40 protein-coding genes are annotated in these 50,559 nt (G+C 42.1%); 12 read left to right on the top strand and 28 right to left on the bottom strand.

Annotation, left to right across the window (positions count from 1 at the left end; genetic code table 11):
* Nucleotides 1–99: 99 nt before the first annotated feature.
* From AB6T38_RS18635 to AB6T38_RS18565, 15 genes are all read right to left on the bottom strand, one after another.
* Nucleotides 100–1,104, bottom strand: coding sequence for an AgmX/PglI C-terminal domain-containing protein (locus tag AB6T38_RS18635; RefSeq protein ID WP_372548730.1), 1,005 nt, complete (start codon nt 1,102–1,104; stop codon nt 100–102).
* Nucleotides 1,101–1,631 carry an ExbD/TolR family protein gene (locus tag AB6T38_RS18630; protein WP_372548729.1) on the bottom strand — a complete coding sequence of 177 codons (531 nt, stop codon included), beginning with the start codon at nt 1,629–1,631 and terminating at the stop codon, nt 1,101–1,103. Before AB6T38_RS18630 ends, AB6T38_RS18635 begins: the two co-directional genes overlap by 4 nt.
* Before the next feature lie 13 nt (nt 1,632–1,644).
* Entirely contained in the window at nt 1,645–2,184 is a 540-nt protein-coding gene (locus tag AB6T38_RS18625) for a biopolymer transporter ExbD (RefSeq protein WP_348489145.1), read from the bottom strand.
* A gap of 6 nt (nt 2,185–2,190) precedes the next feature.
* Nucleotides 2,191–2,844, bottom strand: a complete 654-nt coding sequence (locus tag AB6T38_RS18620; RefSeq protein WP_348489144.1) for a MotA/TolQ/ExbB proton channel family protein — start codon at nt 2,842–2,844, stop codon at nt 2,191–2,193.
* Nucleotides 2,845–2,968: 124 nt separating this feature from the next.
* Complete coding sequence (locus tag AB6T38_RS18615) at nt 2,969–3,313, bottom strand: hypothetical protein (RefSeq protein ID WP_372548728.1); 345 nt, start codon at nt 3,311–3,313, stop codon at nt 2,969–2,971.
* Nucleotides 3,310–4,113, bottom strand: a complete 804-nt coding sequence (locus AB6T38_RS18610; protein ID WP_372548727.1) for a tetratricopeptide repeat protein — start codon at nt 4,111–4,113, stop codon at nt 3,310–3,312. Before AB6T38_RS18610 ends, AB6T38_RS18615 begins: the two co-directional genes overlap by 4 nt.
* Entirely contained in the window at nt 4,100–7,048 is a 2,949-nt protein-coding gene (locus AB6T38_RS18605) for a tetratricopeptide repeat protein (RefSeq protein ID WP_372548726.1), read from the bottom strand. The genes AB6T38_RS18610 and AB6T38_RS18605 overlap by 14 nt, the downstream gene beginning before the upstream one ends.
* A complete protein-coding gene (locus AB6T38_RS18600; protein ID WP_372548725.1) occupies nt 7,045–8,997 on the bottom strand; it encodes a tol-pal system YbgF family protein in 1,953 nt (650 codons plus the stop codon). Before AB6T38_RS18600 ends, AB6T38_RS18605 begins: the two co-directional genes overlap by 4 nt.
* An 18-nt stretch (nt 8,998–9,015) precedes the next feature.
* The gene (locus AB6T38_RS18595; protein ID WP_372548724.1) at nt 9,016–9,552 is read right to left on the bottom strand and encodes a hypothetical protein; all 537 of its coding nucleotides are present in this window, start codon (nt 9,550–9,552) and stop codon (nt 9,016–9,018) included.
* An 8-nt stretch (nt 9,553–9,560) separates the two neighbouring features.
* The gene (locus AB6T38_RS18590; RefSeq protein WP_372548723.1) at nt 9,561–10,703 is read right to left on the bottom strand and encodes a DUF3570 domain-containing protein; all 1,143 of its coding nucleotides are present in this window, start codon (nt 10,701–10,703) and stop codon (nt 9,561–9,563) included.
* A 13-nt stretch (nt 10,704–10,716) separates the two neighbouring features.
* Nucleotides 10,717–10,962 (bottom strand): DUF4266 domain-containing protein, encoded by a 246-nt coding sequence (locus tag AB6T38_RS18585; RefSeq protein ID WP_372548722.1) that lies wholly within the window; start codon nt 10,960–10,962, stop codon nt 10,717–10,719.
* Between the two features lie 53 nt (nt 10,963–11,015).
* Entirely contained in the window at nt 11,016–11,528 is a 513-nt protein-coding gene (locus tag AB6T38_RS18580) for a TlpA disulfide reductase family protein (RefSeq protein ID WP_348489137.1), read from the bottom strand.
* A 37-nt stretch (nt 11,529–11,565) separates the two neighbouring features.
* On the bottom strand, nt 11,566–12,174 hold the full coding sequence (locus AB6T38_RS18575; protein WP_372548721.1) for an outer membrane beta-barrel domain-containing protein: 609 nt from the start codon (nt 12,172–12,174) through the stop codon (nt 11,566–11,568).
* Between the two features lie 5 nt (nt 12,175–12,179).
* A complete protein-coding gene (locus tag AB6T38_RS18570) occupies nt 12,180–12,920 on the bottom strand; it encodes an SH3 domain-containing protein (protein WP_372548720.1) in 741 nt (246 codons plus the stop codon).
* A 12-nt stretch (nt 12,921–12,932) separates the two neighbouring features.
* Entirely contained in the window at nt 12,933–15,665 is a 2,733-nt protein-coding gene (locus AB6T38_RS18565; protein WP_372548719.1) for a hypothetical protein, read from the bottom strand.
* 882 nt (nt 15,666–16,547) lie between these two features.
* On the opposite strand from AB6T38_RS18565, the gene AB6T38_RS18560 reads away from it, so the two are divergent.
* From AB6T38_RS18560 to AB6T38_RS18550, 3 genes are read left to right on the top strand one after another with little or no spacing between them, the layout of a single operon-like run.
* On the top strand, nt 16,548–17,717 hold the full coding sequence (locus AB6T38_RS18560) for a hypothetical protein (protein WP_372548718.1): 1,170 nt from the start codon (nt 16,548–16,550) through the stop codon (nt 17,715–17,717).
* Nucleotides 17,718–17,719: 2 nt separating this feature from the next.
* Entirely contained in the window at nt 17,720–20,188 is a 2,469-nt protein-coding gene (locus tag AB6T38_RS18555) for a LamG domain-containing protein (protein ID WP_372548717.1), read from the top strand.
* A 37-nt stretch (nt 20,189–20,225) separates the two neighbouring features.
* On the top strand, nt 20,226–21,824 hold the full coding sequence (locus tag AB6T38_RS18550) for a hypothetical protein (protein WP_348489131.1): 1,599 nt from the start codon (nt 20,226–20,228) through the stop codon (nt 21,822–21,824).
* A gap of 528 nt (nt 21,825–22,352) precedes the next feature.
* On the opposite strand, the gene AB6T38_RS18545 is transcribed toward AB6T38_RS18550, so the two are convergent.
* From AB6T38_RS18545 to phoB, 6 genes are all read right to left on the bottom strand, one after another.
* Nucleotides 22,353–25,004, bottom strand: a complete 2,652-nt coding sequence (locus AB6T38_RS18545; protein ID WP_372548716.1) for a TonB-dependent receptor domain-containing protein — start codon at nt 25,002–25,004, stop codon at nt 22,353–22,355.
* A gap of 151 nt (nt 25,005–25,155) precedes the next feature.
* Entirely contained in the window at nt 25,156–27,954 is a 2,799-nt protein-coding gene (locus AB6T38_RS18540; RefSeq protein ID WP_372548715.1) for a hypothetical protein, read from the bottom strand.
* A gap of 270 nt (nt 27,955–28,224) precedes the next feature.
* Nucleotides 28,225–29,061, bottom strand: coding sequence for a prolyl hydroxylase family protein (locus AB6T38_RS18535; RefSeq protein ID WP_372548714.1), 837 nt, complete (start codon nt 29,059–29,061; stop codon nt 28,225–28,227).
* Nucleotides 29,062–29,097: 36 nt separating this feature from the next.
* A complete protein-coding gene (locus AB6T38_RS18530; RefSeq protein ID WP_372548732.1) occupies nt 29,098–30,054 on the bottom strand; it encodes a PstS family phosphate ABC transporter substrate-binding protein in 957 nt (318 codons plus the stop codon).
* Nucleotides 30,054–31,400, bottom strand: coding sequence for a phosphate regulon sensor histidine kinase PhoR (phoR, locus tag AB6T38_RS18525; protein ID WP_372548713.1), 1,347 nt, complete (start codon nt 31,398–31,400; stop codon nt 30,054–30,056). The genes AB6T38_RS18530 and phoR overlap by 1 nt, the downstream gene beginning before the upstream one ends.
* Before the next feature lie 53 nt (nt 31,401–31,453).
* Nucleotides 31,454–32,143 carry a phosphate regulon transcriptional regulator PhoB gene (phoB, locus tag AB6T38_RS18520; RefSeq protein ID WP_348489124.1) on the bottom strand — a complete coding sequence of 230 codons (690 nt, stop codon included), beginning with the start codon at nt 32,141–32,143 and terminating at the stop codon, nt 31,454–31,456.
* A gap of 321 nt (nt 32,144–32,464) precedes the next feature.
* Here phoB and AB6T38_RS18515 point away from each other — a divergent pair, with 321 nt between their 5' ends.
* Together AB6T38_RS18515 and rdgC are read left to right on the top strand one after the other, a co-directional pair.
* Nucleotides 32,465–34,195, top strand: a complete 1,731-nt coding sequence (locus AB6T38_RS18515) for an ATP-binding protein (protein ID WP_372548712.1) — start codon at nt 32,465–32,467, stop codon at nt 34,193–34,195.
* 233 nt (nt 34,196–34,428) lie between these two features.
* Nucleotides 34,429–35,328, top strand: coding sequence for a recombination-associated protein RdgC (rdgC, locus tag AB6T38_RS18510; protein WP_372548711.1), 900 nt, complete (start codon nt 34,429–34,431; stop codon nt 35,326–35,328).
* Between the two features lie 98 nt (nt 35,329–35,426).
* Here the strand turns inward: rdgC and AB6T38_RS18505 are convergent, their stop codons facing one another.
* Nucleotides 35,427–36,254: an HDOD domain-containing protein gene (locus tag AB6T38_RS18505; RefSeq protein ID WP_372548710.1), complete on the bottom strand. Its 828-nt coding sequence runs from the start codon at nt 36,252–36,254 to the stop codon at nt 35,427–35,429.
* Between the two features lie 272 nt (nt 36,255–36,526).
* Between AB6T38_RS18505 and AB6T38_RS18500 the strand changes: the two genes are divergently transcribed.
* Both AB6T38_RS18500 and AB6T38_RS18495 read left to right on the top strand, forming a co-directional pair.
* Nucleotides 36,527–38,206, top strand: coding sequence for a Zn-dependent hydrolase (locus tag AB6T38_RS18500; RefSeq protein ID WP_372548709.1), 1,680 nt, complete (start codon nt 36,527–36,529; stop codon nt 38,204–38,206).
* Between the two features lie 351 nt (nt 38,207–38,557).
* Nucleotides 38,558–40,330, top strand: coding sequence for a putative bifunctional diguanylate cyclase/phosphodiesterase (locus AB6T38_RS18495; protein ID WP_372548708.1), 1,773 nt, complete (start codon nt 38,558–38,560; stop codon nt 40,328–40,330).
* Here AB6T38_RS18495 and AB6T38_RS18490 read toward each other — a convergent pair.
* From AB6T38_RS18490 to folB, 4 genes are read right to left on the bottom strand one after another with little or no spacing between them, the layout of a single operon-like run.
* Nucleotides 40,327–40,698, bottom strand: coding sequence for a histidine triad nucleotide-binding protein (locus AB6T38_RS18490; RefSeq protein ID WP_372548707.1), 372 nt, complete (start codon nt 40,696–40,698; stop codon nt 40,327–40,329). The genes AB6T38_RS18495 and AB6T38_RS18490 overlap by 4 nt on opposite strands.
* Before the next feature lie 57 nt (nt 40,699–40,755).
* A complete protein-coding gene (locus AB6T38_RS18485) occupies nt 40,756–41,556 on the bottom strand; it encodes an undecaprenyl-diphosphate phosphatase (protein ID WP_372548706.1) in 801 nt (266 codons plus the stop codon).
* Nucleotides 41,553–42,056, bottom strand: coding sequence for a 2-amino-4-hydroxy-6-hydroxymethyldihydropteridine diphosphokinase (folK, locus tag AB6T38_RS18480; protein WP_372548705.1), 504 nt, complete (start codon nt 42,054–42,056; stop codon nt 41,553–41,555). Before folK ends, AB6T38_RS18485 begins: the two co-directional genes overlap by 4 nt.
* Before the next feature lie 3 nt (nt 42,057–42,059).
* Complete coding sequence (gene folB, locus AB6T38_RS18475) at nt 42,060–42,413, bottom strand: dihydroneopterin aldolase (RefSeq protein ID WP_348489115.1); 354 nt, start codon at nt 42,411–42,413, stop codon at nt 42,060–42,062.
* Between the two features lie 124 nt (nt 42,414–42,537).
* On the opposite strand from folB, the gene plsY reads away from it, so the two are divergent.
* Nucleotides 42,538–43,164: a glycerol-3-phosphate 1-O-acyltransferase PlsY gene (plsY, locus tag AB6T38_RS18470; RefSeq protein WP_372548704.1), complete on the top strand. Its 627-nt coding sequence runs from the start codon at nt 42,538–42,540 to the stop codon at nt 43,162–43,164.
* Nucleotides 43,165–43,195: 31 nt separating this feature from the next.
* Here the strand turns inward: plsY and AB6T38_RS18465 are convergent, their stop codons facing one another.
* Together AB6T38_RS18465 and tsaD are read right to left on the bottom strand one after the other, a co-directional pair.
* On the bottom strand, nt 43,196–44,026 hold the full coding sequence (locus AB6T38_RS18465; RefSeq protein ID WP_372548703.1) for a hypothetical protein: 831 nt from the start codon (nt 44,024–44,026) through the stop codon (nt 43,196–43,198).
* A gap of 236 nt (nt 44,027–44,262) precedes the next feature.
* Nucleotides 44,263–45,276 (bottom strand): tRNA (adenosine(37)-N6)-threonylcarbamoyltransferase complex transferase subunit TsaD, encoded by a 1,014-nt coding sequence (gene tsaD / locus AB6T38_RS18460; RefSeq protein WP_372548731.1) that lies wholly within the window; start codon nt 45,274–45,276, stop codon nt 44,263–44,265.
* 234 nt (nt 45,277–45,510) lie between these two features.
* On the opposite strand from tsaD, the gene rpsU reads away from it, so the two are divergent.
* From rpsU to rpoD, 4 genes are all read left to right on the top strand, one after another.
* Nucleotides 45,511–45,726 carry a 30S ribosomal protein S21 gene (gene rpsU / locus AB6T38_RS18455; protein WP_008845199.1) on the top strand — a complete coding sequence of 72 codons (216 nt, stop codon included), beginning with the start codon at nt 45,511–45,513 and terminating at the stop codon, nt 45,724–45,726.
* Between the two features lie 88 nt (nt 45,727–45,814).
* Nucleotides 45,815–46,258 (top strand): GatB/YqeY domain-containing protein, encoded by a 444-nt coding sequence (locus AB6T38_RS18450; RefSeq protein ID WP_348489112.1) that lies wholly within the window; start codon nt 45,815–45,817, stop codon nt 46,256–46,258.
* 124 nt (nt 46,259–46,382) lie between these two features.
* Nucleotides 46,383–48,167 (top strand): DNA primase, encoded by a 1,785-nt coding sequence (gene dnaG, locus AB6T38_RS18445; protein WP_372548702.1) that lies wholly within the window; start codon nt 46,383–46,385, stop codon nt 48,165–48,167.
* Between the two features lie 285 nt (nt 48,168–48,452).
* Nucleotides 48,453–50,282: an RNA polymerase sigma factor RpoD gene (gene rpoD, locus AB6T38_RS18440; RefSeq protein ID WP_372548701.1), complete on the top strand. Its 1,830-nt coding sequence runs from the start codon at nt 48,453–48,455 to the stop codon at nt 50,280–50,282.
* The last annotated feature ends 277 nt before the right edge of the window (nt 50,283–50,559 follow it).

Genomic DNA, 50,559 nt, shown 5'->3' with positions numbered 1-50,559 from the left:
TTTTCCATGGGTGATAAAACCTGTAGCACGGCATTTATGCCGTGGTTATTTGCCTTAGGCTATTTCCCACGGGCTAAAGCCCGTGCTACATGGGATGTATTAGAACGGGAAGAAATCGAGGGAATAATCCAAAATGGTGGCGGTGACTTGATCGGCGCCGAAGTTAATCAAACGAATCCGATTCAGTAGCTTTTCTTCCAGCTCTGGAAAATCCAATTCACTGGATACCAACTTCACTTTGCTAACAGATCCGTCTGGCGCAATTTCCAAGTTGACTGTAATTTTACCTTGCAAGCTTGGATCATCTCGTAGGGCCCGACGATAAATGGTGTACAAAGCGCCTTTACTGACATCAAAACCTTTACGAATCGATTCAATATCTCGGCTTCCCAATACAGTATCTTCGGTAACCAACTCTTTAGCGGCCAAGGAAGCTAAACCTTCATTAGGAGCATCGAACTCTGTGGTTTTGCGACCGGCTAATTGGCCTCTCGCGCCCACATCGCTGGATAAATCACTGGTATTTAAGCCACCACTTTTATCTGCAACCTTTTTGCCCACAAAAGCCCGTTGTTGTTCGTTGGTTTTGCCTGCACCTTGGATCATTTCAGTATCTGCCAAATTATTAATATTGGCTTGCTCACGCATACTGTTTAGATCATCGGTAAACTGTAACAAACCACTTTGACTGGCTTTTTCCCTAGCTTGATTGGCTAACTCGGCGTCCGTTGGTTTTTCTACCTCGACTTTAGGTTTGGGTTTTTCCTGAGGTTTTTCCGCCTTTTTTTCTGGTTTTGGAGGTTCAGGTTTTACTTTTTCTGGTTCTTTCTTAACTTCAGGGATCTCATCCGGAATAGGCTTTGGCGGTTCTATGGGTTTAGGCGGCTCAACTTTTTGAGCTTCAATAATTCGTGTAAGTTGGGGAGGAACACGCTCTTTTTCCTCTCGCGTTTGTTCTGGCAATTGCTGCAATTTGACGATTAACGCCAACACCAAGGTTACCGCTAAAATCGCGATGGTGAGTTTATTAAAACGTTTATTTTCTTGTTCGCTGGAGGACCAAGGTAACTGACTTCTGAACGGGTTATGACTTAGGGTGCTCATTGCTCCCCCTGCGCAGGTAATTGTTGCTCAACCGCCAAAGAGATATTGGTATATCCAGCTTGCGCACATGTTTGCATTATTTTTTTAAGCAAACTGTAAGGTATGGCTTGATCACCCATTATCGTAATTGCCCGCGCAATCTCGTTAGGATCCTCTTCTTCATTCGACTCAACCGCGATGATTTTAGTGCGGTTCTTTTGATAAGTTAATTCTTTTTCCAGCGCCGGAATAATATCTGCTGCCTGAGCCATCACTTCTACTACGTCCGCCATTTTTTGACCTTGTAATAAAATATGCTCAGCATTAACCAACAATATTAAAGTCTCTTGTGCCGCGGTATCTGCACTAGACTCGGGTAATTTAACGCTTTTATCAGTTTGTAAAACCTGTACATCTGAGGCATTAAACATTAAGAAAAACACCAAAATAGTAAAAATGTCCATTAAAGACACTAAACTGAGTTTTGAGGTTTGCGCCATGCGTTTATGGTGTCTCTCCATACGAGAGGCGCGTACTGATTTTTTCATCGCTTATCCTCTGTTATGGGGTTTGATCAGTGGGGTTAGAAACGTCTTCTAATGGCGCGTCACCCAGTGAAATTTGCGGAAAGAGTTCAGCCTGTACCACAGAAGCCACTACCACCTCGTCATAAGATCGGGTGGTATCCATTAACGCCACAATGACTTGGTAAGGTATATCTTGTTCCAATAATAAAGTGGCCTGATTTTTTTCTAATTGTTGGTTTTTAAGCGTTTGTTTAATTTGCTTTAGAACATATTGCAACGCTTCGTAGTCATACTCTTGTTCTATATTTGGAATCGCTTTAACCAAGTAACCTTGGGGATAAAACACTTCGAGGCCGGATTGACGCACTACAATTTCCAACTGTTTGTCTTTTTCATCCAAATCAGTTTGCTCAGATGCCTCACCGAGCTCTGGTAATGTCAGCTCTAACACAGTGATCCGTGAAAATACCATCATCATAAGTAACACAGGTACTAACACGATCATCAAGTTCATAAATGAGGTGATATCTAATTCAGCATCCTGCTTTTGCAGACGTTTTTTTCTGCCTAACATCTGAAATTAATCCGTGTCACGAGAGCGACTAGAAATGGCTTGGCGTCCCATCAAAGTGTTTAAACACTTCACCCCAGCCATTTCCATGCTATCAATAATCTCAGTAGTTTTGGTTTGTAATATGGAATGACAAGCTAACAACGGAATAGCGGCAATCAAACCAAATGCTGTGGTGTTCATGGCCACTGAAATACTTTGTGAAAGCAAACTAGCCTTTTCGGAAGGATCCGCAGTGGCAACCGCTGAAAACGCAGCTATCAAACCAATAATGGTACCCAACAAACCTAACAAAGTAGATATGTTTGCTAAGGTTGCTAAATAAGCCGTGCGCTTCTCCAAACGGGGTGTTGTCTCCATTAACCCTTCTTCCATGGCGTATTCAATATCTTCACGACGTTGGCTCAAGGACATTCTAGCGATACCTGCTCCAATGATACGGCTAATAGGCGCGCGGTTAGATTTCCCGAAAGTTAAAATGCCTTCGTAGTTAGCAGATTCCAACATAGGTTCGATTAATTTAAACGCTTTTTGATTGGTTTTTTTAGCGTTGCTCAAAAACACGTAGCGCTCTACTGCGATAGCGATACCCAATGCCAAAACCACAGCAATGGGAAACATAAAGGAACCACCTTCTTGAAAGAAGCGAACTATAATATCCATAAATTTACCTTAATTTTGCAATACCGACAGTCTACGCTTTACTGTCAATTTTTAGCGTATGGGATTATCCACACAGTTAATACATTTAATAACTTATCTGCTTTGGAATTAAGCTGCTAAGTTTTTATTTCTTGCCACTGGCGCGTTCAAAGTGCTCCACTTTACGAGAAAACTCTTCACGATCGATGGGCACAAAGTCCTGCTCTATTCGTTTTACAAATGGGCTCGGTAGGGATGCCTTATCTCGCGGAGGTTGCCAAGGGACAATTGATAACACTCGTGGTTGCTCCCTATTTCCGCGGATAGTATCTTGGATCAGTATTTTACCATTTACATCTGTCACAATTTGCGTTGATTTTGGCGTAGCTTGATCAGCATCCAAAACCGGCTGCTCAGATTGTGCCATCACACTAACAGAACTCAAAATACTAATGAATGAAAAGCTTATCAGGCTGATTGCAATTTTCATTTATTCTCTCCATTTTGAACCTTTGCTATCTGCCGTTTTAGGTCGGCAATCCATCCCCTAACTTGTCTTTTCGGCTTATCTTGCAATGCTTGATAAAGCTCATAGTTTTCCAAAGCTTGCTGCTTTTTACCTAAATACAAATCATACAATATTCCCAAGTTTAAATAAGCATTGTCATAGGCGGGATAACTTTGAATCGCATATTGATAGTGTTGCTCAGCCTGGGCAAAATCGCCCATTTCTCGAAATACTTTGGCTAACCGATTGTGGGCAAAGTAGTTATGTTGATTTATCTTAATGGCCTTTTCATAATTTACCTTAGCCGCTACTAAATGGGCTTGTTTTTGCTCTTGATCGCCATTTGGGCTGCCAGCAAAGTCTAGCATGTTGAGATCACCGAGCTGCACCCAAGGACCGGACAATTTAGGCTCATCGTCAATTAACTTTTCCAATATTTGTTTGGCTAGCGTAAGGTTTCCTGCCTGTTTAGCAGCAAGGGCTTGGTCAAACTGGTATTTGACTGACGCTTTTACTGGTGTGGAACCTGATAGATATAAATTTGTTGCTGCTCTTAAAGCTAACACCTTGGCCTGCATAGGATCCAATGGCACCACTTCAAGAGAGGCATCAATGCCGCTATCTTGTTGTTCAGTCTCAACATCCTGTGAACTGGTATCCGTTGTTGATTGGGCGCTAAACAAGCTATCCATGCTGGCACAACCGGACAAAAACAGCATGAGGACCAACAAAACAGACCAACGGCCACCCTCATTGGCTGACTGACGGTTAGAATATTCCATTGGCGGCCTCCGACAACTGCTCTTGTTTGTTATAGCGACCCGGCAACAGCTTACGTAGGGCATCAAAGCTATCTTTTACCCAACGGTCGTAAACACCTTGCCAAGTGCGCTGAATATTCGCTTCATGAATATTAATGGCTTGTTCTTCGAATGGGTAAGCTTGTTCTTCAAGGAGAATATTGTATTGCTCCAACTCTAATTCAGACAATCCCTTAGGTCGTTCTGAGTCCATTAAATCCCGTGCTAGTTGGCCATATATTTCACCAATTTTAAAATTAGCGACTGTACTAAATTCGGCAATTTTATAATCCAAAGTGGCATTCAAAGATGCCAACGCCTTATCCAACACCTGACGCTTTTTGTTCAAGCTTTTATTTAGGGGTAAAGATAATTTAACCTGGTTAAAGGCTTGCACGTTGTCTTCGGCAAATACCATGGATGCCATTGCCGCTAAATAGCGTGAACGCTCAGTGCGATCATCACTGGCTTGTGCATCTCCTTGGATGAGCTTTTTCAGCCAAAAACGTCGTTTACTCTGCTCGTTACTTTGGGCATAAAATTCACTCATTTGAAAACGTGCTTCAGTGACTTGATTAAATGGCAATGGATAACGATGGGCATAGGTTCGATAAGTATCAAGTGCCGCGTCTCGTTGATCAGCTTTTTGATAATACTGAGCGGCAATATACAGCGCTTCACGACCTTCTTCTGAATCTGGGTTAGCTTGCCATAACTGTTTTAACTCGTCTGCCGCTGGCAACCAGTTCTGATTTTGTTGATAGGCATAGATTAATTTATCTTGAATATTTTCAGCCAGCGGATGGGTTGCAAAACGCACTCTAAAATCTTCAAGTAAGCCAATAGCTTCTGACCATTGTTGTAATTCCATTAAATAGCTGGCGGCATCATATTGAGCGTTTACTCTAGCGCTACTTGCCGGAGCTTTAGCTATCACCCGTAAAAAGTCCTCAATGGCCAAGGCGACATATTGTTTGGCTAAATTAGCTTCAGCTTGTTTATAAATACTTGCAGCTAAGCGTTCGAGCATATCGTTGTAGCGGGGATCATTTTGATTTAACTGCGCCAATATCTGTTCATAGCTCAATTCAGCTTGTTGATATTGCTGGAGAGCAAACTCACTATGAGCAATAACGAGTTGCCCGGCCATTTTACGCTGGGCATTAACTGCTGGCTGCCAAGCTAGAATATTTTCAGCACTTCTAATTGCCGGCAAATAACGCTGCAGGTCAAATAATTGCTGCATGCTGTCATATTGCACATCAACCGCTCTGGGATCGTCAGCAAAGCGGTTTACAAACTGGTATTGGCTAGCAAGCTGTTCATCCTGCCATTGTTGTTGCAAGGTTTCATCCGTTAGACTTTCCCGCAGTGCCCGAAATGCCAAAATCGCCGCATAACCTGCTTCTGCAGCTTTAGGTTCATTAAGGTATTCGTAAGCATATCGCTCGTAAGCAATAATTGCTTGTTGATAGTTTTGTGCTTCAAATAAACTTTCCGCCAAGTTAAAGGTTATTTGCGGGGTTAAGTCATCATGGGGAAAGGTTTCAATAAACTCGCGATATAAACTCGCCGCTTGAGTATAAGCTGCTTGTGCTTTTTGGCGATTGTCCTCGACCTTATCCAACTGTTCCGGCGTGGGCTGATTAACTGCCTTGGTTAATAGTTGGGCTTTGCTGTGCTCATATTGTGCCAGCTCTTGAAGATAGCTTTTTAGGAAAGGTTTAACCTCTTCTTGGATCAGTTGTCCCCATTGCTTCCAAAAAGGCCCGTTAATCCCATATTGATCAACAAAATCTTGTTTTGCTGGCAGTACTAAAGTGGGAAACTCCCCCAGAATGTAGGCATCAATTTGTTTTACTGCAAATACTGGCGCTTGATTGTGTTCAGGGTGAACATCCGTAAAGCCGCGATACACCAAGGCACTATCTCGAAAGCGATCTTCGTTTAAAAATTGTTGGCCTAAACGATCGTAAAGTAAATTCTCATAGTGACGCTCTCCCGCTTGCTCATAAAAAGCTTTTAAACTTTGTTCAGCCCCTTGGTAAGAAAACAGCAGGGCCATAATACGGATACTGTCATTGACTATGCGCTTTTCTCCCACCGGCAACCTTTCCAGTTGCTCTTCGGCATTCAACTGTCTCAACATCTGCGAGTCGATTACACTGTTCGGTAGTTTTTGATCAAGTAGCTCAGTAAAGGCAAATAACGCATCTTCATAAAGATCCAGTTTGAAATAACTCCACCCCAACATGTAAGCGGAGGTCATGAAATAATCCGTATTTGGACCTTGTTCAAGTACAATATGATAAGCCTGAACCGCCCCAACATAGTCTTGATTATTAAACAGAATTTCACCCCGTCTAAACTGCAACTCAGCTAAATAAAGTGTATTCGGATATTGATGCAAAAGTTCATCAATAACCTGCAAGCTTTGTTCTGATTCACCTTGTAAATCATGGGCTTTGGCTAACTGGTAAAGTACTTCTGCATTTTCCTTTTGTTCAGGATGGCGCTCTAAAATAGATTGGTATTGAGCAATCGCTAAGTCGTAGACGCCTCTGTCTACGGGGGCAGTACCAACTTCCTGTTGCTGCTCAGCTAACAACACTTCTAAGTCAGCTAAACGATATTGAACGATTTTAATGGTTTCCTGATCATCAACGATAGAAAGTAAATTCACATAGGCATCACGTAACGTCTCAAGTCCTTGATCCGGTAAGGGGTCGTGATTTAACGAGACCGGCTCGAAATAAAACTCACCCAGTGTTTTGCGCTTTTCCACTGGGGTGGATGCTGGCGGTTCGTCGAACAGGCCCGCACAGGCAGCTAAATAGAAGCAGCTAAAAAGCAGAATAAAAGAGCGTAGCAAATACACTGAAAATAACTGTGAACGGCAATCAACACGACGGGTCATTGTTTTGCCCCCTGTCGATCGGCTTCGGCTTTTCTATACGCCTTATCGTTTAGCCTAACAACCGCTAACTTAGCCTGTAATTCATAGCTATCCAGATGGGCAATTTGTTGTTCTATCTGTTCCACAAACAGCTCATTTAAATTGGCTAAATGTTGACTCTGTAAAGATTGATTACGCTGTTGTTGCAACTCAAGGTTTTGTTGAAGATCGGCAATACGTTGTCGTTGCACTGGGTATTCAGGTGTTTGGTTCAATTGCTCCATGAGTTGTGTTTGCTGTTGTGTGGTTTGCGCAATTAACTCATCTACCTCATTCAACAGTTTCTGTGCTTGCCAACGCCTTTTTGCATAAGATTCAGAGGCATTCCACAGCATAATTCCCTCTAGACGTTTTAAACGAGCCACATACAGGGGCTTCAATGGTTTATTATTTAAGCTCAACCAAGCTTCACTGATGTCTTTGTGTCGCTGTTTCGCCCGTTCTAAGCGAGATTGCCAGTCCAGTTCTTGCTGGTCGGCTAAAATACGTGGCTCATCGGCTGAGGCAGCTAACCTAGCCCGCAATTTATCCCGTAATAATTGGTAATCTTGCAGCTTAGATAATAAATCATTGTTTTTCAGGGTCTGTTGTCTTAACTGTGCTTCTTGTTGCCTTTCATCTAACATCAAACTAAAGGTATTCAGCTGCTGTTGCCAACGTTCAAAGCGCTTTTGATGAGTTAAACTCTCTTCCAGCCATGCCATTTGATTTCGAAACGCGCTACTAAGCATGATCGATGATAAGTGAGAAGGTATTTGCTCTGACCAGTCTTTTAATTTGGCTAACTGAATAAAATACTGGTCATTGATTTCCTGTTGTTTGGCACGCAACAATTGTTTTTCTGAAGCAAATCGCTTTAATCCTAACTGTAAATTTTCTAACGCCTGAGTGGGTGCAAAAGCCTGTTCAAATGCATAAGCTGAGGCTAAATATGATTCCATCACATATTCGTTACTACGGGGCTGTTGTTGCAAGCGTTGCCAAGCTGATAAAGCAATTTGATATTCTTCTCTTTGGGCTGCAGCCCAACCATAACCAAGTAGTGCGGAGTCTGAGTCTAAGCTATCTAGGCGAACCCGATTAAATGCCTCTAATGCATCCAATGCTTGTTGATTTTTAAGGTGTGCATAACCAATGGTTAGATTGGCACGGTCACGCAGCGCCTCGTTTTCTGATTGGTCCACAAGATCTAATGGTGACCACCAGCTATCCAAAAAACTGTCTAAAAAACTTTTATCAGATAAACCAATCTGCTCTAACGTTTGTACGCCCGTAGAATATTGATTGCTTTGCAATTGATGTAACCCTTGATTATAAATTACATATTGTCGATAAACTGAGTCTTCCGATAACTCCCCTAACCAATAGCTATTGTCTCGCGCAGCGGTAATAGATTGGGTAGTCTGCCAATTAAACAGTTGGCTCTGCATATACAACCATTGGTCTTTGTCTTTTGTATGCAAATACTCATCTGCGTTATCAATTGTGATTTTGTTCAAAATATTGGCGGCAGTTTGATATTGCTGTTTGTCAAAGAAGGTTTTGCCTAACAAGAACCAGACTTGGGTTTGGGTGTTTAGCGGGGCTGTTGTACTTAATAATCGATTAAAGATATCTGCAGCTTGCTCGTCCAAACCATAAGCTAAGCTAATGCCACCTTTAAGTAGGTTAGGATCAACTCCAGGTTGGCTAATGTTTGATAACGAATTGGGACAGGCTTGTTGGAGTATTTCAAATTGGGTTAAAGCTTGGTAAAAATCCTGTTGAAAGTAAAAATACAACACTTCTTGATAGGCTTTGTCGATTATAGCGGTATCACATTTTTGTGTCGACAAAGCGGGGCTGCTTAGCATTAGCCAAGTACCAACTGATAACAAAGAATTTCGTAGGACTAAATACCCTTTACGCATTTGGCAAAATTCCAGTCACTAAAGTTCTACCACTACGAACTCAGGTTGTTGTTTGCCAGTTGCGTCATTGATATTTAATTCCAGCGCTTTAGCGTCACTGTCTTTACTAAAGGTTAAGCTAGTTGCTCGTTTGTATTCTCGTCCCTCTGGCCCTAGCCCAATGAAAAACGCACTAATTTGATGTTCCCCTTGAGCCAAATTGCCAATATGTAGACGCTGTACGCCGCCACGATAAAGGGCATCAACTTGACGGTCTGTGTACAGGTATTCAGTAACCACTTGGTCATCTATTTTCAGCTCTACTGCATCCAACTTAAAGTAAGTACCCACATCCACCGAAAGGTAGACGACTACTTGAGTGCTAGAGGGAAAAAGTAAATCTTCTTCAAGTACAAATAGATCTCGATTAAGGGCAATAACTTCTTTTCTCAATTGCTGTAATTGTTTTGCCACTGTTTGTTGTTCGTTGCCGTCAGCTTGTTGTGCGCTGGTATTCCCGGCAAGGGTGCACAACAAAACTGTTAGCATAAAAGTGCGTAATTTCATCGGTATCATCTCGTCGCCTAATACCAAAATGACACATACAAACGTGTCACATTGGCAGAAAATTCAAATAACGGCTCTTCGCCAACGGGGGCATCAGCCAAAACATTTCTAAAATCATCATACTGGAAACGCAAATGATCTAACTCGTAATTTAATGTCCCTTTTTCCAGCCATGAACTTTGAGAAAACCGGTATTCATAGGTCACGCTCAGTCCAATAGAGGTATTTTTGAAAGAACTCATTTCTTTATCGCGGGCACGAAAGTTAAATTCTGCGCTGCGAGAAAATAAATCTTGATAAAAATCAGCATTACCTTGCTGGTATTGCCTAATCCGCAGATCTAAGATCCAGTTATCACCAAAGGTGTGGATATAGCCGAGTTTGTAAGTATTCGCATCAATTCCCCAAGTATCTGAAAATATTCTCGCTTCCCCGTAAATACTCGCTCGGTAAGGTAAATAATAATTTAGATTAATGGCAGCCGCATTACTCGTACGCGTATTCGGATAAACCTCGGTTTCGAAACGATATCCTCGATCGGCAGTGGGATCAATATAACGAACGGAACGATAGGGATTATTTAAGTAGCCCTCATCGGAAATATTCTCAAAATTAATACCAAGGATCATATTTTTGGTTAGCACTTGAGTTAAGCCAAACTGAAATTGTTGACGCTCAGCTTCCTCTAGAAAATTCTCATCACCACGTTTACCGACCTCATCCCACCCTTTCGAATAGCCCATACTTAAAGTAGTAAGATCACCGAAAAAGTCCTGAGATATACCAAAATGAATCGAACGTGCTTCAAAATCGTTTTCAGAACTACTAGTGAAATTAAGGTTCATTAGCGTCTTATTATGCAGGAAGTCAACTCCCACACTATGCTCTGTACGCTCTTCTTCATAAGCACTGGCAGTGGCTAATACATCAATGGACGCGCCAGAAATCGTATCCACATAATAGTTTGCAGATACAGATACTTTATTGCCTATTTGTTTGCGCACCAAAACCGATGGACCATCAATAGACATGCCATCCCCTTCGTAAGAGTGATACATCACATCTGCTCGCTCTTGAGGCAACACTGCTGAGGTACTGTTAAATGAAAACACCAGCAGAAGCGGGAAAAGCGTGAATAAAACTAACTTGGTTGGGTTCATAGCTATGTTCACTCTAGTTGCATCCACAACCACCACCGGCACCACCTTCTGCGCCCCGAGCACCTTCGCGCGCTTGGAAAGCGTGCATGGTATAACTAGAGGAAACAGGATTGCGATTTGCGCTCATAATAGGATCCGCCAAATTATCACGTTCATAGGGTTTGACCCATGGTTCAATAGACGTTGCACAGCCGCTGACCAACAACACGCAGGTGACGATTAACCCAGTCATGCTGTATTTAAGCAGTTGTTTTTTCATCGTCAATCCTTCTAAGTTATTTTCTAAAATTAGCTATATGCTGCAGTAATTAATTACTCTCTAAGTAGCGCTTTAACGACTTCTTTGTACTTAGCCTCATCGCCACTTTTATACCCATAATGGGTTAAACGTTTGTTGCCATCACGGTCAATAATGACTGTAGTGGGCATAGCTCTTACATCATAAAGTTTGCTGACTTTATCAAGATTATCAAACAATACTGGAAAGCTAACGGGAATATCATTCAGTAAGTTATTGGCTTTTTCTGGATATTCGTCGACATTCACTGCTAAAACCGTAAACCCTAGATCTTCATATTCTTTTTGCATTGCATCAAAGTGCGGCAATTCTTCTCGGCAAGGGGCACACCATGAAGCCCAAAAGTTCACGATAACCACATTCCCTTGCTGCTCTTCGAGCCGTAAATTTTCACCACTGTTACTTTTTAAGGTGAAATCTGGAGCTGATTGCAGCTCAGCAGCACCGGCCGTAAAGGCGGTTAATAGGGTTAACGACATTACCGCGATAAACAATAATACAAAGTTAGATAAAGGTTTTGAATTCATGACAATACTCCGTCAAATATTCTGTTATTTATTAGGCTCAAAAGAAAAACCTAGCACCGAGTCCATACTCGATGTTGTGCGTGGTTTTTTCTTCGCCAATAATTTCACTATTAAAAATGTGGTCTTTTACCCCCACATGTACTGCAAAATAGTCAGTTAATAACAACCGATATCCTGCGCCTACACTGACGGTGAAACGATTATCACCGCCGAATTCTGTACTACCTGCGCCTAATGTAAAATAAGTTGCTGAATTAAATACCCAATCGCTACTTAAGAATACTTCGCCATTGAGGTTATAACCCAGCGAAAGGTCATAAAAACTATATTCACGCTCGTCCTCAGTTAGAAAAGGCGCACCGCCACTGAGCAGTTCAAAGCTTGTTTCCCCAGCAGTAGCTTGACCGTAACTAGCTTCCACAAAAAAATCTTCGTTGATGTGATAAGTTAGTTGTGCACCAACTAATGAACTAGACGAAAAGTCTTCAATACTAATCACCCCAGCAAACAACCCAATTTCGAAATCTTCGGTATCAATGCTCGACTCGTTTATGTCTCTACGCTTTAGATCAGGCTCAATCACATTTTGCACTGAGGCTCTATTGTCAGCTTGGGCAAACGCTAAGTTGCTTGCACTAATTAACATGGCTCCTAGAAAAAAACTGCAAATCCGAGTTTCCACTCTTCAAGCTCCTCATTTTCATCACGCTCGGTTAGCGCAAGTAAGTTTTGATATTCAAATTTCACCACAAAATTCTGTGCTAGGTAATAGCGCACACCAATTCCCCCCACCAATAAATCGTTGGTTCGCGTTTCTTCACCAGATTGCACTAAATTCGCTCGCGGTTTAGTTTTTATCTGTCCAAACCCAAGACGAAAATACGGTGATAATCGCCACTCAGGAAAAGTGGTATGAGTCACACTTAGCAATCCAAATTGGTTTTCAGAAAAGTCACCTAGTGCTTGACTGTAACTGACTTCGGCCGCAAGATTTTCGGTTACCACCCAAGCACCATAGATACTTAAGGATGGCACCCCTTCTAACGAGCCGCCGCTGGCACCTAATTCAAAGTCACGATTTTGGTAACTACTAAAACTGCCATCTTCAATCTGTACAGGCTCACCTGCACTGCTGACGGTTAGTCTGAGATGATCCAGTGACACCCAACCTTCTTTGCCTTTTTCGGTGCGAACCTTAAACCAACTTGTGCGACGTTTAAGAATACTTATCCATTCACCTTTTTCAGCCACGTGAAAAATGGGATAGCCAACCGCAGGTCCTGTTCGCATATCGATATAAGGTTCAACTACCTGAACTTCAGGAAATTGCGTTTCGGCATTTGCCGTACTGTACATTAACACTAACCCAATCAGGGCGATCCACTTTGCCATACTGTCCATCTATTAATCTGCCGGAGCTGCAAAGGGATTATTATAGTATTGCGCACCAATATCCAGCCATTCAGCGATTAGTTTCAGCTCAGATTGCGTTAACCAACCTTGATGGCTGCCACCAGCTTCAAATAAGCTGAAAAAGGCTGTACTACTGCGCGCACCATTGGTGCTTAGAGTATTGGCCACTGTCACCGTTTGGTAGATGGGAATAGGGTTACCTTCGGCATCTAAAATTAACTCGCCGTCTTCATCTCGTTCATAAACAGGATCGCCATTACCATCAAATACTTGAACCAAACGATCGACTATGGCTCCTTCGAGCAACTCTTGCTCAAGATCAGCAAACATCAGCTCTCGATAGCTAGTCAGATAATCAGGGTTCTCCGTTGATGCTGTGCCGCTCAAATCTAGCTGGGCAATGGGTACGCGAGACATCTCAGCTTCATCTGTTGGCGAGTGACAACTCACACAGGTATTATCTTCGATTACCGTCAGACCATCATCGGCAAACACTTGTCGTGTTACCTCAAAAATAGGATGAATAGATTCAGGGTAATTAATCTGAATCCGACAAAGGCTCGTCCAATTTGTTGCACAAGCTGTGCTAATTGGCAAAGGGGAAGATAAATCAGCATAGGAATAAGTAAATGAATCGGCAGGGGTCGCGATGGCAGGGTCAGTCCAAATATCATTAAATTCAAGGTCGGGCTGAGGATAGTCTACGCCATTAATCCGCGCGGCGGTTTGCGCCATGGTTTCGCCTAAATCGGCAAATAATACCGGATTGGTGTTCGGAAAAGGTACTCCGGTTGCAGTTGCACCAAAATTAATGGATGCCGCTTCGGCACTCAAACGACCATGGGGTAATGTACTTTGCTGGGTATGGCAACCATTACAAGTTTTAACCTCACCTGGGGCAAACTGTAACCAGTTTTGATGACGGGCACCAACACGTTTGCCATCAATATCCACTAGGCTCAGTGCCAAAGGTAAATTTGCTGGCACTTCAAATACCGCCGAACCATCGGGCTGCACAGGAACATAACCAATAATTTCGCGCATTAATTGTGTGCGGCTACGACCAAAAGCTGAAGCATTAAAATCTTTTACTTCATCATCGGGAATCGACACCGACTTAACTACCCTTAAAAACTGTACTGGACGCGCTAATACTGGCGTTTGCGTCGGGTCTGCCATGGCAGCAATACCTTGGGCAGAGGTATCAACGCCAGCAAAATCATAGACACTACGAATGTGTACTTTTGCTAAATTTTCATCGGCTAATGCCTGTTCATATTCATCTGCAATTTGTGCACTGGCCGGATAGGCACGTTCTCCCATTGCCACAGCTTCAGTGTACATTTCACCTTCAACGGGCACACCTATGGGTAGCTGAGTATTTTCAATACCGTCATACATCCACAGACCAAACAACAGCGGTGCTTCTTCAATATCGGGATTATCTAGATGACTGTCATCACAAGGTAAAATTTTCCGTTCAACCGACTCACCGACAACCACTTCTTGTTCAGGATCATAAACGCGACATTGACTCCAACTAAAAATAACCCGCTCACTACCATCCCAAAGGGGGTAAACCGAGGCAAAACGCCCGCCTAATGAGAGGCTGCCGTCAATCACAATATTATCAAATAATGCTGGGGTTTGAGCTGGACCAGACAAACTAGACTGGGACGCGATTCCTTGACTATTATCGATGTAATTTAGGTAATCAATGCTAACAAAGTCCCCGCCTATGGCGTCGCTATCAAAGGGACGGATGGCGCTTAAAATGTTGCCATCCTGTAATTCGCGAACTTTAACAAACTGCAAAAGTTGATCTGAGCGTTCACTGACATGACTGTGTCGGCCATATAAAATTTCTAAGCCAGAGCCGTCACTGTTCATTTGATAAAGATTGATGCTGTTGTTGTTACCCGCCTGATCCCAACGGCTAAACAGAATTTTACCATTGGTGAGCACTACGGGATCTAAATCATGACTCTGATTGAAGGATATTTGTTGTATGTTAGTACCATCACTATCCATCACATGGATTACTGATGCATATTCATCCAAGCCTTCATCTAACCCTTGGTATTGGGGTTTGCCTTCGTCTAATAAAATAGCTTGATTACCCGCCTGACGAGTTGAGCTAAACACAATTCGACCATCGGGCAAATAGGTTGGTCCGGTATCCTGACCTTCTTCGGCTTGAATATCAGAACTGATGACTCGGCGTAATTCATCGGTAATTCGATTATATTCCCAAATATTCCAAGTGGGCTGCTCATCATCATCCGCATCTTCGATTTCTGGGGCGCGCATGGCAAAGATTAAACGTTCCGAGTCATAAGACACATCCACATCTTTTACATCGTATCCCCCTAAAGGAGTTTGCTCTGTGGCTTGTTCAATTTGTTCTGGGGTATAAAAAGCGCGGTCAGTGATATTGGTTTCTTCAACACTGGCGGAAGCCCGAGGTTTAATGTACAAAGCGGCTCCAGGTAAAAACTCGAACGGCTGTCTTAAATCGTCGGTAATTAACAAGCCATCTTCGTCTAAAGGTAAAGCCCGTTTAACATACGCGATAGGGATATCGAGAACCACAGGATCAGGCTCTTGAGAAGAAGTAACCAAGAGGTCATCGGAACCACAGCTACTTACAAATGCGCACATAACCGTTAAAAATACGGCTTTGCGGATCAATCCTGTTGTAATGTGATTAAAACTACGTGGCATAAATATCGTTGAACCTTAACGAGTTGGAAACTCACGCTTCACAACCGGATTAGAGTGTTAATTATTTTACTTAAGCTCTTAAGAACTAAAAGATATCAATTATCCATCGTTAACAATCAAGTTTAAACTGTCTCTGCTTCACGACAACTTGCTAATACCCGTCAATACATCAGTCTGTCAATTTAGTTTGAATTGCAATTCAACGGTATTCCATGGACTAAATTGTTTCATTAAGTGATGAATAAAACAATTTAAGTATTGATGCATAGTGATACTTTTTAATACCTTAGCTGTATTAGATTGATTAACATTAAGGCACAAAAAAGTGTTAAAAAGCCGATAACAACCTAATTGTATTCTTAGTGTCGCAGATTCAACACGCTATTTATCTCATGCTTAAGTTGCGCTACCTTACTGTTTTTACTTTACTTTTTCATACAGCAATATGATTACTTTAATTACTAGAAACTTTTGTGTAGTCCGATGAATACAAAATTTCTGTTTTTAACCCCCGCAATAAACAAACAACTACGCCATATGCCTTTAGTTTCAGCACTGGCCCAAAAACTGCTATCTAATTTAAGATCAATAACTTGGTTTTATACTCTTTGCTATATTAAAAGAGTCCGCAAAGCTGATTTAAATTAAAACACCCTAGTAAGAGCCTTCACCTTCCTTGCGGTTGTGTTTTTGAAAAGTATTTGGGTATTAAAATTAACACCCATTAGTAGACTGTCATATTTACCCTAGCTGGCAAATTCGACTATTTTTAAGTGTATCGTATTAAGGAGTGCCAGCTTGGAAACAGTTCTATCACAAAAGGGGAAGTATCGTTTTTTTCCTCAACTTCAAAGGACTCGCTTTATAATATTAGCGCCCTTAATGTTTATCGTCAGCCATTTGAGTGCTATGGCCGGCCCCACTGAACAAGCTCAGCGAATGCACGATCGTTTAACCGGCGTGCCAGCAACCTCAAGCACCCTTGAACAGATGAGCAACCTCATTGAACAAGGAGAAACCCAAGAAGCGGCCTATTTAGCTATGGATAATCCGGCTTTCTATAACGTCACCTTGAAAAACTGGATCACCCCATGGACAAACGAAGAAGCTGATGTTTTTGCACCTTTAAATGATTACACCGCCACAGTTATTGGCATGGCTAGGGACGATGTAGACTTCCGGCTAATTTTAAGTGGCAACATTCTTTACGTGGGTGATAACACCCTAGACATTCCAGATTATGAAGTCGATAACAACGCCCATTATCAAGCACTAGAAGATCAAGAGATTGATCTCAGTGAAGCCTTAGTTGCCACCACACAAACTGCAATGACAGGGTTACCCGATAATGCTACGGCAGGCGTGATGACCACCAGAGCGGCGGCAAAGTCATTTTTTAAAGATGGAACTAATCGCGCCATGTTCCGATTTACCTTAATCAATCATTTATGTACCGATTTGGAAGGTGTGAAAGACACTAGTCGCGTGCCAGATCGCATTCGCCAAGATGTGAGCCGCAGTCCCGGCGGTGATAGTCGGATATTTTTAAACTCCTGCATTGGATGTCATTCCGGTATGGATCCCTTAGCACAAGCTTTTGCCTACTATGAATACGATTATGATAGTGATGCTGATCCCGATGGCGAAAATGGTCAATTACATTACAACCTAGAGGGTCAAATTGATCCACAAACCGGTTCTAGAGTCACCGCTAAACATCAAATTAACGGTAATAATTTCCCCTATGGCTTTATGATTGAAGATGATAAATGGGACAACTATTGGCGCGCAGGCTTGAACAAAAACTTGGGCTGGGATGAAAGTCTACCAGGAGGTGGAAATGGTGCGAAAAGTATGGGCCAAGAACTTGCTCACAGCACCCAATTTTCTCAATGCCAAGTCACAAAAGTATTTGAAAATGTCTGCTTGCGCTCTCCTCAAGACAGTGCAGATTGGAGCCAAGTCGACGCTATGGTGATCAACTTCCAAGGCAGCGGATACCAGATTAAACAGGTATTTGCAGATGCCGCCAACTACTGTAAAGGGAGCTAGCAATGAGCATTTTATTCTCTTCCCGATTACAGCAACTCAGTATTAGTCTTTCACTGACCATCGTCCTTACTGCTTGCGGTGGCAGTGGGACAAAAGTAGAAGAAACTCCGACTCCACCTTTAGTATCACAACCTGGCGATTCGTATTCTGGCCCTCCAGCAGATACAGACGATGTACAACAATACAAACTCAATTTATGGGACAACATAAGTAGCGCTGAACGCTGCGGCGCGTGTCACATTGAAAATGGTCAATCTCCGGAATTTGTAAGGGCGGATGATATTAACCTTGCTTATGCCGCGACCAATCCACTGGTAAATTTAGATGAGCCTGAAACCTCGACTTTGGTCACCAAAGTAGCTGGCGGTCACAATTGTTGGTTAACAAGCTCCTCGGCTTGTGCAGATATAATGACAACGTGGATCGCCAATTGGGCAAATAACGACGTCACAGCCAAGAAAATTCTACTAGAAGCACCGACGTTAAAGTCCCCCGGCGCCAACAAAAACTTTCCTGAAGACAGTGGCTTGTTTGCCTCCACGGTATACCCGCTGTTAGAACGCTACTGTGCAAGTTGCCACACCAATTCAGCTAGCATACCCATATCCCCGTATTTTGCATCTAGTGATATTGATGAGGCTTACTTGGCCTCGAAAGCCAGAATCAGTTTAGACACCCCAGCGTCCTCACGTTTTGTTGGGCGACTTAGAGATGAGTTCCATAACTGTTGGAGCAACTGTAACAGTGATGCCAGTGAGTTAACCACAGCGATCCAAGCCATGGCTGATGGCATAGACATCACAGAATTAGCACCTGATTTGGTAAACAGCCAAGCATTGACCCTATTTGATGGCACGCTAGCCACAGGAGGCGGACGATTTGAAAATGATCTGATAGCTAAATGGGAATTTAAAACTGGCTCAGGCACGACGGCCTTTGACACCAGTGGTGTGGAGCCGGCGATTGATTTAACCCTCAGTGGCGATGTTTCATGGATTGGTGGATGGGGCTTGCAAATGGTAAATGGTAAGGCTCAAGGTAGTACAGCTAGTAGTAAAAAGTTACATACACTGCTAACCGCCACAGGTGAAATGTCAATTGAGGCCTGGGTGGTGCCAGCGAACGTTACTCAAGAAGGGCCGGCACGTATTATTAGTTACTCTGGTGGTGCACAAACCCGCAACTTCACCCTAGGTCAGACACTTTACAATTATAATTACCTACTAAGAACCAGTAATACCGATGCCAATGGAGAAAGTGCCTTATCTACAGCGGATGCCGATGAGTTGCTGCAATCCAGTTTGCAACATGTGGTGCTGACGTATGATCCCATCAATGGCCGTCAAATTTACGTAAATGGTATGCATTCAGGGGTAACCGATGAGGTAGAGATAGGCAATTTTAACGAATGGAATGACACCTATGCCTTTGTGTTAGGAAATGAAGTATCCGGTGATATTCCATGGGCGGGTTCAATTCGTATGGTGGCGGTGCATAATCGCACCTTAAGCGCTGAACAAATCGCGCAGAACTTTGCCGCCGGTATCGGTCAGAAGTTTTTCTTATTGTTTAATGTGAGCGAACACACCGATATTGCACAAAGCTATGTAGTGCTCGAAGTCAGTCAGTTTGATAGTTACAGTTACCTCTTTGCCGAACCTTTTTTCATTAGCTTAGACGACAACGCCAGTATTTCATCGGTTCCCATTCAAGGAATGCGTATAGGCATTAATGGCCGTGAAGTCACCTCAGGACAGGTTTTTCAAAACCTAGATCTGTTGATCAGTGATAACCATTATATCCCCGGTGAAGGTCAACCCTTATCTTCCTTAGGCACCACAGTGGCAATTGAAAAAAGCCCCGAAGCCGATGAGTTTTTCTTAACCTTTGAACAACTTGGCAGTGCCACTAACGTGGTGATAGAGGCCGATCCACCAGCAGCAGCATTGCCAGTGGATTTAGCACCTCAATCGGAAATTGGCGTGCGCAACTTTGCAGAAATCAATGCCAGTATGTCAGTTGTCACCGGCGTACCAACCAGTAATGCCGCAGTAAAAGCAGCATTCGAAAAACTGAAACAACAACTTCCAAGTGTCACCAATATCGATAGTTATTTAGCTTCGAACCAAATGGCGGTGACCCAGATGGCCATTAAGTACTGCGACCAGTTGGTGGAAAACAGCAGTTTGCGGACTGACTATTTTAGCGGCTTTGATTTCACTCAATCGGCAGACAGCGCCTTTATCGATCAAGATCGTAATCTGATACTTACCCCACTATTAGATAGAGCCATTGGCAGCAATATCGCCACCCAGCCACAACGGGATCAAGTGAGTACTGAATTAAACAATTTAATCGATACTCTGACCAACTGTAGCGGCAATAAAGTATGCGACGCCACTTACACACAAACGATCGTTAAAGCCACATGTGCAGCCACTATCGGTAGCGCAGCCCTTCTCATTCAATAAATAGAATCCAATAAGTAACGAGTTTTAGGTACATAAAATGAAGAAAACTAAGTTTGACAATTTATCCACCGATGCTCCTTTACTGCATGATGACCACGCCAAACCTGTTAGCCGTCGTGAGTTTATCTCCCAAGGATTTACCGCAGGTTTAGGCACAGTGATGGCAGGCTCAGTGTTTAGTATGTTTGCCAATCCTAAACAGGCGAATGCGGCTTTATCCAGCGATTTAGAAGCGTTAAAAGCCAATTGTGGTATTGCCACCCAAGGGGCGGGAAAAATTCCATTTATTTGTTTTGATCTTGCTGGCGGTGCAAACATCGCTGGTTCCAATGTGCTAGTAGGTGGTCGCGGCGGACAGATGGATTTCCTCAGCACAGGTGGCTACAGTAAATTAGGTCTACCCGGTGATATGGTACCTTCGATTATGAACCCCGCCTCTGGCTTAAGTGATTTTATTAATAATGAGCTTGGCTTGGCCTTTCATGCTGACAGTGCTTATCTACGGGGTATCTTAGAAAAAGTAAATCCAACAAACCGTGCCAATGTTAACGGCGCGGTCATTCCGGCACGTTCTGAAAACGACACTGGGAATAATCCTCACAACCCTATGTACGGTATTAACAAAGTAGGCGCGGATGGTTCTCTGTTAACCTTAATCGGTTCTCGAAACTCTGATTCTGGTGGCAATAGTATGTCTCCTGCGTCGATGATAGATACCGCAAAGCGGCCCACCAAAGTGGACCGCCCTTCTGATGTTACTGGCTTAGTCGATACCGGTGATTTAGTTGGACTATTAAGCCAACAGGACTCTGTGGCCGTTATGGAGTCCATTCAACGTATTAGTGACATGAAGTTAGGCAAAGTGAATACGCAGATTACCACTGATGATGTGATAAAAGACTTGGTTCGTTGTGGTTATGTGAAAAGTGCTGATATTACCGACCGCTTCGGCGATCCATCGGCTCTTGATCCTGAATTGGATGAGGATATTGTGGGCCCATCGGGAATTTTTAGTCAGCAAGAATTCGATAGTGATGGTGAGTTTCGCAAAACTGCAGCGGTTATGAAACTGGTTATGAACGGCTTTGCTGGAGCTGGCACTATTACTATGGGTGGTTTTGATTACCATACAGGTAATCGTATGGTCGGGGAAACCCGAGATCTGCGAGCTGGCCGTTGTATGGGGGCTTGCATTGAATACGCCGCGCGCGTTGGCGTACCGCTAATGATGTACGTTTGTAGTGACGGTTCCGTATCGAGTAACGGCATGATAGACGATTCTGAGGATGGCAGAGGTAAAGGGGTTTGGACTGGTGATAATTCATCCACCGCAGCCTCCTTCTTTTTAGTGTATAACCCCAATGGCACCCCAGAACTCATGGGCGCAACCAGTGAACAGCAAGCGCAACATCAGCAAATAGGCTATATGCGTAGTGACGCATCAGTTGAAACCGCAGCAACACCCGCTGCCAACAACGTCAACTTGCTGGTAGAAACCATTATCTTAAATTACATGGCGTTACATGGTGAACAAGGTAACTTTAGCAGTTTATTTCCCTCCAATGGCTTGGGAAATAGCACGCTCATGGATAGCCTAACCGCCTTCCAACCCATTGTCTCCGGCACCATGTCTTGATGTAAGCAACCTGTAGCATGGCCTTTAGGCCATGAAAATCGTTCATCGGGCTAAAGCCCTACCTACAAAATCCACCCAAACACAACCAACCTTGTAGCATGGCCTTCAGGCCATGGAAACCGTTCATCGGGCTAAAGCCCTACCTACAAAATCCGCCCAAACACAACCACCCTTGTAGCATGGCCTTTAGGCCATGAGAATCGTTCATCGGGCTAAAGCCCGACCTACAAAATCCACCCAAACACAACCAACCTTGTAGCGTGGCCTTTAGGCCATGAGAATCGTTCATCGGGCTAAAGCCCGACCTACAAAACATCCCAAACACAACCACCCTTGTAGCATGGCCTTTAGCCATGAGAATCGTTCATCGGGCTAAAGCCCGACCTACAAAATCTACCCGAGTACAACCACCGTTGTTGCGTGGCCTTTAGGCCATGGAAAACATCCACCAAATTAAATCCAAACGACAAATAATAGCCAATAAAAAAGCCGCTAAACGAAGCGGCTTTGTTAGCTTTAAAGAACAACTTAGAATTCGTATTTTAGCGACAAGTTTATGCTTGTGCCTCTAGTTTCAGACCGTAATAACGTATCTTCAAATTCAATGTCTTTTTGTTGGTTCAGCATGTTCTGCACTCGAAACTTCACTGTGGTATTGAAGTTTGGATAATAGGTATAAACCACATCCAAAGAGTGGAACGGTTGCTCGTAGCTGTCATCGAATCCATCAATACCTGGGATCAAAATACGCTCACCAAATACGTTGTAAACCAATGACGCTGAATGTTCACCGTTATCCGAATCAAAACCAAGCTGGGTATTCACCACATACTCAGAGTGACCGGTTAAGCGGCGAGTTAAGTTGGTAACTGAGGTAGAAACCCCTGTTTGTTCAACCACATTCTGACCGTCTAGTTGAATTTCAGAATCACTTAAGGTCAGGTTTCCAGATAAAAACAAGTTATCCCAAACACCATCACCGATGAAACCAAGTCCTTTCAAGAATTCAAATTCCACACCATACAACTCACCGGTTTCAGCATTAGCAATACGTACTAACGGCGGACCATCTTGAGCGGGTGATTGCACCGATTCAATTGGACTGTCCATATCTTTATAGAAAAGCGCCACAGACAAGTTGTCGCCCTGATCTAGATACCACTCCCAGCGGAAATCGTAGTTTTTGATTTGCGTAGTACGCAAACCAGGAGTACCACCAATTGGGAAATCAGTTAGAGGATCAATGTAAGTGGATGAAGCCAATTCACGAGTATCGGGGCGAACAACAGTTTCCCCATAACTTGCTCTAAATTGCACTTTTTCACTCATAATATAAGTCACTGCTAGCGCTGGATAGAAATCACTTTCTTGGAAGGCTAGTTGTGAACGGTCATCTTCATCTGACAAATCAATTTGATTGGTTTTAGGATCAAATGGCACTACCGCTTGACGGTAATCTTCCCAGCGCACACCACCACTAATACGCCAAGTATTGTCGAAGAAAATATCCGCTTCAAAATAATACGCATCAACCTTTTGGGCTGCCACATAGTCATCACCAGCAATGGTTGTATCTGATAACAATGGAACAGAAGACAACTCTGCCCCATCCAAATTCTCATCGCTAAGGATATCGTTAAAAATACCACCAGCTAATACTGAACTGTCAGAAAATCCACGGGTGTTGATATCGAAACGACGGTTTTCCGCGGTTCTCGATTTAGACACAAAATCCCCACCCACTTTAAATTCCATATCAAAACGGTCAATGGCATAAGGATAATTAAGATTCCAACTTAAGTTTTCAACTCGGTCATCAAGACGTTGGAATTGATAACGGGCAGCAGTAGTTGCATTGGTTAACGAACTTTCCGTTGTTTTATCAAAGATACCGTCTTCGTTATCATCGGTTAGGATAAAACGAGTTTCCATGGTGCCTGGCGCGTAACGGCTTGAGCGACTTTTAGTATACTGCCAATCAAAACCTAAAAAGTTCAGGTTAGTGAAAGTGTGCTGACCACGGATTTGGTTTGTCCACATTTGACGTTCTTCGTAAACAACTTCAAAATCTCGAACTCGCTGACCATCACTCAATTGAATGTTATTGGTATTACCCACTTTTTCACTGATAGCATCATTAGTGTCGTTTAACGCCACCGTTGAAAAATCAATGCGATGGTTTCGGTTATAATCAATGCCGAAGTTAGCCATTCCCGAAAAACGCACATTGTGCTCGGTTACATCCACTTCATCAAAATAGCGAGGGAAGGAAATAACGTCCCCACTACGTTGGGCTTGCTCACCAATAAACTGCTCGCTGACATTCCAGGTATTGTCATAACCAGCGGTGACTAAAAAGCCCACGCGCCAATCCTGATCTATATCAAAACTGTTACCTAGAGATAAATTAAATCCATAATCCGGATCAACACTTTGTAACATGGGATCATAATCGGTGTTTAACTCTTTCAACAAATCGCGAGCTTCAGTGGTACTGATATTATCTAAAAACTGTTTGTTATCCCAAAGGGCAACAATGGACGCTGGCGCTGCACGAGTGCCGTCATCTTCACCCATCCAATCGTTACTTCCGCCATTATATTGATAGGCATCATCAAAGTTATCCGTGTTGGTGCCAAATTTTCCTGTCATATTAAACACGAAATCAGTGGGAATAGACTTTAAGCGAATATCAACATTTCCCCCACCAAACGCCGCTGGCATTGATGGTGAAAAGGACTTTTGCACTGACAAACTTTCAATAATATCCGACGGAAATAAATCCAGAGGAATAACAGAACGGGTGGGATCCGGACTTGGAACCGATGCGCCGTTTAATTGAGTACTAGAGTAACGTTCCCCTAGACCACGGACATAGATGAATTTCCCATCCACTAACGTTAGGCCGGTTACACGGCGCAGTGCCGCTGCAGCATCACCATCACCGGTTCTAGATATTTGATCAGCGCCGAGAATATCTGCTACGAAAGCTTGGTTTTTACGTTCCTGTAATACAGCTGACGCTGTACCTTTTAGGCGAGTACCGGTAGCAACGACTTCCTCAATTACATCTTCTTCAGAAGCACTTTGCGCGAATAACGGTGCACTTGGCAAAGTTACCGCAACCAAAATTGCTAAAGAAACTGGCTTGAGAGGAAACCTGTTAAAAGGCGTATTCATTATTAACCTCATTGTCGTACAAACTGGCAGCTAAATGCATTTAAAATGACGTTGCTGCCGTATACATTGTGTCATTTATCTTAATCGTAAAAGCGCTTTTTCGTTGCCAAAAAAGCGCATATCAAATCTAAAAACGAGTTAATAAAGAACCCTATTCTAGACCGACAGTCCAGCCTGAAGTCCAATCAGCATCTTCATCAACAGCACCAACAAAGTCAGCGTTATCGAAGAAAGTATCACCGCTGAAGTCTTTTGGTGTTACTTCAGAGATACTGAATATTCCGTCTAGAACAGCAGCTTGGTTAGCCCCTACAGAGTTATCAGCCTGATTGTTTAAGAACCAATCTTCTAAATCTACGATTGTGTGAGTCGCACCATCTGGTAACGCACCATCTTTGAAGTTCTCATCATTTTCACAAGCAATAACTGAGTTAGTGAAAGTGATAGTGCCATCGCCTAGGTTAGTTTGGCTTTCAAGTACACCTTCAACTTCGAAACATTCGCCCATACCAGCAGAACCAGTAATGATAACGTTAGATAGTTGTGCGCCAGTACCTTCACGTAAGTAGATACCTTCAGCATCATCTTCACCGTCGAAATCGTTACCAATAATCGTCATGTTAGCGATAGTTGGGTTAGATTGTGGCTCGTTATCTGGCACTGAACCGTCATTGTCAGCTTCGATTGCACGGTTCGCATCAGAGTTATCTTGTGCTTGGCGTACTAAGACATATTGCATACGACCTACAAAGCCGTTATCCCAATCCACACTGTCATCTTGGATATCAGTTAACACTAAGTATTTAACGTCAACGCTTCCACCGAAGAACTCAACACCGTCATCAGCATTTTTGTGAACTTGTAAATACTCAACCGTGGTACCTGAACCAACACCACCGAAAGTAACACCATTCAACTCATTATCAGGTGCAACTTCGAAACCACCGTGCATAACACGAACGTAGCGAAGTGTGCCTGAGTTATCCGTTGAATCTGTGCCACCGAATACGGCACCTTCTTGTACACCTTCCACTTGAAGAGAACAGTCTGCATCAGCAGGACATTTGTTAGAAGGAGCGTTACCTAGGATAACTAAACCACCCCATTGACCCGCTTCACCCGCTTCCAGGCCACCAAGAACAGCAGCTGAAGAGGTAAGAGTTACAGGGTCAGTCGCTGTACCTTGAGCATCAATTTTTGAGCCTCGGCTAACAACTAAATAATCATTACCAGAGGCACCGAAAACAGTCACACCAGCATCAATTGTCAAGGTTGCGCTATCTTCGTTGTCATCACCAACAAACACGGCACCAGACAAGGCGTACAAGTTACCTTCGGTAAGGGTCAAATCAGAAGTAATACGACCTGATAGTTCACAGGTGTTAGTCACGCCATCAGCAGCTGCAATAGTGGTTGTGCCAGCAGGGCAACCTGAAGCAGTTTGTGTCACTTTAACGGTTCCACCGCCAAATCCGAATGCCCAACCTTGGCGCCAATCGTCATCAGAGGTTACCGCACCGACAAAAGTAGTGGCGTCAAAGAAACCATCAATTTCAGAAACGTCAGCAGCACCTTCAAGCAATAAAGAGCCGGTCATAGGCGTACCGTCGGCATTCAACATAACAGACTCAGATACACGGTTATTGCGAGACTCTTCTAAGAACCAAGCTTCTAGGTCAACGATGGTATGAGAAGCGCCATCTGGTAATGAACCATCTTTGAAATTCTCACCATTGGTACAAGCCATAACCGAATTTTCAATGGTGATAGTTCCGTCAGAAAGGTTAGTTTGGCTTTCTAACACACCTTCCACTTCCAAACATTCACCCATACCGTCTGTACCAGTGATAACCATGTTATATATTTGTGCACCTGTACCTTCACGAAGATAAACACCTTCAGAATCATCTTCTCCGTCAAAGTCATTGCCGATAATAGTTAGGTTAGCAATAGTTGGATTCGATTGAGGGTCGTTGTCAGGAGTAGAACCGTCATTATCAGCTTCGATACCACGGTTAGCATCGCCATTGGCGCTGTCTTGTTCAATGTAAACGTACTGTAGCTTACCTTGGAAACCGTTATCCCAATCTACGCTGTCATCTTGGTTAGAGGTTAATACAAGGTGCTTAGCCGTCACGTTACCACCGAAGAACTCAACACCATCATCGGCATTGGCGTGTACTTGGATATAATCCACTTCAGTTGCGGAACCTACGCCACCAAAAGTAATACCATTTAATTCGTTATCTGGAGAAATTTCGAAACCTGCGTACTTAACCACTAAGTAATTCAAAATACCTGAGTTGTCGTCTTCGTCGTCACCACCAAATACTGCACCTTCTTCTACACCTTCAACTTGAAGTGCGCAATCGGCATCTGCTGGACATTTGTTAGACGGAGCGTTACCCAGTAGAACAAGACCACCCCATTGCCCGGCACCAATCTCATCACCAATCACATCGTTATAAGAAGTCATAATAATTGGATCAGTTGAAGTACCCATGGCTTCGATTTGTGAACCTCGGCTAATCACTAAATAATCGCTACCAGTGCTTCCGAAGATAATTGTACCTTCTTCAATTTCTAATACTGTGCTGTCTTCGTTATCAGAACCGACAAAAACCGCACCATCTAGTGCCCATACAATATCGTTTGTTAGCGTGATTTTTCCGCTGCTATCTTCGTCGTCATCAGTTAAACGACCAGATAGTGTGCGTACTTCAATGGTTTCACCCAAGGCAGTTGAGATTTCTGTACTTAATGTAGAATCAACCTCGCCTGGTGCATCGTCAGTTGGAGTCGGCGTTGGTGTAGGTGTAGTAGTCGGGGGATTGTTAACGGTAGAACTGTTATCAATATCGCCTTCGCTAATATTAATGTCACCACCACAACCAGCAAGTACCAAAGCAGTTGCTATAGCGCTTACTTTAAAGATGTTTTTGATTTCCATCGAGCTCTCCAAATGCGAGTGTTAAATAGTTTCAAGTTCTTTCTATTAATGACTTGATAACGAAAGTTTTAAAATCGCGAGAAGAGTACCCAAGCTCAATGACAGTTTTGTTACATTACAAAACTGTCACAAAAGTTTCATAATTGCAGGTGGGATCGTAAATCTATGAATCGTGTAGGAAATCTACCCAAATATTTTGAGGGCGGTAATAGTTTGGGCAAATAAAGGCAAGAGGGAGGCCCTATGAAGCTTGAGGTTGAGTCAAAATGTTTAGCTTTTTTTATCTTTTGTCACAAAAACATCTTCTCTAAACCACTTAGTGATAACCACTTTTTCACCAGAGATAATGGGGTGGGCATGATGTAGGGTGTTGGTATTGATAGAACCATTGGGAAGTAGATTATTCCAAACCAGCGCCATGCCTTGAGTGGGCTTAAACTTGCGACCCAGTTTAATAAACTCGGTTTCTCCGCCCTCGCAATCTTCATTTAGATACACCATGAAGGTCCAAGTGCGCTGTCCACCGTTTTTACTGTAGAGTTTAAAGTCGTTAGTTCCTGGCACAAAGTAGTCGCAATGAGCTTTGAACTCTTGGCCAACGGCGTAATGCTGCGCTTGAATGACTTCTTTTTCACCAAACCCTAACCCCAAAGTATCAATAATCTTCTGGTCGACTTGTTTAGCTAGGGGATCGTTAGTGAAGGGCAAATCGCAAGTCGAGGAGGTTCTAAACTTTTCATAAGCATCCCCTTCCCTTGCTGGGATCTCAGAGGGCCTCAACTTAGTTTTAGTCAGCGAAATTAAGGCTTGGCATTCTTGTTGCGATAAAAAGTGATTAATTTGTATCATCTGTACGCGAGGATCATCAATCACCTTAGCATCAAACTGATCCAGATTTTCCAACAATTTAGGTTGAGAGACTTTGGCAAAAAAGGCTTCATCTTTATTACAGCCGGTGCCCTCGGGTAAATTGTTACCAAGGGCATTTTTAGCCGCCTCAAAGGTGAACCCGTTCTGCAAAAGGATCTTTAAAATTTCAATACTATCTGTCCCTTGCAATAAATTTTGCAAAACCCAAGACTTCCAAGTTTGCGGTAAAGACGACATCTAACTAACCTTTGTTGAATGATTTTACGATAACACTTAATTTGACGTTAATATCTTAAGTTGCTGTTTTATAACGTCGCTGGAAATACTAACATAGCCATCTTGCTGCACAGCTTGTTGTCCTTTTTTAGACAACACAAAGCGTAAAAACTCTTCCTCTAACAAGGGTAACTTTTCATTTGGTGGTTTATTCACCACCAAATATAAAAACCGTGATAAAGGATACTCACCACTACTTATGGTTTTTGTTGTTGCAGGCACAAACTTACCAGTGTAATCGGCAATGGCTAACGCTTTAACCGCAGCGGTTTTTTGTCCATAACCGGCGTAACCAATTGCACCATTGGAGAAAGCGACCGACTGAATAACCGAAGCAGAGCCTGGAAGTTCATTTACCGTAGCTTTGAAGTCACCATCACATAAGGCTAATTGCTTAAATAATCCATAAGTGCCTGACACGGAATTACGCCCGAAAACCTGAATTTTCCGACTGCCATAACTACCTGTTACACCAAGCTGATTCCAATAACGCGTTTCTTGCCGAGCCCCACAGAAACGTGTTGCCGCAAAGATGCTGTCGATCTGTTTAATCGTTAAATTTGAAACGGGATTATTCACTTCCACAAATAACGCGATGGCATCGATGGCCACTTTAATAGCAAGAGGCTGATAGCCATGCTGACCACTAAAATAACGTAACTCGCTGGTATGCATCTCACGGCTCATAGGGCCAATATTTGACGTTCCTTCGGTAATGGCCGGAGGAGCAGTGGAAGAACCTGATGCCTGAATTTGAAACTTTACCTGAGGATATAACTGCTTAAACTCAACAGCCCAGATTGTCATCAGGTTAGCCATGGTATCTGAACCAACAGAGCTAATAGAACCGGCTACACCGGGTTTCTTTTGATATGTTTGCGCTTCTTGGCCAGAAGACAATGCAGAAAACAGCACACAAAACCAAACCAAACCAATTGCCTTCAATGGCTTAATCAAAGTAATTGTTCCACTTTATCAGCAGCCGAAGTGTCGGCAGAGGGATTCTGTACTGACAGTTCACTTGAAAAAGAAAAAGAAAACTCACTTCCAACACCCACCTCACTGGTTATTTCTAATTTTGAATTATGATGTGTTAGCACATGTTTCACAATAGATAACCCTAAACCTGAACCTCCGGTTTTGCGTGAGCGGGCTTTATCTACACGATAAAATCGCTCCGTGAGTCGATTAAGGTGTTTCTCTGGGATCCCGTCTCCATTATCTTTTACTGAGAAATGCCCATGACCATCCTGTTCCTGCCAGATAACATCAATTTTACCCGGAGAAGGTGTGTAATGGATCGCATTGAAAATCAGGTTTGAGAAAGCACTACGCAGCTCAGTTTCGATACCATAAACCTTAAGAGAAGGCGCTATATCAAAAGTAATTTCATGGCCTTTGTCTTTGTTCAATGTTTCAGCTTCAACTTGAATAGCCGCTAGCATCTGCGGCACATTAACAGGCTTTTCAAATACTCGCTCTGAACTAGCTTCAATTCTTGATAAAACCAACAACTCTTCCACTAAGTTTTGCATTCTTTCCGATTGTGAGCGCATTTCTCTAAAGGCTTTATTCAAAAACGCAGGGGGAACGTTATCAGTATTTGGCAGCATCTCTAAATAACCATTCAAAACGGTTAAAGGCGTGCGTAATTCGTGGGACACATTGGCTACAAAATCTTTGCGCATTTGCTCAAGCTGAGTCAATCGTGTTACATCGCGGGCTATCAACAACAAGTGCTTTTCACCGTAAGGCATAATACGGTATTCAAATATTTTTTGAACATTAGAAGGCGATGGCACCTCCACCGGATAATCATATTTACCACTATGAAAGTATTCAATAAAGTTGGGATGGCGGATTAAATTGTCAACTCGGCGTCCTGAATCTTGAGGCCACCGTAATCCCAACTCAATTCGCGCTAGTCGGTTGCACCAAACTATACATGCATTTGAATCTACCACCACAGTGGCATCAGGTAAGGCTTCTGAACCTTCACGAAATCGTTTGACCATGCGAGTGAGTTCTTTACGTTTACGCCTATTACGACGCTGAATGTAATAAACCCCTTCATAAACATGTTCCCAAAAGCCTGGCACTTTTGGGGGTGTCATTTTTTTACTGTGCCAAATCCACCGATTAAATCGGTACATGTGCCACGAATAAAAGCCTAATAACCAAGTTGAAGCAAATGCGATAGCAATAGCCAATGCATCAAAGTACAGGCCGATTAAAATCACGATGACGTAAAACCCACCAATTCTGAGTAAATTTTTTAACCAAGAAAATGGATAATACATGTATCAATGGATCCTTTGTTGAACGTTTTATTCAACCGTTTTACGTTTTAAGATTACACTTTGGCAGAAAAGCGATAACCAGCACCGCGAACAGTTTGAATCATGTCATCATGAGAATATTTAGAAATCGCCTTACGCAATCTGCGTATGTGAACATCAACCGTTCGGTCTTCCACATAAACATTAGTCCCCCAAACATTATCTAACAACTGTTCTCGACTATATACTCTTTCAACGTGTGTCATGAAAAAGTGCAATAGTTTAAATTCAGTTGGGCCCATATCTAAAGGCTCATCTTCAGCCGTTACTCGATGTGAAACCGGATCTAGCACTAAGCCATTGATGGCAATAGGTTCTTCAGCTGAGGTAGGAGTTACTCTGCGCATCACCGCTTTAATACGAGCAACCAGTTCTTTGGGTGAAAATGGTTTAGTAATGTAATCATCGGCACCTGAGTCGAGGCCACGTACTTTATCTTCCTCTTCACCACGAGCGGTTAACATGATAATTGGAATGTCACGGGTAAACTCGTGTTGTTTTAACTTTTTAGCTAGCTGGACTCCACTGCCACCAGGCAACATCCAATCAAGTAAAATCAAGTCAGGATAAGGTTCTTTAACTAAATCCAATGCAACTTGATAATCTTCTGCTTGCTGCGTTTCAAAACCGGACTGTTCTAACACAAAATCCAGCATTTCTCTGATAGGCGCTTCGTCCTCTACCAGCAAAATTTTTCTGGCCATTACTTTTTTCCTGCTCATAATAAAGGCGCCATTATTAGTTTAGGTTGTGACACTTTTATTAAACTTATCATATAAATGTCAAATTTCAGTCATGTTAAGGAAAAGAATGCCTTTAGAAGCCTAATTTATCACTATTTTTAGCCCTTAAACTTTATTCACCTTTGTGGGTAAACCTTTGACCGAGATAACAAAGGGTCATTTTTAATTAAAAATCCGTCCTTTAGGGGAAACTATTATTCAGCGCTTCTTGTTAATTGAACGTTTTACGCATATTCTTTACCTTCTTCATCGATATAATTACTGGTTTTTAAAGGTTCGTGAATGGCAAAAGTCAAAACGGGTTTGTCCAAAAAGTTGTTGACACGCGTGTTGTCTGTTTACTTCGTACTGACATTAGTCGTCACAGTCGGGCAAATTTTAACTGAATATTTAAATGCCAAAAATCATATTCAAAGCGAACTGCAAACTCTTAAAAATACCTTTAGCGTAAGTTTAACGCGGGCAATATGGGAACTTAATTATATCCAAGCTGACGATTTGGCAAATGGATTAATGGCGCTGCCCATAGTTGAAGGCGTGCAAATTCGTGACGAAAATGGGGCATTTATTGCCAACACGGGGCGCACCTCTAAGTTACCAGCAGAAATGATTACCTCAGGGATTATGCTTGATCACCCAGGCGGTACTTTTGGCTATTCTTTCCCACTTATATTCGAGTTCTCTGGACGTACCTCACACGTAGGCGATGTCACTTTATATTCTAGCGCAAGTATAATATTTGGTCGTATTGAAGTCGGGGTGTTTTTCTTAATTGGGAATGCGATCATAAAAACCGCATTTTTAGTTTTTCTATTTTTAAACGCTTTTCGACAAATGTTAACCGATCCTCTCGAGGAGTTGACCCAACAAATTAGCGAATTTGATGTTAATCGACCAGAATCCTCCAAACTGCATTTGCACATAGAAGACGACAATGAGTTAAAGCTGTTACAAGTATCATATAATGAATTAATCGATGACTTAATTGACTATAAACAAAAGCTTAGAGCCACCCGAAACGACCTCACCGACGCAAACCGTAGACTCGATGACCAAAATATTATGCTAGAGCAGGAAGTTGCTAAAAAAACGGCTTCCCTGAGTAAAATAATGTTGGACTTAGAGCAGCAGAAAGATGAATTAATTATTAACCAACGAGAGTTACGTCAGGAAAACGAAAACCGTCAGTATATCGAAGACGAATTGCGTAAACGTAATACCGAATTGGCAGACTCTATGGAAACGGTGAAGCTTGCCAAAGATCAGTTAATTGAATCTGAGCGTATGGCATCACTTGGTGGTTTAGTTGCAGGTATCGCTCATGATGTTAATACACCTATAGGTGTGGGTGTCACCGCTGCAAGCTTTTTGCAGGAGCGTATCAAAAACCTGCAAACGGCATACGAGGATAAAACCTTGACCGGCAAAACAATGAGCACCTTTTTATCCGAAGCGAATCAAACAACAGAGTTATTAATGGGTAACTTAAACCGCGCTTCCGATCTCATTTCGAGTTTCAAGCAGGTAGCCGTTGATCAAACTAGTGAGGCGGTTCGTGATATTGATCTTAAACTCTATATTCATGAAGTCATCCAATCATTAGCGCCAAATTTCAAGAAAACGTCACACTCAATAAGTGTCAATTGCCCTGAAAAGTTAATTGTAAAATGTGCTCCAGGAGCCATCGCTCAAATTTTTACTAACATGATTATGAACTCTTTAATTCATGGCTTAGATGATAAAGAAAACGGCAAAATAACCATAGATGTTAGTCAACAGAATGACGAAGTCGTGGTTAAATATGCTGATGATGGAAAAGGCTTATCTGAAGAAAACTTAGATCGACATTTTGATGCTTTCTATACAACCAAACGTGGCAAAGGCGGCAGTGGCTTAGGCACGCACATTATGTACAACTTGGTGACGCAAACCTTAGATGGAAAAATCACAGCGCATAGTGTTGTAGGTGAAGGCTTGAGTTATGAAATTAGATTCCCTTTACAATCATCATAAGTATCCCAAACTTCTCAGTGCTAAGTTATAGATGATGATAGAAAAATCTCGAGTATCCACTAGCACTTCCGAATAATGAACCCAATACGCTGTTAGATAAACGTTTATTGTACAAGACGAATCCGCCATAAACATGTTAATCTTCGGCCCTTTCATTGTATTTACCTTCAGCTAAATAATGCATTCAGTAACAAGGTTGAATACCAAATAAAAATCTTATTTAAGTAGAGAATATGTGGTTTAAAAATCTAAAACTCTTTGCAATTACGCAAACACTAGACTGGCAAGAAGATGACGTTGAGCAAAAGCTAGCGGAATTTAAATTTCGTCCTTGTAATAGCCAAGAATTATCCACAATGGGTTTCTCATCTCCTTTTGAATCTGGCAGCACATTACTACACAGTGCCCAAGGTCGAATTTGGATAACCCTAAAAAAGCAGGAACGTATTTTACCCGCCGTAGTAGTGAATGCCGAATTAGCTGAAAAAGTCGCGCAAATTGAAACTGAAACTGGCTCAGCCGTAGGCAAAAAAGCTAAACAGGATCTAAAAGAAGAAATAATTCGCCGCTTGTTACCTCAAGCCTTTACCAAGAATAGTTTTACCCACGGTTTTATTTCAATTAAAGATAACTTGGTTGTGGTGGATGCTTCCGCTGATGGTAAAGCTGAAGTGTTCTTAGCGATGATCCGTAAAGCTATGACCTCTCTGCCTGTCGTCCCCTTGTCGCGCACTAGCATCCAAGGAGAGCTAACAAATTGGATCAAAGACTCTGCAGCGCCTAGTGATGTGGTCTTATTAGAAGAAGCAGAACTCCGTGGCCAAGGCGAAGAAGACAGCATTGTTCGTGTTAAAAACCAGCCTCTTATGGAAGATGAAATTCTTAATCATATTGAAGCCGGAAAATTTGTGCACAAACTGGCTATTGAATGGGATGAAAGTCTTACTGCCATGCTTGAAGAAGACTTATCGGTTAAACGTCTTAAATTTACGGACGTGGTAAAAGAACAAAACGATGATATTCCTAAAGAAAACAAACTTGCCCGCGTGGATGCCGACTTTACGTTGATGTCTGGTGAAATCGTACGTTTTTCCCAGTGGCTAATAAAAACTTTTTCCTTGGATCAAGACTAAGGTTTTATCAAAGCAAACACGGTTTAAATAAAAATGCTGTATTAGAGAAGACTCTAATACAGCATTTTTTTTAGCAAAAAAAACGAATTGGCTAAATATTACGCGAATACAGATTTAGCGCTTGTTCTCGCATCAATAAATTCAGGACTATCTAAAATGCTTAAATCTTCGATTATTTTTTTATCTAAACAGATTTTCAAAACTGCATCTTTTTGACTATCAAATACACCACTTAGGGCCGCACCAAGACGAACAAAATCGATGAAACTGGCGTCTTCTTCTTGATAGCTCATATCTCGCCACTTTTCAGCAATATTGACAAACTGCTCATCAAAATCCCACTGGCGCATAATTTTGCCACCTATGTGTCCTGATAACTTGATAATAGACGTGTTTAAAAATTGAGGGTTAGCAAACACTTCTTCATGGCGCTCAGCTTCGGTCAATATTGGTAATACCCCAATGTTATGAACTAGCGATGCAAGGGTGAGAGTATCTAAACTTAAGTGACGCTTTTTACTATAAAATTGCAGTGCCGCAACAGAATATGAAAGGCTTTCGATGGTTTGCGCCCACATTTTAGCAATATAATCTCTAACCAACTCATTTTTAGAAACAAACAGCTGTTCCATCGCCAAGGCCGTTGAAATATTTTTGATTTGGCTGAGCCCAATTCGAGTTACAGCCTGAGAAACCGATGTTACTTTGATTGCTCGACCTAAATAGGCACTATTAGAAATTTTGATTATTCGCGCACTTAATGAGGGATCTTGAGCAATAATATCACCCATTGCATTGAGATTTATTTTCGGATCATCTGCAGCACGCCTAACTTTCAGTGCTATTGCGGGAAGTGTTGGTAAAACAATTGTATCATTCTTGATTTTTTCGACCAGAATGGTTAGCAACGCGTTTTCTGTGGACATATTTCTTCCTATTTAATTGAGCGATGACCTACTCGACATTGAGAATCAAAGCAGCCGTATCAATATTTGGTCTGATGAGTATCTTCATCTCCATTGAATTGGTAAACTTAATGATACCAAATGGTCTGAGGCTTATGTTGCAGTTAATAAGATACATAAGGTATCTTAAACTGCACTAAACACTCTACAAAGGCTATAAACTACGCATACCAATTTAAATTTGCAATTCAATTATTTATGCATTCAATAAAAAAAACAAATTAGGATGAGCAATGATTAGAAAAAACCTCCTCGCGTTAACTATATCCGCACTGTTTTTAGCGGCTTGTTCAGATTCATCAAAGCAAATAGAAACGCCAACACCACAAAGTTCGACTGAATCAGAAAAAGTAGAATTGGTAACAACTGCTGAAGAACGTTTAGATATCTATTTTCCAGTCACGTTATCAGCAGATTTATCAGCATATAGTGAAAACCAGAAAAAAATGTTATCCCTGTTGATTGATGCATCGAAAATTATGGACGACTTGTTTTGGAAACAAGCATTTAGTCAACCTAAACAAGAGTTTTTAGATTCATTGCAAGATCCAAAAGTACGTAAATTTGCAGATATAAATTATGGACCTTGGGATAGATTGAACGGGGATAAACCTTTCTTAACTCAAACTCGTGAAAAGCCATTAGGCGCGCAGTTTTATCCTGAAGACATGAGTAAGGAAGAATACTTAGCCAGTGATATAAAACGTAAAGATAACCTGTATTCAATGGTTTCTCGTGATGAGAGCGGTAAATTAATCGAAGTTCCCTATTCAGACTATTTTGCAGATGATTTGCAGGCGGCGGCTGATTTATTACTGCAAGCCTCCGAGTTGGCTGAGAACCAAACATTTGGGAATTATTTAAAAATTCGAGCTGAAGCGTTAATTACAGACAATTATCAACCATCAGATTTTGCTTGGATGCAAATGAAAGACAACCCCATTGAATTGGTAATAGGCCCCATTGAAACCTATGAAGATCAACTATTTGGATACCGTGCAGCGTTCGAAGCTTATGTTTTATTAAAAGATTTAAGTTGGAGCGAGCGTTTAGCAAAATATGCAGCTTATTTACCTGAACTACAAACAGGTCTTCCAGTGGCAGACGAGTATAAAGCGGAAATGCCTGGTAGCAACGCAGATCTAAATGCGTATGACGTCATTTACTATGCTGGTCACTCAAATGCAGGTAGTAAAACTATTGCCATTAATTTGCCCAATGATGAAGAAGTACAACTTAAAAATGGTACCCGCAGACTGCAGCTCAAAAATGCCATGCAGGCCAAGTTTGAACACATTTTGCTGCCAATATCGGAACTATTAATTAGCCCAGAACAGCGTAAACACATTACCTTTAATGCCTTTTTCGCCAATACTATGTTCCATGAAGTGGCTCACGGTTTAGGGATTAAAAACACTCTTGATGGTCAAGGCACTGTCCGCGGCGCACTTAAAGAACATGCGTCAGCGTTAGAAGAGGGGAAAGCGGATATCTTAGGTTTGTATATGGTTGAACAGCTTCTTAACAAAGGAGCGATTACCGAGGGTCAGCTAGAAGACTATTACGTCACTTTTATGGCCGGTATTTTCCGTTCTGTGCGATTTGGAGCATCCAGTGCACATGGAAAAGCCAACATGATTCGATTTAATTTTTTCCAGGAAAAAGGAGCCTTTAGTCGAGATGAAAATGGCCTTTACCAAGTCAATATGGAAAAGATGGGCGAGGCAATTGCTGCTTTATCTGAGGTTATTTTAACCCTACAAGGTGACGGCGATTATCAAGGTGTTAGCCAATTAGTAGCAGAAAAAGGCATTATCAAAGAAGTACTTGCTGAAGATTTACAAAAGCTGACTGACGCAAATATCCCTGTTGATGTGACATTTAAACAAGGTAAAGAAGTGCTTAGACTTTAGTCTAAAGTTGTCTTATCAACGCTTTGTAGCTATTCACAATAGCTACAAAGCGTGATTTAATATTCACTGTTAATTAGGTTCCAGTCCAAAGGCTAATTTTCAAGTAGTTAAAATAATCGATTAGCTAGAGTTATTCGCCACATCATCAGCCTTTGAGGCTATTGAAAAATATGAGGCAAAACGATTAATTCCAATTTAGCACTTCAATCGAAACATTTTCAGGATGCTGCTGAAATCTTATATAGCAATAGCTATGCTGGCATAGTTGTAAGCCTTGTCGCCTCTACTCTCCTTGTATTCGGTTTCACCAATCCAGACATTGACGCGTTTAAATTTTACTGGTGGATTTCAATGATGGTACTGCTATTAATACGATTAGCGGATACCTATTTTTGGCTCAAGAAAAATAAAGCAGCGCCAAATAACAGTAAAAAATCGATTTTGCGGTTTTCTCTAGGAACCATTACAACTGCAAGTATGTGGTGCATGTACTGTCTTGTACTGTTTCCCTACATAGATACTATTGAACTTGCATTTAACATCATCATTGTCTCAGCCATGGCCGGTGGTGCTAGTACAGTCTTGGCCGGTAGTAAAGTGACAGCAATGTTATATAGCGGAATTCTGTTAATCCCTTTTTCAATAGCACTACTACTAGCCCCCGAATTTCACGAGTATATTTTAGGTTTATTAGGGATGTCCTTTGGTTGCGTAATGTTAATTACCGCAAGCAAATCCGCTAATTTTACAGCCCTGGCAATACGTTTGAAGAACGAGAATGCAGTTTTAGTGGAAGACATGGAAGCAGAAGTCAGCGCTAGGACGAAACAAATATATGAGCTTTCTAATATTGATCCTCTTACCGGTTTATTTAACCGAAATGCATTTCTCACTCACCTACGCACGAATATAGACACAAGTAAAAAAGCAAACAAATCCATTGCTCTGCTGTTTATTGACTTGGATGGTTTTAAAAAAATAAACGATACCATTGGCCATGAAACCGGCGACATGGTTTTGAAACAAACCGCAGAACGATTAAAAGAGATATACAAAAACCATCAACTTATATGTCGTTGGGGAGGCGATGAATTCCTAGTTGCGGTGGAAAACGCTAATAAAAGTAAAGCCATTTTACTTGCGGATAAGTTAATTAGGCGTATTTCTGAGCCTTATATATTCTCTCGAAACCGCTTATCAATTAGTGCCACTGTCGGTATTGCCATGTTCCCTGAACATGCCACTCAAGAGAATGTACTTATCCAGCTCGCTGATACAGCGATGTACTATCAGAAAAAAGCGTTTCCCTCTACCGCTGGCGTCTTCTCAGCCCACCTCGGCAAACAGCTAGCTAGAGAACAGCGTTTAAAAGACGGATTAAGTGAAGCAATTGAGAATCAACAACTACGGTTGGTATTTCAACCGATAGTGGACAGTGAAACCTTTCAACCCATTGCATTTGAAGCGCTTCTAAGATGGCAATTTGTCAACGAAAGTATTCCACCTTATGAGTTTATTTCCATTGCTGAACAGTATGGTCAAATTCGAAAAATTGGTGCCTGGGTTTTGAACGAAGCATGTAAAGCGGCTAAATCTTGGCAATCGAAAATGCCCTTATCTGTGGCAGTCAATGTCAGTGTGATTCAATTACAAGATGATGATTTTATTGATATAGTAGATCAAGCTTTAGTCGACTCAGGGCTACCTTCGACGTTTCTCCATATAGAAATTACTGAATCGGTATTTGCAGCTGATAAAGAAACCCTATTAGACAAGATAACGTGTCTTCAAGAGCGCGGTATTAAGGTTTCAATTGATGATTTCGGCACTGAATATTCATCACTATCGGTGATCCAAGATCTATCTGCTAATAAAGTTAAAATTGATAAGGCGTTTGTAGACAGCCTAGACAGCAATGGAATGCCCATAGTTAATGCCGTACTGCAAATAGCGAAAGCGTTTGGTTACGATGTGGTCGCCGAAGGAGTTGAAACTTTGCAGCAAGCTGAAGTTCTAAGAAAAGCGGGTGTAAACCACCTCCAAGGGTATTATTTTGCTAAACCCTTGGAGTCAACATTTTTAAAACAGTATTTAAAGGGACGCGCTTTACCACTAATGGATTAGGGTAGCTGCTGCTTAAGTGTATCTTGGTATGGTGGCCAGCCCATAGGTTTGCCCGCTAAAACATGTAGATGAATATGGTATACCGTTTGCCCGCCATCCACATTACAATTCATCACGGCGCGATAACCACTTTCAGCAAAACCTTGTTCCTTAGCTATATGAGCCGCAGCTAAATAAAGCTGCCCCACGATTTCAGCATCTTCTGCTTGAATATCATTAATAGTGGCAATAGCTTTTTTAGGGATAACTAAAAAGTGTATAGGAGCTTGAGGGTTAATATCCTTAAAGGCTAACACCTGATCATTTTCAAAAATGATCTCAGCTGGGATCTCCCGATTAATTATTTTTGTAAAGATAGTTTCAGACACAATAACACTCCTAAATAACTACGTTTAAACAGTAACCTCTATTACAAACACGCCGATTTACCAAAAAACAAATCCAAGTAAAACGGCACCTAGCACTAAGCGATAAATGACAAACGGCAACATACCAATTTTGGAAATCCAAGAGAGAAACAAAAAGATACATGCATAAGCGCTAATAAATGATAAAACAATGCCATAAAAAAGAGCTTCCCAATCAACCGCCGTATCCGCTTGCAACAGATCTAAGGTTGCTAACAACCCCGCCCCCAAAATAACCGGTATCGACAATAAAAAAGAAAATCGTGCTGCACTTTCTCGATTCATACCTAACATCAAACCCGCCGTCATAGTGATGCCAGAGCGGGATGTACCTGGGATAAGCGCGACGGCTTGAGCTATGCCGATAAACAGTGCGTTTTTCCATGTTAGTTGGTAAATATTTTTTGTCAGTTTGCCCGTCACATCGGCGTACCAAAGTACTAAACCAAATACTATGGTAGTGCAGGCTATGACTAACGCTGAACGAGCATATTCTTCAATAAAATCTTTGGCCAGAAAACCAATCACAACGGCTGGAATGGTAGCCAAAATTACCCACCATGCTAGCTTACTATCATCGGTTTGTTTTTTACTAAACCCCGATTGCAACCAAGCTACCAACATGCGCGCAATATCGGCGCGAAAGTAGATCATGACCGCCAACAAACTCCCAACATGGACTGCCACATCAAAGGCTAAACCTTGATTTTTCCAACCAAGTATTTCAGACGGAAGAATCAAATGTGCAGAGCTTGAAATGGGTAAAAACTCAGTTATACCTTGAATAATAGCGAGTACAATAATTTCGAACAAAGTCATAATGTCGCGGGTCTCCAGTTAAATTCAATCGTCCATAATTTTTGTTGGCTTTGATCGTAATCGGCCAACATTGCGGCAATACTTTTTTGGTGAACAGGGTGTATCACATTTCCAGCAATTTCACTCAGAGGTAGTAAAACAAAGGCATTGTAATCAATTTCTTGGCGCGGCAATACCACCCCATCTTCGGTCACAATGTCATCAAACAAAAGTAGATCGAGATCTAAGGTCCTAGGTGCGAATTTTTTCTCGCCCCTAATTCGGCCATTTTCATTCTCTATAGATTTGAGGATCTCACACACTTGTTGTACAGATTTGTCGGTTTTAGCACCCACCACCAAATTATAAAAGTGAGAGCCACTAAAACCAACAGCTTCGCTCTCATAGACCTTGGAAAGGGTTAACTCACCGAACTGTGCAAATAAACCATCTAATCCAGCACGGGTATATTTGTCCCGCTCAACATTGCTACCGATACTAATATAAATTTGATGTAACATTAGTTAAGCATTTTCCCGATAAAGTTCTACTGTCACCGCTTTAGCATTGGGCAATATGTTAGGTTTTGTCACCGATACTTTTGTGCTTTTAACACCGTTATAACTCAAAATATGATGAATAATATGGTTTGCTAATGCTTCTAACAACTGGAATTGACTGTTGAAGGCTATTTCTTCTACAGCAAGTGCTAACGCAGCATAATCGAAGGTATCTTTCACATCATCGGAATTTGCCGCAGTGCTAAGATCGCTAGATAGCTCAATATCGATTAGTAATGGTTGTTTTGCCTCTCGTTCCCACTCGTAGACCCCGATTAGTGACTTAACTTGCAAGCCTTGTATAATAATTTTGTCCATGACAGATCCGCGCAGTTATAATATCTAAATGCAGTAAAGTGAAGACCTATGTGAGAAGCTAACACAAGATCACTTTTACCCGTTTATAGGTTCGAGAGTTTAACTTGTTAGGAAGACCAAGTATATGACAGCACTAACAATATTGATGATCACTTCTGCCTATTTAGCCGGATCTATTTCCAGTGCAATGCTTGTCAGCAGTTTGTTTTATTTACCTAACCCCCGCTTACATGGTTCTGGCAACCCTGGCGCGACCAATATTTTGCGTTTAGGCGGGAGGTTACCGGCGGTTTTGGTACTTTTATTCGACGTACTAAAAGGCACTATTCCAGTTTGGTTTAGCTATTATCTTGGATTCTCTCCTCTCGTGCTCGGATTTGTAGCGATAGCAGCATGCCTAGGGCATATTTTCCCGTTGTTTTTCAGCTTCAAGGGGGGAAAAGCAGTAGCCACTGCATTTGGTGCTATGTTACCCATTGGCGTAGAATTGGCTGGAGCATTAATAGCTTGTTGGGGATTAGTTGTATTCGCTACAGGTTATTCATCATTGGCTGCCATATCCGCAGTGGCCTTATCGCCAGTTATTACTTATTTCGTGAAGCCTGAGTACACCTTGCCAGTTAGCATGTTAGCTGTGCTTATAATTTTGCGCCACAAAGACAATATAATACGTTTATTTCGTGGCCAAGAAAGCAAGATATGGGAAAAGGGCAAAGCGAGTGGTTTAACTAAGCCCCCAAAAAAACGCTAGTCTTATATAACTAATGTACTTTTTAAGACATCTATCTATTTATTTTTCGCCCACGTCTTAATAAGCCAACTCCCAATATGATCAACATTAGGGTGGGTACATTAGGCACACCAATAGGGTCTTCTGATGTTGCCAGAAACGCAAATGCATTTAATGCAAAAATACCGTTATCATTTAGCGGGTCAAATTGTGCCTGAGTGGTAAACATATCAATATCAGCAACAACAATAAGTGATCCTGCACCTGCAGCAAATTGTCCAGCCCCCCATGCAGCAGCAATCACTTGATTTTCAGTATTTGTACCGATAATACTGCCATTAGCATTAAGTACGTCAGCGGTTGATAAAAAACCTTCTTCTCCCCCGCCTTGTGTAATATTGTTAGCTACACCAAATGGCCCATCAAATAGAGGCGATATACCATTTACTGGAGAAATTGCCGTCTGACCAATAGTCGGGATACCTAGATCTGCACCTATACCATCACGTCCAGAACTGTCCTGCATTAACCATAAATCTCCACCATTTAGGAAAAAATCTATTACATCAGCATGGTAAGCGCTCGATTCAGATACCGCCCACCAAGGCGCTATAAAACCATCAACTCCGGCTAGACCTGCTGCATCCGGGATTATATCCATGGTGGTGATTGACTCACTAACGACCCCCCCAGCACCAAAATATAAAGGATTCTCCAATGCAGTTCTGAAATCACTCACATACACCCCACCATCCCAGGTATAGGTACCATTTTCTGTTTGCAATGACGAATTGGGCCCTCCCACAAGATAGGCCTGAACACTAAACATAGGTAAAAGGGTGATTAAACAAATTATACTGTTTCTTAAAATACTCTTATTCATGAAATTTTCCTTTTGTGAAATAAGAATCATTGTGAGCAACTGCGCAAGAACGTAGCTGCTAATTTTTTAAACAGCATAAAGTATGCCACGGTAGGAAAATCATATAGTTGCAAGTTAAATGTTTACAACTTGTAAACAAAGTTGACACCAACCCCAAAAACAACAACTTAATTAAAGAGTGTTGTTTGTAGGACATTGGAAATTATATTAAACAAATGACAATTAAAAATTTGTAATTAAATTGCAGGCAACGTATCTAAAGACCAGCGAGGTTTGGCTTTACTATTGAGCGATTCTACTTGACCGGCCTTAAGGCGTTGTAAACCGGCGTAAGCAATCATAGCGCCATTGTCTGTGCAAAATTCTAAGCGCGGGTAATACACCTTACCGTTAATCTTTTTCATCATCCCTTCGAGTTGTTCTCTGAGCATAGTGTTGGCACTAACTCCGCCGGCAATCACTAAGCGCTTTAATTTTGTTTGCTTGAGTGCTCGTCTACATTTAATTGCTAGGGTATCCACTACCGCATCTTGGAATGCATATGCAATATCGGCTTTGGTTTGTTCATCTAAGTTTTCAGAGCGAATGGTATTGGCAGCGGCAGTTTTTAAACCACTAAAGCTAAAATCCAATCCAGGTTTCGAGGTCATTGGTCGTGGAAATTGGAAACGCCCGGGTGTGCCCTGCTCTGCCAGCCTAGCCAACAAAGGACCACCGGGATAATCAAGACCCATCATTTTTGCGGTTTTATCGAAGGCTTCTCCGGCGGCATCATCCACCGACTCGCCCAAGACTTTATATTGTCCAATTCCTTCAACCTGAACCATCATGGTATGTCCGCCAGAAACCAACAACGCAATAAACGGAAATTCAGGTTTAGGGTCATCGAGCATAGGTGCAAGTAGATGGCCTTCCATATGATGAACACCAACAGCAGGCACATTCCAAGCAAAGGCTAAACTTCTACCCACAGACGCGCCTACTAATAAAGCGCCGATCAATCCAGGCCCTTGAGTGTAAGCAACTCCATCTATCTGCTGTGCTGTGGTATTTGCATCAGACATGGCTTTTTTAATTAACGGAACAATTTTCCTGACGTGATCTCTAGACGCCAACTCAGGCACCACGCCGCCATAATCGGCATGTAACTTCACTTGACTATATAATTCATGGGAAAGCAGCCCTTGCTGATCATCCAAAATAGCCACGCCAGTTTCGTCACAGGAAGTTTCAATTCCTAAAATTCGCATATTCATTTATACTCTGTATCAAAATTGCTCGAAGTTTACCTTTGCGCCCTTAAAGACGCTAGGGTTCTGCGAATTTAAACCGCAAAAAGCAAAAAACTTGCGGCAAAAGTGAAATAATCTTCAATCTTCCCTTTACAAGCGCCCAGCGAATGATTAAAATTCCGCACCATTTTTGACCGCACCGGCTATTTTTTGGGCTGGTAACCAGATTTAATATTTTGAGGTGAGATTTTAATGCCAATCGTTAAAGTAAGAGAGAACGAACCATTTGACGTAGCACTGCGTCGTTTCAAGCGTTCATGTGAAAAAGCAGGTGTTCTTTCAGAAGTTCGTCGTCGCGAATTCTTTGAAAAGCCGACTTGGGAACGTAAGCGTAAGAAAGCAGCTGCTAAAAAGCGTCACTTGAAAAAGTTAGCTCGCGAAAACGCACGTCGCATCAAGTTATACTAATATCTCGCTTCTGTTGCTTGGGATTAAATCTAGATTTTTAATTCCAAGCCTAAGCTGTCTAAATAGTTTTACGTTTTAGAGTTTTCAGATGACCCTTCTTGAACAACTAAATCAAGCAATGAAAGATGCTATGCGCGCTAAAGACAAACTTCGTCTTGGCACAATTCGTATGGCACTTGCAGCAGTAAAGCAGCGTGAAGTAGACGAGAGAATTGAGTTAACTGATACTGATGTCATTGTACTGCTAACAAAGATGGTTAAACAGCGTAAAGATGCTGCTAGCCAATTTGAAGATGCTGGACGCCAAGATTTGGCGGACACTGAAAAAGCAGAAATCGATGTTATCCAATCATTTTTACCTCAGCCGTTAACGGCTGAAGAATTAGATGATTTGATTCAACAAGCGATGCAAGATACTCAGGCTGCGGGGATGCAGGATATGGGCAAGGTAATGGGCTGGTTAAAACCAAAAGTTCAGGGCCGTGCTGATATGGGCAAATTAAGTGGTCAAATTAAAGCTAAGCTTGCCTGATTACCTTAAGCCACTCGCGAAACTATTCTCAAGCCGCAATTGCAAAATTGCGGCTTGTTTGTTTCTGTTCCTTACTGATAAAGTAATGTTTGTTTAACCCCTTTTACAAGTTTGAATCCTATTCATGGCTGGACGAATTCCAAAAGACTTTATCGATGACTTAATTGCTCGCACTGACATAGTGGAGTTAATTGACAGTCGCGTTAAATTAAAAAAAGCAGGCAAAAATTACCAAGCTTGTTGTCCTTTCCATAGTGAAAAAAGCCCATCATTTACAGTCAGCCAAGAGAAACAGTTTTATCATTGTTTTGGTTGTGGTGCCCATGGCAACGCCATATCTTTTGTCATCGAATATGATCGTCTTGAGTTTCCAGAAGCCGTAGAAGAATTAGCCAGATTTCACAGTTTAGAAGTGCCACGAGAACAAGGTGGCAAACCAGGTCCCACTCCTCAGCAAAAAGCGCAAATTGCCGATGATTATCAATTAATGGAACAAGCTTCTCGTTTTTTTGAACATCAATTAAAGCAGCATGCTCAAAAAAACAAACCCATTGACTATTTAAAGCAGCGTGGACTCAGTGGTGAAATCGTTAAAGCCTTCGGCATCGGTTATGCGCCGCCGGAGTGGGATGGTATTTATAAGCAATTTGGCACCAGTCCTGAAAAGCAACAACAGCTACTTGATTTAAAGTTAATTACTGAAAATGACAATCGTCGCCGATATGATTTTTTCCGCGATAGGATTATGTTCCCAATCCGCGATAAACGCGGCAGAGTGATTGGTTTTGGTGGCCGTGTTTTAGAAGATGGCGGTCCTAAATACCTTAACTCTCCGGAAACCCGAATTTTCCATAAAGGTCATGAGTTATATGGCTTTTATCAAGCGAAACAAGCCAACCGTAAACTTGAACGGTTAATGATTGTTGAAGGTTATATGGATGTCGTCGCGTTAGCCCAATATGGGATCGACTACGCCGTAGCCTCGTTAGGTACCTCAACAACCCCAGAACATATACAAATGTTATTTCGTGCCGCACCAGAAATAATTTGTTGTTACGACGGCGATCGCGCAGGCCGAGATGCCGCATGGCGCGCCTTAGAAAACGCCCTTCCTCAGCTCAAAGATGGTGTGGAGATGAAGTTTTTGTTTCTGCCTGATGGTGAAGATCCAGATACTTTAGTGAGACAAACCGGTAAAGAGCAATTCGAAACCCTTTTGCGGGAAAAGTCCGTTCCCCTATCCCAGTTCTTTTTTGAGAATCTTATTCAGCAGTTTAATGTCGGCAGTAGCGAAGGAAAAGCAGCCTTAACTAAAGCAGCTAATGAGTATATTGAGCAAATTAATGCTGAAAACCTCGTGGTTTTGCTCAAAGAAGAATTACGTAAAAAGATCAAAGGCGATAGCTATAAAGCTGATATTTTGCAGGATATTAAACAAGCTAATCGCATTGGCAAAGCACAAAAACTGGATTATCAGCTACCTAACAAAAACAATATGTCGCCCGTTAGAAAACTCCTACGGCTGTTATTACTGCATCCTAACTTAGCCAAACAGCATCCAGATATTCAACCGGCAGCATTGAACCCCGATTTTATCAAAGGTTTACATGTGCTGATTAAAATGCAGCAATTCTGTGCATCTCAATCGGACATCAATACAGGACATGTATTAGAGCATTTCAGGGGCGATCCGGAAGCAAAGTTCTTACAACAATTGTTGCAAATCGACCATGATGCTGACGACAACCGGCCCGATAAATTATATATCGACAGTTTTAATCGCTTAATTGAACAACAACTTAAAGCGAGATATCAACAACTTATGGCAAAAGGATCAGCAATGACCAAAGAAGAAATGCAAGAAGTGAAATTGCTTACCCAAACCAAAGCCACCTATAGCGCTGAGTAAAACCCGCAGTCTGATCATAGGGTAAATATTTAATACTAGGTTTAACCTTATGTTTTATTCAATTTGCACTTGAATAAAAACTATTCACCCATACATTAAAGAAACTGTGAGGCTTAACGATAAATTACGGGAAAATGGCCGAATTAGCTGGCCTGAGTACTGGGTTTTCTGCTATACTGGTTAATTCGCAAACGCCTCGGTGCACGCAGATTTTATCTGGATTTGACAATTTAGGTTGGTCAGTTCCAGGTACACTTTCAACTGATTTTGAGAAACGTAGGTTATATGGCGCAAAGCAAGCAGTCTCAGATAAAACTCCTTATTGTAAAAGGAAAAGAGCAAGGTTATTTAACTTTTGCTGAAGTAAACGATCACCTTCCCCAAGATATTATTGACTCTGATCAAATCGAAGACATTATTCGAATGATCAATGACATGGGAATACAGGTTTTCGAATCAGCACCCGATTCTGACGAATTGTTGATGCAAGAAACGACAGCCGATGAAGAAGTCGCTGAAGCCGCAGCCCAAGCGTTAGCTACGGTTGAGAGTGAAATTGGTCGCACAACTGACCCAGTTCGTATGTACATGCGCGAAATGGGAACGGTGGAGCTTCTAACTCGTGAAGGCGAAATTGAAATTGCCAAACGAATTGAAGATGGTATTAACCAAGTTCAATGCTCTGTAGCAGAATATCCAGAAGCAATTACCTATTTGCTTGATCAATGGGACCAATTCGAAGCTGAAGAAATTCGTCTTAGTGACATTATTATTGGTTTTGTCGATCCTAACGAAACGGACGTCGCTCCTACCGCGACTCATGTTGGCTCTGAGTTATCTGAAGAAGAGTTGGAAGACGAAGACGACGACGACGATGATGAGGACGAGGAAGAAGAGGATACCGGTCCTGATCCTGAACTAGCCAGAGAAAAATTTGACGCTTTGCGTAAGCAATATATCAAAGCTCGCGATGTTATTGCGGTTAAAGGTCGTTCTCACAAAGACGCTAGAAAACAAATTAATGAGCTAAGTGAAGTATTTAAAGAGTTCAGATTAGTACCAAAACAATTCGACCGCATGGTTAAGAACATGCGCAGCATGATGAATCGTGTACGTGTGCAAGAACGAATTGTAATGAAGCACTGTGTTGTCAATGCAAAAATGCCTAAGAAAGACTTTATTAAGGCGTTTGCAGGCAACGAAACCACCACTGATTGGTTGGTTGCAGTACTTGAAAGCAGCGCGAGCTATGTGCCTGCTTTACTTGAAGTTAAAGAAGAATTAGAACGCGCCACCGGCAAGATGAACCAAGTTGAAGAAGAAACTGGTTTGATCATCGCAGATATTAAAGACATTAACCGTCGTATGTCGATTGGTGAAGCGAAAGCCCGTCGCGCGAAAAAAGAAATGGTAGAAGCGAACTTACGTTTGGTTATCTCCATTGCTAAAAAGTATACCAACCGTGGACTGCAATTCTTGGATTTGATTCAAGAAGGCAACATTGGCTTGATGAAAGCCGTTGATAAGTTCGAATACCGTCGTGGTTATAAGTTTTCCACTTATGCGACTTGGTGGATTCGACAAGCGATTACTCGCTCAATTGCTGACCAAGCGCGAACTATCCGTATTCCTGTGCACATGATCGAGACGATTAATAAACTAAATCGTATTTCTCGTCAGATGCTACAAGAAATGGGTAGAGAGCCGACACCGGAAGAGTTGTCAGAACGCATGATCATGCCTGAAGACAAAATCCGTAAGGTACTTAAAATTGCTAAAGAGCCAATCTCCATGGAAACCCCAATTGGTGATGATGAAGATTCGCACTTAGGTGACTTTATCGAGGATAGTACCATTGTACAGCCCCTCGATTCAGCTACAGGCGGTAGTCTTAAAGACGCCACTCAGGAAGTACTTGCTGGACTAACGGCCAGAGAAGCGAAAGTATTGCGAATGCGTTTTGGTATTGATATGAACACTGACCACACTTTGGAAGAAGTTGGTAAACAGTTTGACGTTACCCGTGAACGTATTCGTCAGATCGAAGCTAAAGCATTACGTAAGTTACGTCACCCCAGCCGCTCTGAGCAATTGCGCAGTTTCTTAGACGAGTAGATTCTTGCTTTAGATGCAAACTTTAAAAGCCGCTTAATAGCGGCTTTTTTGTTTGTGTGTATTGTCGATGGATATTTCACGCACCCACAGTTTGTAGACGGGTGCTTTAGCCCCGCGATTAGTTGGCTAGATCCCATGGCCTGAAGACCATGCTACAACACTCCCTGTAGACGGGTGCTTTAGCCCCGTGATTAGTTGGATAGATCCCATGGCCTGAAGGCCATCCTACAACACTCCCTGTAGGCGGGTGCTTTAGCCCCGCGATTAGTTGGATAGA

It is taken from the genome of Aliiglaciecola sp. SL4 (genome assembly GCF_041538045.1).
Taxonomy (GTDB): domain Bacteria; phylum Pseudomonadota; class Gammaproteobacteria; order Enterobacterales; family Alteromonadaceae; genus Aliiglaciecola.
The sequence above is the reverse complement of the archived record's forward strand: the minus strand, read 5'-3'. Positions and strand labels throughout refer to the sequence as shown.

Bases quoted from the DNA above. Each gene is read 5' to 3' on its own strand.
- AB6T38_RS18635 (WP_372548730.1), bottom strand. From the start codon at position 1,104: ATGAGCACCCTAAGTCATAACCCGTTCAGAAGTCAGTTACCTTGGTCC.
- AB6T38_RS18630 (WP_372548729.1), bottom strand. From the start codon at position 1,631: ATGAAAAAATCAGTACGCGCCTCTCGTATGGAGAGACACCATAAACGC.
- AB6T38_RS18625 (WP_348489145.1), bottom strand. From the start codon at position 2,184: ATGTTAGGCAGAAAAAAACGTCTGCAAAAGCAGGATGCTGAATTAGAT.
- AB6T38_RS18620 (WP_348489144.1), bottom strand. From the start codon at position 2,844: ATGGATATTATAGTTCGCTTCTTTCAAGAAGGTGGTTCCTTTATGTTT.
- AB6T38_RS18615 (WP_372548728.1), bottom strand. From the start codon at position 3,313: ATGAAAATTGCAATCAGCCTGATAAGCTTTTCATTCATTAGTATTTTG.
- AB6T38_RS18610 (WP_372548727.1), bottom strand. From the start codon at position 4,113: ATGGAATATTCTAACCGTCAGTCAGCCAATGAGGGTGGCCGTTGGTCT.
- AB6T38_RS18605 (WP_372548726.1), bottom strand. From the start codon at position 7,048: ATGACCCGTCGTGTTGATTGCCGTTCACAGTTATTTTCAGTGTATTTG.
- AB6T38_RS18600 (WP_372548725.1), bottom strand. From the start codon at position 8,997: ATGCGTAAAGGGTATTTAGTCCTACGAAATTCTTTGTTATCAGTTGGT.
- AB6T38_RS18595 (WP_372548724.1), bottom strand. From the start codon at position 9,552: ATGATACCGATGAAATTACGCACTTTTATGCTAACAGTTTTGTTGTGC.
- AB6T38_RS18590 (WP_372548723.1), bottom strand. From the start codon at position 10,703: ATGAACCCAACCAAGTTAGTTTTATTCACGCTTTTCCCGCTTCTGCTG.
- AB6T38_RS18585 (WP_372548722.1), bottom strand. From the start codon at position 10,962: ATGAAAAAACAACTGCTTAAATACAGCATGACTGGGTTAATCGTCACC.
- AB6T38_RS18580 (WP_348489137.1), bottom strand. From the start codon at position 11,528: ATGAATTCAAAACCTTTATCTAACTTTGTATTATTGTTTATCGCGGTA.
- AB6T38_RS18575 (WP_372548721.1), bottom strand. From the start codon at position 12,174: ATGTTAATTAGTGCAAGCAACTTAGCGTTTGCCCAAGCTGACAATAGA.
- AB6T38_RS18570 (WP_372548720.1), bottom strand. From the start codon at position 12,920: ATGGCAAAGTGGATCGCCCTGATTGGGTTAGTGTTAATGTACAGTACG.
- AB6T38_RS18565 (WP_372548719.1), bottom strand. From the start codon at position 15,665: ATGCCACGTAGTTTTAATCACATTACAACAGGATTGATCCGCAAAGCC.
- AB6T38_RS18560 (WP_372548718.1), top strand. From the start codon at position 16,548: ATGTTTATCGTCAGCCATTTGAGTGCTATGGCCGGCCCCACTGAACAA.
- AB6T38_RS18555 (WP_372548717.1), top strand. From the start codon at position 17,720: ATGAGCATTTTATTCTCTTCCCGATTACAGCAACTCAGTATTAGTCTT.
- AB6T38_RS18550 (WP_348489131.1), top strand. From the start codon at position 20,226: ATGAAGAAAACTAAGTTTGACAATTTATCCACCGATGCTCCTTTACTG.
- AB6T38_RS18545 (WP_372548716.1), bottom strand. From the start codon at position 25,004: ATGAATACGCCTTTTAACAGGTTTCCTCTCAAGCCAGTTTCTTTAGCA.
- AB6T38_RS18540 (WP_372548715.1), bottom strand. From the start codon at position 27,954: ATGGAAATCAAAAACATCTTTAAAGTAAGCGCTATAGCAACTGCTTTG.
- AB6T38_RS18535 (WP_372548714.1), bottom strand. From the start codon at position 29,061: ATGTCGTCTTTACCGCAAACTTGGAAGTCTTGGGTTTTGCAAAATTTA.
- phoR (WP_372548713.1), bottom strand. From the start codon at position 31,400: ATGTATTATCCATTTTCTTGGTTAAAAAATTTACTCAGAATTGGTGGG.
- phoB (WP_348489124.1), bottom strand. From the start codon at position 32,143: ATGGCCAGAAAAATTTTGCTGGTAGAGGACGAAGCGCCTATCAGAGAA.
- AB6T38_RS18515 (WP_372548712.1), top strand. From the start codon at position 32,465: ATGGCAAAAGTCAAAACGGGTTTGTCCAAAAAGTTGTTGACACGCGTG.
- rdgC (WP_372548711.1), top strand. From the start codon at position 34,429: ATGTGGTTTAAAAATCTAAAACTCTTTGCAATTACGCAAACACTAGAC.
- AB6T38_RS18505 (WP_372548710.1), bottom strand. From the start codon at position 36,254: ATGTCCACAGAAAACGCGTTGCTAACCATTCTGGTCGAAAAAATCAAG.
- AB6T38_RS18500 (WP_372548709.1), top strand. From the start codon at position 36,527: ATGATTAGAAAAAACCTCCTCGCGTTAACTATATCCGCACTGTTTTTA.
- AB6T38_RS18495 (WP_372548708.1), top strand. From the start codon at position 38,558: ATGATGGTACTGCTATTAATACGATTAGCGGATACCTATTTTTGGCTC.
- AB6T38_RS18485 (WP_372548706.1), bottom strand. From the start codon at position 41,556: ATGACTTTGTTCGAAATTATTGTACTCGCTATTATTCAAGGTATAACT.
- folK (WP_372548705.1), bottom strand. From the start codon at position 42,056: ATGTTACATCAAATTTATATTAGTATCGGTAGCAATGTTGAGCGGGAC.
- folB (WP_348489115.1), bottom strand. From the start codon at position 42,413: ATGGACAAAATTATTATACAAGGCTTGCAAGTTAAGTCACTAATCGGG.
- plsY (WP_372548704.1), top strand. From the start codon at position 42,538: ATGACAGCACTAACAATATTGATGATCACTTCTGCCTATTTAGCCGGA.
- AB6T38_RS18465 (WP_372548703.1), bottom strand. From the start codon at position 44,026: ATGAATAAGAGTATTTTAAGAAACAGTATAATTTGTTTAATCACCCTT.
- tsaD (WP_372548731.1), bottom strand. From the start codon at position 45,276: ATGCGAATTTTAGGAATTGAAACTTCCTGTGACGAAACTGGCGTGGCT.
- rpsU (WP_008845199.1), top strand. From the start codon at position 45,511: ATGCCAATCGTTAAAGTAAGAGAGAACGAACCATTTGACGTAGCACTG.
- AB6T38_RS18450 (WP_348489112.1), top strand. From the start codon at position 45,815: ATGACCCTTCTTGAACAACTAAATCAAGCAATGAAAGATGCTATGCGC.
- dnaG (WP_372548702.1), top strand. From the start codon at position 46,383: ATGGCTGGACGAATTCCAAAAGACTTTATCGATGACTTAATTGCTCGC.
- rpoD (WP_372548701.1), top strand. From the start codon at position 48,453: ATGGCGCAAAGCAAGCAGTCTCAGATAAAACTCCTTATTGTAAAAGGA.